The organism is Caballeronia pedi, assembly GCF_001544915.2.
Taxonomy (GTDB): Bacteria; Pseudomonadota; Gammaproteobacteria; order Burkholderiales; family Burkholderiaceae; genus Caballeronia; species Caballeronia pedi.
This window is the reverse complement of record NZ_FCOE02000016.1, coordinates 1-57005: the sequence shown is the minus strand read 5'-3', so window position 1 is coordinate 57005 and position 57005 is coordinate 1. Positions and strand designations below refer to the sequence as shown.

The 57005-nt window shown below is 63.0% G+C and carries 52 protein-coding genes (1 of these 52 running past the window's edge); 24 read left to right on the top strand and 28 right to left on the bottom strand.

All coding sequences use genetic code 11. The features are described 5' to 3' along the window. On the bottom strand, window positions 1–570 hold the 5' portion of the coding sequence (locus AWB80_RS22950) for a dienelactone hydrolase family protein (RefSeq protein ID WP_061176944.1). Its footprint begins 372 nt before the window's first position; 570 of the gene's 942 nt are visible here — the first part of the coding sequence; its start codon is at window positions 568–570; its stop codon lies beyond the left edge, outside the window. Between the two features lie 187 nt (window positions 571–757). Between AWB80_RS22950 and AWB80_RS22945 the strand changes: the two genes are divergently transcribed. Then, window positions 758–1129, top strand: a complete 372-nt coding sequence (locus tag AWB80_RS22945; RefSeq protein ID WP_061176943.1) for a YciI family protein — start codon at window positions 758–760, stop codon at window positions 1127–1129. Between the two features lie 143 nt (window positions 1130–1272). Here the strand turns inward: AWB80_RS22945 and AWB80_RS22940 are convergent, their stop codons facing one another. The 4 genes from AWB80_RS22940 to AWB80_RS22925 all read right to left on the bottom strand — a co-directional run bounded on the left by AWB80_RS22940 (window position 1273) and on the right by AWB80_RS22925 (window position 4416). Continuing rightward, complete coding sequence (locus AWB80_RS22940) at window positions 1273–1602, bottom strand: ribbon-helix-helix domain-containing protein (protein ID WP_035500266.1); 330 nt, start codon at window positions 1600–1602, stop codon at window positions 1273–1275. Window positions 1603–1689: 87 nt separating this feature from the next. Then, window positions 1690–3273, bottom strand: coding sequence for a GMC family oxidoreductase (locus tag AWB80_RS22935; RefSeq protein WP_061176942.1), 1584 nt, complete (start codon window positions 3271–3273; stop codon window positions 1690–1692). Between the two features lie 36 nt (window positions 3274–3309). After that, window positions 3310–3954, bottom strand: coding sequence for a twin-arginine translocation signal domain-containing protein (locus AWB80_RS22930; RefSeq protein WP_061176941.1), 645 nt, complete (start codon window positions 3952–3954; stop codon window positions 3310–3312). A 63-nt stretch (window positions 3955–4017) separates the two neighbouring features. Then, window positions 4018–4416: a VOC family protein gene (locus tag AWB80_RS22925; protein WP_061176940.1), complete on the bottom strand. Its 399-nt coding sequence runs from the start codon at window positions 4414–4416 to the stop codon at window positions 4018–4020. Window positions 4417–4717: 301 nt separating this feature from the next. Between AWB80_RS22925 and AWB80_RS22920 the strand changes: the two genes are divergently transcribed. From AWB80_RS22920 to AWB80_RS22910, 3 genes are read left to right on the top strand one after another with little or no spacing between them, the layout of a single operon-like run. Then, window positions 4718–6004 carry an MFS transporter gene (locus AWB80_RS22920; RefSeq protein ID WP_061177047.1) on the top strand — a complete coding sequence of 429 codons (1287 nt, stop codon included), beginning with the start codon at window positions 4718–4720 and terminating at the stop codon, window positions 6002–6004. 24 nt (window positions 6005–6028) lie between these two features. After that, window positions 6029–8443, top strand: coding sequence for a glycoside hydrolase family 31 protein (locus AWB80_RS22915; RefSeq protein WP_061176939.1), 2415 nt, complete (start codon window positions 6029–6031; stop codon window positions 8441–8443). Window positions 8444–8463: 20 nt separating this feature from the next. Beyond that, a complete protein-coding gene (locus AWB80_RS22910) occupies window positions 8464–9648 on the top strand; it encodes a porin (protein WP_061176938.1) in 1185 nt (394 codons plus the stop codon). 51 nt (window positions 9649–9699) lie between these two features. On the opposite strand, the gene AWB80_RS22905 is transcribed toward AWB80_RS22910, so the two are convergent. Together AWB80_RS22905 and glpK are read right to left on the bottom strand one after the other, a co-directional pair. Further along, window positions 9700–11262 (bottom strand): glycerol-3-phosphate dehydrogenase/oxidase, encoded by a 1563-nt coding sequence (locus AWB80_RS22905; protein ID WP_061176937.1) that lies wholly within the window; start codon window positions 11260–11262, stop codon window positions 9700–9702. A gap of 1 nt (window position 11263) precedes the next feature. Next, complete coding sequence (gene glpK, locus AWB80_RS22900; RefSeq protein WP_061177046.1) at window positions 11264–12799, bottom strand: glycerol kinase GlpK; 1536 nt, start codon at window positions 12797–12799, stop codon at window positions 11264–11266. Between the two features lie 153 nt (window positions 12800–12952). On the opposite strand from glpK, the gene AWB80_RS22895 reads away from it, so the two are divergent. Beyond that, window positions 12953–13726, top strand: coding sequence for a DeoR/GlpR family DNA-binding transcription regulator (locus AWB80_RS22895; RefSeq protein WP_061176936.1), 774 nt, complete (start codon window positions 12953–12955; stop codon window positions 13724–13726). Here the strand turns inward: AWB80_RS22895 and AWB80_RS22890 are convergent. Continuing rightward, window positions 13723–14184 carry a cupin domain-containing protein gene (locus AWB80_RS22890; RefSeq protein WP_061176935.1) on the bottom strand — a complete coding sequence of 154 codons (462 nt, stop codon included), beginning with the start codon at window positions 14182–14184 and terminating at the stop codon, window positions 13723–13725. The genes AWB80_RS22895 and AWB80_RS22890 overlap by 4 nt on opposite strands. A gap of 7 nt (window positions 14185–14191) precedes the next feature. After that, window positions 14192–15052 (bottom strand): class I SAM-dependent methyltransferase, encoded by an 861-nt coding sequence (locus AWB80_RS22885; protein WP_061176934.1) that lies wholly within the window; start codon window positions 15050–15052, stop codon window positions 14192–14194. 98 nt (window positions 15053–15150) lie between these two features. Between AWB80_RS22885 and AWB80_RS22880 the strand changes: the two genes are divergently transcribed. Further along, the gene (locus tag AWB80_RS22880; RefSeq protein ID WP_061177045.1) at window positions 15151–16074 is read left to right on the top strand and encodes a DMT family transporter; all 924 of its coding nucleotides are present in this window, start codon (window positions 15151–15153) and stop codon (window positions 16072–16074) included. Between the two features lie 4 nt (window positions 16075–16078). On the opposite strand, the gene AWB80_RS22875 is transcribed toward AWB80_RS22880, so the two are convergent. Continuing rightward, window positions 16079–17821, bottom strand: a complete 1743-nt coding sequence (locus AWB80_RS22875; protein ID WP_061176933.1) for an IlvD/Edd family dehydratase — start codon at window positions 17819–17821, stop codon at window positions 16079–16081. A 322-nt stretch (window positions 17822–18143) separates the two neighbouring features. Here AWB80_RS22875 and AWB80_RS22870 point away from each other — a divergent pair, with 322 nt between their 5' ends. The 5 genes from AWB80_RS22870 (at window position 18144) to AWB80_RS22845 (ending at window position 23370) form a co-directional block, all read left to right on the top strand. Continuing rightward, complete coding sequence (locus tag AWB80_RS22870; RefSeq protein WP_061177044.1) at window positions 18144–19247, top strand: sugar ABC transporter substrate-binding protein; 1104 nt, start codon at window positions 18144–18146, stop codon at window positions 19245–19247. After that, window positions 19247–20257: an ABC transporter permease gene (locus AWB80_RS22865; RefSeq protein ID WP_061176932.1), complete on the top strand. Its 1011-nt coding sequence runs from the start codon at window positions 19247–19249 to the stop codon at window positions 20255–20257. The genes AWB80_RS22870 and AWB80_RS22865 overlap by 1 nt, the downstream gene beginning before the upstream one ends. Continuing rightward, entirely contained in the window at window positions 20257–21063 is an 807-nt protein-coding gene (locus AWB80_RS22860; RefSeq protein ID WP_061176931.1) for an ATP-binding cassette domain-containing protein, read from the top strand. Before AWB80_RS22865 ends, AWB80_RS22860 begins: the two co-directional genes overlap by 1 nt. Before the next feature lie 18 nt (window positions 21064–21081). Next, window positions 21082–21825: a FadR/GntR family transcriptional regulator gene (locus AWB80_RS22855; protein ID WP_061176930.1), complete on the top strand. Its 744-nt coding sequence runs from the start codon at window positions 21082–21084 to the stop codon at window positions 21823–21825. A 474-nt stretch (window positions 21826–22299) separates the two neighbouring features. Next, window positions 22300–23370: a glycoside hydrolase family protein gene (locus AWB80_RS22845; protein WP_244206684.1), complete on the top strand. Its 1071-nt coding sequence runs from the start codon at window positions 22300–22302 to the stop codon at window positions 23368–23370. On the opposite strand, the gene AWB80_RS22840 is transcribed toward AWB80_RS22845, so the two are convergent. The 10 genes from AWB80_RS22840 to AWB80_RS22795 all read right to left on the bottom strand — a co-directional run bounded on the left by AWB80_RS22840 (window position 23363) and on the right by AWB80_RS22795 (window position 32257). Next, window positions 23363–23698: a Rieske (2Fe-2S) protein gene (locus AWB80_RS22840; protein ID WP_061176927.1), complete on the bottom strand. Its 336-nt coding sequence runs from the start codon at window positions 23696–23698 to the stop codon at window positions 23363–23365. The genes AWB80_RS22845 and AWB80_RS22840 overlap by 8 nt on opposite strands. Further along, entirely contained in the window at window positions 23695–24513 is an 819-nt protein-coding gene (locus AWB80_RS22835) for an intradiol ring-cleavage dioxygenase (RefSeq protein WP_061176926.1), read from the bottom strand. The genes AWB80_RS22840 and AWB80_RS22835 overlap by 4 nt, the downstream gene beginning before the upstream one ends. Then, window positions 24510–25565: a maleylacetate reductase gene (locus AWB80_RS22830; RefSeq protein WP_061176925.1), complete on the bottom strand. Its 1056-nt coding sequence runs from the start codon at window positions 25563–25565 to the stop codon at window positions 24510–24512. Before AWB80_RS22830 ends, AWB80_RS22835 begins: the two co-directional genes overlap by 4 nt. A 14-nt stretch (window positions 25566–25579) precedes the next feature. Then, complete coding sequence (locus AWB80_RS22825; RefSeq protein ID WP_061176924.1) at window positions 25580–27043, bottom strand: aldehyde dehydrogenase family protein; 1464 nt, start codon at window positions 27041–27043, stop codon at window positions 25580–25582. Between the two features lie 27 nt (window positions 27044–27070). After that, on the bottom strand, window positions 27071–28066 hold the full coding sequence (locus AWB80_RS22820; protein WP_061176923.1) for a hypothetical protein: 996 nt from the start codon (window positions 28064–28066) through the stop codon (window positions 27071–27073). 35 nt (window positions 28067–28101) lie between these two features. Then, window positions 28102–28593, bottom strand: coding sequence for a cupin domain-containing protein (locus AWB80_RS22815; protein WP_061177043.1), 492 nt, complete (start codon window positions 28591–28593; stop codon window positions 28102–28104). 137 nt (window positions 28594–28730) lie between these two features. Next, window positions 28731–29177, bottom strand: a complete 447-nt coding sequence (locus tag AWB80_RS22810) for a nuclear transport factor 2 family protein (RefSeq protein ID WP_061176922.1) — start codon at window positions 29175–29177, stop codon at window positions 28731–28733. A gap of 23 nt (window positions 29178–29200) precedes the next feature. Continuing rightward, window positions 29201–29578 (bottom strand): c-type cytochrome, encoded by a 378-nt coding sequence (locus tag AWB80_RS22805; protein WP_061176921.1) that lies wholly within the window; start codon window positions 29576–29578, stop codon window positions 29201–29203. Beyond that, a complete protein-coding gene (locus AWB80_RS22800) occupies window positions 29575–31299 on the bottom strand; it encodes an FAD-dependent oxidoreductase (protein WP_061177042.1) in 1725 nt (574 codons plus the stop codon). The genes AWB80_RS22805 and AWB80_RS22800 overlap by 4 nt, the downstream gene beginning before the upstream one ends. Before the next feature lie 25 nt (window positions 31300–31324). Further along, window positions 31325–32257 carry a transporter gene (locus AWB80_RS22795; RefSeq protein WP_244206672.1) on the bottom strand — a complete coding sequence of 311 codons (933 nt, stop codon included), beginning with the start codon at window positions 32255–32257 and terminating at the stop codon, window positions 31325–31327. 249 nt (window positions 32258–32506) lie between these two features. Between AWB80_RS22795 and AWB80_RS22790 the strand changes: the two genes are divergently transcribed. Beyond that, a complete protein-coding gene (locus AWB80_RS22790) occupies window positions 32507–33352 on the top strand; it encodes an AraC family transcriptional regulator (protein ID WP_061176920.1) in 846 nt (281 codons plus the stop codon). A 21-nt stretch (window positions 33353–33373) separates the two neighbouring features. Next, on the top strand, window positions 33374–34339 hold the full coding sequence (locus tag AWB80_RS22785) for a LysR family transcriptional regulator (RefSeq protein WP_061176919.1): 966 nt from the start codon (window positions 33374–33376) through the stop codon (window positions 34337–34339). Between the two features lie 6 nt (window positions 34340–34345). Here AWB80_RS22785 and AWB80_RS22780 read toward each other — a convergent pair whose 3' ends face one another. The 4 genes from AWB80_RS22780 to AWB80_RS22765 form a co-directional block, all read right to left on the bottom strand. Then, window positions 34346–35266 carry an AEC family transporter gene (locus tag AWB80_RS22780; RefSeq protein ID WP_061176918.1) on the bottom strand — a complete coding sequence of 307 codons (921 nt, stop codon included), beginning with the start codon at window positions 35264–35266 and terminating at the stop codon, window positions 34346–34348. Between the two features lie 102 nt (window positions 35267–35368). Then, window positions 35369–36418, bottom strand: coding sequence for a catalase (locus tag AWB80_RS22775; protein WP_061176917.1), 1050 nt, complete (start codon window positions 36416–36418; stop codon window positions 35369–35371). Between the two features lie 38 nt (window positions 36419–36456). Beyond that, a complete protein-coding gene (locus AWB80_RS22770) occupies window positions 36457–36816 on the bottom strand; it encodes a c-type cytochrome (protein WP_244206669.1) in 360 nt (119 codons plus the stop codon). Next, window positions 36813–37184, bottom strand: coding sequence for a hypothetical protein (locus AWB80_RS22765; RefSeq protein WP_061176916.1), 372 nt, complete (start codon window positions 37182–37184; stop codon window positions 36813–36815). Before AWB80_RS22765 ends, AWB80_RS22770 begins: the two co-directional genes overlap by 4 nt. A 385-nt stretch (window positions 37185–37569) precedes the next feature. Here AWB80_RS22765 and AWB80_RS22760 point away from each other — a divergent pair, with 385 nt between their 5' ends. Together AWB80_RS22760 and AWB80_RS22755 are read left to right on the top strand one after the other, a co-directional pair. Continuing rightward, window positions 37570–38037 (top strand): zinc-finger-containing protein, encoded by a 468-nt coding sequence (locus AWB80_RS22760; RefSeq protein WP_061176915.1) that lies wholly within the window; start codon window positions 37570–37572, stop codon window positions 38035–38037. A gap of 28 nt (window positions 38038–38065) precedes the next feature. Next, entirely contained in the window at window positions 38066–38539 is a 474-nt protein-coding gene (locus AWB80_RS22755) for a hypothetical protein (protein WP_061176914.1), read from the top strand. Window positions 38540–38554: 15 nt separating this feature from the next. Here AWB80_RS22755 and AWB80_RS22750 read toward each other — a convergent pair whose 3' ends face one another. The 3 genes from AWB80_RS22750 to AWB80_RS22740 form a co-directional block, all read right to left on the bottom strand. Next, window positions 38555–40558, bottom strand: a complete 2004-nt coding sequence (locus AWB80_RS22750; protein ID WP_425266878.1) for a TonB-dependent receptor — start codon at window positions 40556–40558, stop codon at window positions 38555–38557. 1494 nt (window positions 40559–42052) lie between these two features. Further along, a complete protein-coding gene (locus AWB80_RS22745) occupies window positions 42053–43030 on the bottom strand; it encodes a ParB/RepB/Spo0J family partition protein (RefSeq protein WP_061176913.1) in 978 nt (325 codons plus the stop codon). Further along, the gene (locus tag AWB80_RS22740; protein WP_061176912.1) at window positions 43027–44238 is read right to left on the bottom strand and encodes a ParA family protein; all 1212 of its coding nucleotides are present in this window, start codon (window positions 44236–44238) and stop codon (window positions 43027–43029) included. Before AWB80_RS22740 ends, AWB80_RS22745 begins: the two co-directional genes overlap by 4 nt. Window positions 44239–44881: 643 nt before the next feature. Between AWB80_RS22740 and AWB80_RS22735 the strand changes: the two genes are divergently transcribed. After that, complete coding sequence (locus tag AWB80_RS22735; RefSeq protein WP_061176911.1) at window positions 44882–46288, top strand: replication initiation protein; 1407 nt, start codon at window positions 44882–44884, stop codon at window positions 46286–46288. Window positions 46289–46307: 19 nt separating this feature from the next. Here the strand turns inward: AWB80_RS22735 and AWB80_RS22730 are convergent, their stop codons facing one another. Then, complete coding sequence (locus AWB80_RS22730; protein WP_167390475.1) at window positions 46308–47483, bottom strand: YbfB/YjiJ family MFS transporter; 1176 nt, start codon at window positions 47481–47483, stop codon at window positions 46308–46310. 492 nt (window positions 47484–47975) lie between these two features. On the opposite strand from AWB80_RS22730, the gene AWB80_RS22720 reads away from it, so the two are divergent. From AWB80_RS22720 to asnB, 8 genes are all read left to right on the top strand, one after another. Next, window positions 47976–50090, top strand: a complete 2115-nt coding sequence (locus AWB80_RS22720; protein WP_061176909.1) for a phosphocholine-specific phospholipase C — start codon at window positions 47976–47978, stop codon at window positions 50088–50090. Between the two features lie 113 nt (window positions 50091–50203). Next, window positions 50204–50812 carry an NUDIX hydrolase gene (locus AWB80_RS22715; protein ID WP_425266877.1) on the top strand — a complete coding sequence of 203 codons (609 nt, stop codon included), beginning with the start codon at window positions 50204–50206 and terminating at the stop codon, window positions 50810–50812. 206 nt (window positions 50813–51018) lie between these two features. Further along, the gene (locus AWB80_RS45340; protein WP_279628665.1) at window positions 51019–51147 is read left to right on the top strand and encodes a hypothetical protein; all 129 of its coding nucleotides are present in this window, start codon (window positions 51019–51021) and stop codon (window positions 51145–51147) included. A 101-nt stretch (window positions 51148–51248) separates the two neighbouring features. Further along, entirely contained in the window at window positions 51249–51494 is a 246-nt protein-coding gene (locus tag AWB80_RS43455; protein ID WP_143328129.1) for a hypothetical protein, read from the top strand. Window positions 51495–51589: 95 nt separating this feature from the next. Further along, window positions 51590–51778: a hypothetical protein gene (locus AWB80_RS22710; RefSeq protein ID WP_061176908.1), complete on the top strand. Its 189-nt coding sequence runs from the start codon at window positions 51590–51592 to the stop codon at window positions 51776–51778. A gap of 314 nt (window positions 51779–52092) precedes the next feature. Then, window positions 52093–53451 carry a glucosamine inositolphosphorylceramide transferase family protein gene (locus tag AWB80_RS22705; protein WP_061176907.1) on the top strand — a complete coding sequence of 453 codons (1359 nt, stop codon included), beginning with the start codon at window positions 52093–52095 and terminating at the stop codon, window positions 53449–53451. Between the two features lie 242 nt (window positions 53452–53693). Next, window positions 53694–54827, top strand: a complete 1134-nt coding sequence (locus tag AWB80_RS22700) for a glycosyltransferase family 4 protein (RefSeq protein ID WP_061176906.1) — start codon at window positions 53694–53696, stop codon at window positions 54825–54827. Window positions 54828–54872: 45 nt separating this feature from the next. Further along, on the top strand, window positions 54873–56894 hold the full coding sequence (gene asnB, locus AWB80_RS22695; protein WP_061176905.1) for an asparagine synthase (glutamine-hydrolyzing): 2022 nt from the start codon (window positions 54873–54875) through the stop codon (window positions 56892–56894). The last annotated feature ends 111 nt before the right edge of the window (window positions 56895–57005 follow it).

Here is a 57005-nt window from a genome sequence, read left to right as displayed (position 1 = left end):
TCCTTCCGGTGCATGGCTTGCGGCCGCCAGCGAAGCGAACCCGCCCGCTGACTGTCCAACCAGGACGACCCGGTTTCGATCCACCTGGGGCAAGTTCCGCGCGTACGTGACAGCCGCAAGCACGTCCTTCGCTGCCTCCGTGCCTGCATCCATGTAATCGGGGTTCCGGCAAGAGCGGATCTCCTCCTCGTCGGTGCCTCCCGTCGCCCCATAGCCACGTCGGATCGGCACGATGACGGCAAAGCCAAGACTGACGAACGTCCGTATTTGTGGCAACTTGCGAAAGCGGCCGATCTTCGGCCGATCTCTCGGATCAGGCGGACTACCATGACTCAGGACGATCAACGGAAAGGGGCCAGTGCCGTCGGGCATATAGGTGGTGGCCACGATGTCGCGTACATGATCGCCAAATGGGCCGTGCTCGTTCAGTGGAACCTTGACGATGGTTTCGTGAATGTCGAGGGCAAGAGGCTCGACCTCGTTGACCGTCGATGCACATCCGGCCACGAATCCAATCAATATGACAAGTGTCGTGAAACGGCTCAGACGAGCGATCCAGTCACGCTTCACTGCTCACCTCGATCAAGGGATGACGTCGAGGGAGCGTAGCGCGAGCCCTGCTCGAACTGCAACCCGGTGTCGCATTTCAGTCCCAAAGCGGACAGGCTGGCGAGACGCGCCACGAACTTGCTGGAGCGTTGTCGATTTCCGATCATCACATTCGTCGTCAGTGAACCCCATTCAAAAAGGATCTCCCATGAAATACCTCGGCCTGGCCTACTTCACCCCCGAAAAATTCGCCGCGATGGCTCCAGACGACATCAAGGAACTGGTGAGCCAATGCCCGGCATTGGACGAGAAGATGCGCGCTACCGGCAAGGTTCTGATTTCCGCCTCGCTTGGCGATCTGGACAAGTGGAAAACGCTGCGCCCGCGCACTGGCGAGACGCGCGTCACCGATGGGCCTTACACCGAGTCGAAGGAAGTCGTGGGTGGCCTGTTCATCATCGAGGCGGATAGCCCTGACGAGGCGTTGCGCGTCGCGTCCATGCACCCGGCTGCCACACTGGGCGAAGAAGGCGGATGGGCCGTGGAGCTTATCCCCCTGGATTTCTATCTGGCCCGGTGAGGATTTGGACGCCCTTTCTCGCGTTCTCGCCCGGCAAAATGTCTGACCAAGGCATCGCCCGATAATGGCGGGCGGCGCCTGGATACACGATTAAGCATCAATGTGCGCCGCTTGTCCCGAACCACCAGCGCGCGAGGCGCGGGCTACCCTGTTTTCAGGACGCGCAAAGCCACCGCCCCCGCCGCCTCACTCTCCGCGTTCTGCTTCGCCTCGCGCATCGACAGATAGCGCAGACAGCACACGCGCAGGAACGACGCGAAGTTGGTCGGCACTTCGCCGCGCAGCGCGATCAGCTCATCATAGAGTTTGACGGCGAACTGGCTCGTCGTCAGGTTCTCGCGCCCGGCGATTTCCTGCAGCACGTCCCAGAAGAGATTTTCCAGCCGAACCGTGGTGATCACGCCATGAATGCGCAGCGAGCGCGTGCGCGATTCATAGAGGATCGGATCGGCGTTGATATACACCCCACACATGACGATAGCCTCCGGAAACGGGCCGTCATGCTCGCGCACGACGGCCGTGAACCAAGCTACTTCCCTACGCGCAAGCCGGCAATTGCATCAAACCCTGCGTTGCTTCATCTGCTGCGCGATGTAATCCGCCTGGCGAATCGCGAGCGTGACGATCGTGAGCGTCGGATTTTCGGCGGCGCCCGTCGTGAACTGGCTGCCATCGGAGATGAACAGGTTCGCCACTTCGTGCGTCTGGCCGTGCGGATTGCAGACGCCATCGCCGGCCTTGGCGCTCATGCGCGCGGTGCCGAGATTGTGCGTCGACGGATACGGCGGCACGATATACGTCGCCTTCGCGCCCGCCGCCTCATACACCGCGCTGCCCTGCTTGAACGCGTGCTCGCGCATCGCTTCGTCGTTCGGGTGATCGTCAAAGTGGACGTTCGGCACCGGCAGGCCGTACTGATCCTTCACGCTGGTATTGAGCGTGATGCGGTTCGATTCGCGCGGCATGTCCTCGCCGACGATCCACATGCCCGCCGTGTACTGGTACTGATCCAGCGCCGACGTGAAGTTCGGGCCCCACGCGCCCGGATCGAGAAACGCAGCGTAGAACGGCAGACCGAGCGAGATCGTCTCCATGTGATAGCCGCCCGCGAAGCCGCGCTTGGGATCGAACACCGCCTCGTCCTCGATGATGCCGGCCATCGTCGTGCCCTTGTACATCTCGACCTTGTCGTTGAACACGCCGTAGACCGAACCCGTGGTGTGCCGCATATAGTTGCGCCCGAGCTGGCCGGAACCGTTCGCGAGGCCATCAGGGAATTTGCCCGACTGCGAATTGAACAGCATCCGCGGCGTCTCGATCGCATTGCCCGCCACCGCGACGACGCGCGCGCGCTGCCGTTGCAGCTTGCCGTTCGCATCGTAGTAGACGACGCCCGTCACCTTGCCGCGCGCATCGTGCTCGATCTTCACGACATGCGCCTCCGTGCGGAGCTCCATGTGGCCCGTCGCCTGCGCGCGCGGCAGCTCGGTGTAGAGCGTCGACCACTTCGCGCCCATGCGGCAGCCCTGAAAGCAGAAGCCGCGCTGGAAGCAGTGCGTGCGATCGTCGCGCACCGTGCTGTTGATCGCCATGTGGCCGGTGTTGCAATCCTTGTAACCCACCTTCGCCGCGCCCGCCGACATCACCTTGAAGTTGTTGTTGCCCGGCAAGCCCGGCAGGCCGTTCGTGCGCGTCACGCCCATCTTTTTTTCGGCGCGGTCGTAGTACGGGTCGAGGTCGGCGCGCGTGATCGGCCAGTCGAGCAGATTGGCGCCCTGCACATCGCCGTAAGTCGTCTTCGCCTTGAACTCGTGCGGCCGGATGCGCAGGCTCGCGCCCGCCCAGTGCGTGGTCGTGCCGCCGACCGTCTTGCAGACCCATGCCGGCAGATTCGGAAAGTCCTTCGCGACGCGCCACGAACCGGAGGTCGTGCGCGTGTCGAGCCACGAAAGCATCTTGAAGGCGTCCCACTCCGATGTCGAGAAATCGCCTTGCGTATGCAGCTTGCCCGCTTCGAGCACGACCACGTCGATGCCCTTTTGCGCGAGCTCGTTGGCGAGCGTGCCGCCGCCCGCACCCGATCCGATGACGACGACCACATTGCCGTCGCTGTGCTTGAACTGCACCTTGTTACCCTGATCCATGTCGGTCTCCGCTTGTCGCTTGATGGGCTCGCTTGCTCAACTGTCGGTCGGAATGGGACCGCTCGCGCCCGCGGGCGGATCGGGCAGCCACGACAGGCTGTTGAAGCCCTGATGCAGATAACCGCCATCGCCCCTCGACGCCCCGTAGCCGAAGTGCTCGTAGGCCATCGGATTGCTGTACAGCGATACGACCGCGGTGCTGCGAACCGTGTTGAAGAACGGCGTGCCCGCGAGCGCGGCGACGTCCTGCGCCTTGTCGCCGGCGGTGCGCTTGGTCCAGTCGGCGCCGGCTTTGGCGTCGAGTTGAGCGACGCCGTCGGCGAGTTGCTGACGCACGGCGGGATCGGCTTTCGCCTTGGCGTCGAGATCCTTGACGACGAGCGCGTAGACGGCGTCATCGAGCGTCGCGTGCGGATAGATCTGCCGCGTCACTTGCAGCAGCACTTCGCCCTGATGCGTGCTCAAGCCCTGCATTTCGAGCGCCCAGACGCGGCTCGGCGCGAGGCTCGCGAAAATCGACGTCGCCGCGATGGTGCCAACCAGCACGCCGGTGCCGCGCAGGAACTCACGCCGGGTCAGTGCGATCTTCGGGGGGGCGGCGGCAATTTCATCGTGATCGTGATGAGGTCCACCGTCGTGCGCGCGCCGCTGCGCGACGATCGGGATGATCGTGTCTCGCATGTCTGTCTCCTTGTGGGGCACTGCAACAGCTTATTTATGTGGTCCTGCGTGGTGCCGCTGTGACTACTCGTAATGTCCGTGACGTTCGAGCACTTCGACCTTGTAGCCGTCCGGGTCCTGAATGAAGAAGTACCGCGCGATCAGCGAGCCGTCGTCGTTCTTGAATTCGCGCACGTCATTGGGCGTGAGGCCGAGGCCGATCAGGCGCTCGCGCTCGGCTTTCACATCGGGCACGCTCACGGCGACATGACCGTAGCCGTCGCCATGCGTATAGGGCTCGGTGCGCCCCTTGTTCCAGGTGAGTTCGAGTTCGGCATGCGTTTCGTCGTTGCGCAGATAGGCGAGCGTGAAGTCCGGAAAGTCCAGCCGATGCGCGACGCCGAGGTCGAAAGCCTTCTGATAGAAATCGAGCGAGCGCTGCAGATCCTGTACGCGAATCATCGTGTGAATGAGTTTTGACATGGGCGCCTCCTCCTGATGAGAGAAGTGTAGGAAGCCGCGCGGGCAAAGGGTAATGGCGGGTTAAATCGGGCCTAGGCATTTCCCCGAGGCGCACGGTTGCGCCCTGGTCATCGTGCGCGCAAACGAACATCTATAAACAAAAACGAAATTATTTGTCGCATTCGCGATAAATATGCCCGCCGGTAGTACGATAAATGACGGTTTTCGATGACCGAATATTCGAATTCGATCATTGAGATATCCGAATATCGGGCACAGCGCGCCGCCGCTCGTCGCCCGCCAAGAACAACGGAGACTCATCTTGAAAACAGTCATCGGCTTGCGCTGGTGGATCATCGCGCTCGTCTGCGCGGGCACGATCGTCAACTATCTTTCGCGCAATGCGCTCGGCGTCATGGCCTCCGAGCTGAAAACGCTCATGAACATGAGCACGCAGCAATACTCCTACGTCGTCGCCGCGTTCCAGGTCGGCTATACGATCATGCAGCCGGTGTGCGGGCTCATCATCGACATCATCGGGCTGCGGCTCGGCTTCGCGCTGTTCGCGTGCCTCTGGTCGGCGACGGGCATCGCGCACGCGTTCGCCACGGGCTGGATGTCGCTTGCGGCGATGCGCGGGCTCATGGGCCTTTCGGAGGCCGTCGCCATTCCGGCGGGCATGAAGGTGGTCGCGGAATGGTTTCCGAATCGCGAGAAGTCGGTTGCGGTCGGCTATTTCAACGCGGGCACGTCGTTGGGTTCCCTGTTCGCGCCGCCGCTCGTTGTCTTTCTTTCGCTGCGCTACGGCTGGCAAAGCGCGTTCGTCGTCACTGGCGCGATGGGCTTCGTCTGGGCCGCGTTCTGGTACTGGCTCTATCGCGCACCGGGCGAGCATCCGCGCATCGGCGAGAAGGAGCACCGCGCGATCGTGGACGGGCAAACGCCGGTAGCGCAGCGTTCGCAGGGCAAGCGCCGCATCCGCGAAGTGCTCGGCACGCGCCGCTTCTGGGCGATCGCGCAGGCGCGCTTCTTCGCCGAACCCGCGTGGCAGACCTTCAGCTTCTGGATTCCGCTCTATCTCGCCACCGAGCGCCACATGGACCTCAAGCACATCGCGATGTTCGCGTGGCTGCCGTTCCTCGCCGCCGACCTGGGCGGGCTGTTCGGCGGCTATCTGTCGCCGTTCCTGATGAAGCGCTTTCGCCTGCCGCTCGTCGCTTCGCGCATCGCGGGCGTCGTGCTCGGCGCGTTCATGATGATCGGGCCGGCGTGCATCGGACTGGTCGCGTCGCCGTATGAAGCCATCGCGCTGTTCTGCGTCGGCGGCTTCGCGCATCAGATGATCTCCGCGCTCGTCAACACGCTCGCCGCCGATGTCTTCGAGCCCGGCGAAGTCGGCACCGCCGCCGGCTTCGCGGGCATGGCGGCGTGGATCGGCGGACTGGGCTTTTCGCTCATGGTCGGCGCGCTCGCGGATTCGATCGGCTATACGCCGCTGTTCGCCGCGCTCGGCGCGTTCGACCTGATCGGCGCGGCGCTGCTCGTCGTGCTGATGCGCGGCGTGAAAAGCGATGCGAATCCGCAAGAAACGGCGCAACGGGCCGCCTGAGATCGAATCAACCGGAGACACATCATGGCCAATTTGAAGAATCGTCCGCGTTTCGCGCTATCGGAACGAACGGACAACCGTGTCGCGCTGCGTTGCGCGGAAGGCGCGCGCATCGAACTGTTCGTTCTCGCCGACGACATCATCCGCGTACTGGTGCTGCCGCATGGCGAACTGCGCGGCCCGCGCACATGGGCGATCGCGCCCGGTCAGGAAGACGTGCCGCTCGAAGGACGCGACCGCTACGATACGAGCGGCTTCACGCCCGCGCCGTTCACGTTGTCGGAGGAGGCGGGTCAGGTCGTCATCGAAACGTCGCAAATCCGCGTGACTGTCGCGCTCGATGGCGGCTTCTGTGCGTGGCAAATCCGGCGCGACGGACGCTGGCACGACGTGATGAACGATCGCAGGACGCAGGCGTACAACTTCGGCTGGTGGGACGAGCGCGTGTATCACTATGTCGAGCGCATGCCGGATGAAATTTACGTCGGACTCGGCGAGCGCGCGGGTTCGCTCGATCGCGCGAATCAGAGCTACGAAATGCGCAATGTCGATGCAATGGGCTACAGCGCCCGCACGACCGATCCGCTCTACAAACACATTCCGTTTTACGTGACGTGGCAGCCGCAGACGTCGACGGGCTTCGGCCTCTTCTACGACACGCTCGCCGATTGCCGCTTCGACATGGGCCGCGAGCTCGACAACTATCACGGGCACTATCGGCATTTCGTCGCGGAGCATGGCGATCTCGACTACTACTTCATCGCCTCGCCCGATACGCCGCTCAACGCCGTGCGCCGCTTCACCTGGCTGACCGGACGGCCCGCATGGATGCCGAAGTGGGGCCTCGGCTACTCCGGCTCGACGATGAGCTACACCGACGCCCCCGACGCGCAACAGCGCATGGCCGAATTCATCGACCGATGCCGCGAGCACGACATTCTGTGCGACTCGTTCCATCTGTCGTCGGGCTATACGTCGATCGGCGGCAAGCGCTACGTGTTCAACTGGAATCGCGACAAGTTTCCCGATATCGATGGTTTCGTCGAAAGCTACCTGCGCGAAGGCGTGCGCCTGTGCCCGAACATCAAGCCGTGTCTGTTGCAGGATCATCCGCTGTTCGAATCGGTCGCCGATGCCGGCCTGCTGATCGAAGCGCGCGACGGCGAGCCCGCGTGGGTGCAGTTCTGGGACGAAGTGGGCGCGTATCTCGACTTCACGAATCCGCGGACCATCGACTGGTGGAAGGCGCGCGTGAAGGACAGCCTCTTGTGCCACGGCATCGCCGCGACATGGAACGACAACAACGAATTCGAGATCTGGAGTCCCGACGCGATCGCGTGCGGCTTCGGCAAGGCGTTCCCGGCACGCGAAGCCAAGGTGTTGCAGACGCAACTGATGATGCGCGCGTCGCGCGACGCGCAGCGCGAACATGCGCCCGGCGTGCGGCCGTTTCTCGTGTCGCGTTCGGGCGGCGTCGGCATGCATCGCTATGTGCAGACGTGGTCGGGCGACAACTACACGTCGTGGGAAACGCTGCGCTTCAATCTGAAGATGGGCCTCGGTCTCGCGATGTCGGGCGTCTCGAACAGCGGACATGATATCGGCGGCTTCGCGGGCCCGGCGCCGACGCCCGAGTTGCTGTCGCGCTGGGTCGCGTTCGGCATCTTCCTGCCGCGCTTTTCGATTCATTCATGGAATGACGACGGCACCGTCAACGAACCGTGGATGTATCCCGAGACCACGAACGTTATCGCCGGGCTGATCAAGTTGCGCTACCGGCTCATTCCGTATCTGTATGAACTGCTTTGGCAGTCGCATCGCGCGTACGAACCCGTGTTGCGGCCGATGTTCGCGGAGTTTCCAGACGATCCGCTTTGCCTCGCCGATGGCGACGACATGATGCTCGGCGCGTCGCTGCTCGTCGCGCCCGTCGTCGAGGCGGGCCGCACCGAGCGTGAAGTCTATCTTCCGGCAGGTGCGCGCTGGGCGTCGTACTGGAGCGGCGAAGTCTTCGACGGCGGCCAGAGCGTGACCATGCCCGCGCCGCACCATCGCCCCGTCATGCTGATTCGCGAGGGCCAGGCGATTGCGCTGAACATCGCGAAGCAGCACTTCGCGCGTCCGGCCGATGAACGCGCGTTCATCGCGTTGCCTTGCGCGGGCGTCGGCGTCGCGCGGGGCGAGTGCATCGAGGACGACGGCGACAGCGAAGCCTGGCGCGACGGCGTTCAAAGCCGCTGGGTTGTCGTTATCGAGAGTGACGCGCAATGCTTGCGCATCGCAATCGAATGGCACGGCGAGATGCCGCGCGTGCAGAACGAAGTCCGCGTGAGCGTGCCTGCAACGGATACCCGAAGTGTGATCTGCGTGACGGGCGAATTGACCGACGAGCGCACTGCCGATGGCTGGCGTCATCTCACAGTACGTCTCGTGCACTGAACCAAAGGAAACAACCAGCAATGAAGTCTTTGAATCGCGCCCGGACGCGCGCATGCGTCCTCACGTCTTTTACTCTTGCAATCGGAGCGTTGTGCGGCACGGCGTCGGCGCAAAGCAGCGTTACGTTGTATGGCGTCGTCGATAACGCGTTCGCGTATGTCAGCGATCAACGCGGGCATTCCAACGTCTACATGAGCCAGGGCAATCTGCAGGCGAGCAAGTTCGGCCTCCTCGGTAGTGAAAATCTCGGCGGCGGCACCAAAGCCATCTTCCGTCTCGAAAGCGGCTTCAATTCGCTGACGGGCGCGCAAGCGAGCGCAGGCACGATCTTCAACCGGCAAGCCTATATGGGCTTGAGCAACGACCGTTACGGCACGCTGACGCTCGGCCGCCAGTACACGCCCTACTTCAGCATGGTCGGCGCGCTCGGGCCAACAGGCGTGCTGACCGGCGCGACCGGCGCGCATCCCGGCGACGTCGATGCACTCGACACCACGCTGCGTTTCAACAACGCGGTCACGTACGCGTCGCCGGTCATCGCGGGTTTCGCGTTCAGCGCGCAGTACGGGCTTGGCGGCATGCCGGGGAGCATCGCGAGCGGCGGCAATTTCAGCGCCGCGTTGCGCTACGACTACAAGCCGGTGTCGGTCGCGGCGGGCTACGTCAAGCTGAAGGACATCGCGACGAGCCCCGCGCTCGGCACCTTCGCGATCAACTCGCCGGTGAACAACGGCTACGCGAGCGCGCAAAGCGCGCAACTGATCGCGGCGGCCGCGCGCTATGCGTACAACGATCTGATGCTCGGCCTCAACTACTCCAACGTGCAGTACGCGCCGGGCTCGCGTTCGCTCTTTGCCGATGAAGCGGTGTTCAATAGCTACGGCGCAGTCGCCACGTATCGGTTCACGCCGGCGGTGAATGTCGCGGCGGGATACAGCTACACGCGCGCAAGCAAGGCGAACGGCATCGCCGATCCGGCGCAATACCATCAGGTTTCGTTCGAGGAAACGTACAGCATGTCGGCGCGCACCACGTTCTATGCGCTGCAGGCGTATCAGCATGCGCGTGGCAAATCGCTGGTTGCTGCGGGCGGCGGCCTGGCCATTGCGAATGCCGTGGCGGTCGTCGGTGATTCGCAGAATGCGTCGCCTTCGTCGGGACCGTCGCAGTTCGTCGCGATGGTGGGCTTGAGGCACGCGTTCTGATATCAGGTTTTCTCGCCGGATCTCGTTAGCGGGTCCGGCGAAAGCCAGACCTCACGACAACATCCACGTCCGCGCGAAAGCCTCAAAACGCGCGACCTCATCGGCTTGCCACTGCACAGGTTTCCCAAGCTCTTCCGCCACGATTCTCGCGACTTCCGGCGCGGCGTCGCGCGCAGCCGCCGCATCGAGAAACAGCGCACGATTGCGCCGCGCCAGCACATCCTCGACACAACGCGCGAGTTCCGCCCGAACCGCAAAACGCGTCTGCGCCTCAGTCAAACCACTCGCCTTCACCAGCACGTTCTGTGCGCCGGGCAAACGCCCGATCCGCGCCGCATCGGAGCCGTAATAGCCGTGCTGCTCCGCCGTCGCGCCATGCAACGGCAACGACGCCGTCCGGCACGGCGCATCCGGCACCAGGCGCTTCGCCACAGCCAGATCGATGACCTGCTGCGCCATCAGCCGATACGTCGTCCACTTGCCGCCCGTCACGGTGATCATGCCCGTCGCGTTCATTTCGATCGTATGTTCGCGCGAGAGCGCCGCCGTCGAGGCCTGCCCATCGGCCTTCACGAGCGGACGAAGCCCCGCCCAGACGCTCAGGACGTCATCGCGCGTCGGCTTGACGGACAGATAATCCGACGCCGTCGCGAGAATGAAGTCGATATCCTCGTCGCTTGCGCGCGGGTCGAGCGGCAAGTCCTGACGCGGCGTATCAGTCGTGCCGACGATCGTGTGGCCGTGCCACGGCACCATGAACAGCACGCGGCCGTCTTTCGTCTTCGGCACGAGAATCGCGTCGTTGCTTTGCAGGAAGCGGCCCGGCAACGTCAGATGCACGCCCTGGCTCGGCGCCACGATCGGGCGCACGCCGGGTTCGGCCATCGCGCGGATGGAATCGACCCAGACGCCCGTCGCGTTGACGAGGCAGCGCGCGCCGATGCTGAAGCTGTCGCCCGTTTCGACATCCGTCACCGACAGCCGATGATGCCCCGCCGCGCGATCGAAGGCCACGCCGCGCACGGCCGCATTGTTGAGCGCGACGCCGCCGAGATCGAACAGCGTGCGCATCAGCGCGATGGCGAGACGCGCGTCGTCGAACTGGCCGTCGAGGTAGCGCGTGCCGCCGCGCAGCGCGTGGCCGTCGAGGCTGTCGGCGAGCATCGGCGATTTCGCGCGCGTTTGCGCGAGATTGAGGCTGCGGCTCGCGCCGAGATTCAGCGAGCCCGCGAGCCAGTCGTACATTTTCAGGCCCGCGCCGTAGACGAACTTGTCTCCGAAGCGATACGCCGGCACGACGAAGCCGAGCGCATGCACCAGATGCGGCGCGTTGCGCGCGAGCAGGCCGCGCTCGCGCAGCGCCTCGCGAACCAGCGGGATGTTGCCCTGCGCGAGATAACGCACACCGCCATGCACGAGCTTGGTGGCCTTGCTCGACGTGCCTTTGGCGAAGTCGCGCGCTTCCAGCAGCAAGGTTCGATAGCCGCGCGACGCCGCATCGACGGCCGTGCCGAGACCGCTCGCGCCGCCGCCGATCACGACGACATCGAAGAGCGGCGTCTGGTCCGCTTCGCGCAGCAGCGATGCGCGGTCCGAAGGTGTGGTGACTTGCATGTCAGGCCGTGACCGAGGTGGATGGAACAGAGGGCGCTTCGGGTACTTCCCAGCCGCGGGCGCGCTCGATCGCGCGATGCCATCTTTCGATGTGCGCTTCGCGCGCGGGCGCCGACATCGCGGGCTCGAAGCGTCGCGCGGCCGGCCACGCGCGCGTGATTTCATCGAGACCGGACCAGAAGCCCGCACCGATCCCCGCGAGACAGGCGGCGCCCAGCGCGGTCGTCTCGGTGACGTGCGGACGCACGACAGGCTTCGCGAGCAGATCGGCCTGGATCTGCATCAGCAGATCGTTTCGCGACGCGCCGCCGTCCGCGCGCAGCTCGCTCACGGCGATGCCCGCATCGGCCTCCATCGCGGCGAGGACATCGACGGTCTGGAGCGCGATGGCTTCGAGCGCCGCCCGCGCGATATGCGCGCGCGACGTGCCGCGCGTCATGCCGAGCAAGGTGCCGCGCGCATACGGGTCCCAGTACGGCGCGCCGAGTCCGGCAAACGCCGGCGCAAGCACGACGCCCTCGCTCGATTCGCATTGCGCCGCCAGCACGCCGATATCCTGCGCGCTTTCGATGATGCCGAGACCATCGCGCAGCCATTGCACGATCGCGCCGCCCATGAAGACCGCGCCTTCCAGCGCATACGTGAGCTGGCCGTCGAGTTGCCAGCCGATCGTCGTGAGCAGCCGATGCCGCGATGCAACGGGCTGCGCGCCCGTGTTCATCAACATGAAAAGGCCGGTGCCGTAGGTGTTCTTGACGAGACCCGGTTCGACGCATCCCTGCCCGAAGGTCGCAGCCTGCTGGTCGCCGGCGACGCCCGTGATCGGAATGGCCGCGCCGAACAGCGCGGCATCCGTATGCGCGATGACGCCGCTCGACGGCATCACCTCGGGCAGCACGGCGCGCGGAATATCGAAGAGCGCGAGCAGTTCGTCGTCCCATTGGCAGGCGCGGATATCGAAGAGCGCGGTGCGTGCGGCGTTCGAACTATCCGTGACGTGGACGCGGCCACCGGTCAGATTCCAGACGAGCCAGCTATCGACGGTGCCGAAAGCCAGCTCGCCGCGTTGCGCACGCGCGCGCAGGCCCGGCGCGCTGTCGAGCAGCCACGCGAGCTTGGTCGCGGAAAAATACGGATCGATGCGCAGGCCCGTCTTGCGCTCGATCAGCGTCTGCGCGCCGCTTTCGATCAGGCGCGCGCAGTGCGCGGCGGTGCGCCGGTCCTGCCAAACGATGGCGGGCCCGATGGGGGCGCCCGTCCGCCGGTCCCACAACAAGGTCGTCTCGCGCTGGTTCGCGATGCCGATCGCCGCGATCTCCGAGCCTTGCGCACCGGCTGTCCGCATGGCCTCCCGTGCGACATCGAGCTGCGATTGCCAGATATCGTCGGGATCGTGCTCGACCCAGCCGGGCTGCGGATAATGCTGCGCGAATTCGCGCTGCGCGCTCGCGACGATATTGCCCGAGCGGGCGAAGACTAGCGCGCGAGAACTGGTCGTTCCCTGATCGAGCGCGAGGATGAAACGTTGCTGGCTCATGCCGCCGACTCCCTGGCCGCTTGTGATTATGTTCGCAAACGAATACAGATATTCGTTTTCAATCATCCTAACACCGAGTACGGGCGGCGGTATATTTCGTCGTACACTCGCGCATCCGTTAATTTTCATTTTTTTGCGATTCTGCTCACTTCGATGACATCCGATCAAGCACTCAACGGCAGGCAGCGGGCGCTGCTCGACCGTGTCGCCCGAGACGGCTTCGCCACCATCGAAGACCTGGCCGCGCAATTCCAGGTCACGCCGCAGACCATCCGCCGCGACGTGAACTGGTTATCCGACCAGAATCTGCTGCGCCGTTATCACGGCGGGGCGAGCGCGCTGACGAGTTCGGAGAACACCGCCTACACGGCGCGCCAGCATATGTATCTCGAAGAGAAGCGGCGCATCGCGAGGCTCGTCGCGTCCGAGATCCCGAATCAGGCGACGCTCTTCATCAACCTCGGCACGACGACCGAGGAAGTCGCCCGCGCGCTGCGTCAGCACACGGGCTTGCGCGTCATCACGAACAACCTGAACGTGGCGAACATTCTCGCGGACGAATCCGACGCCGAGTTGCTGGTCGCGGGCGGGAAGGTGCGCGCGCGCGACAAGGGCGTGGTCGGCGAGCAGGCGGTCGACTTCATCCGGATGTTCAAGGTGGATTTCGGGATCATCGGCATTTCGAGCATCGAGGAGGACGGCACGCTGCGCGACTTCGATATCGCCGAGGTGCGCGTGGCGCAGGCGATCGTCGAGCAGTCGCGCACGGTGTTTCTCGTCGCCGATCATTCGAAGTTTGGTCGCGCCGCGCTCGTGAAGCTCGGGCATCTCAGTCAGATCGATGCGCTTTTTACGGATGCCTCGCCGCCTGAGTGGATGGCCGAGAGTCTTGCTGCGGCGGATGTCGTGGTGCGGGTGGCGGATTAGGGTTGCGGGATCGCCGTACCGTCCTTGTGCACGAAACGGCCATCGGCATTGGCGCTTTTCATATCGACATCGGAGCAGGTCGTGAGGTCTTCATACACGCGGGTGCCGACTTCGAGATACACCGCCACTTTCCCTGACCGGTTGATCATGTGATGACCGTTGCCCGTTCCCTTCGGAAACGCCGCGCTATCGCCCGCGCGCAGGATCGTCTCGCCTTCGTCCTCGATCAGCACCAGTTCGCCTTCGAGCACATGAACGAACTCGTCCTCGTGCGAATGCCAGTGACGCTGACTCGACCAGCCGCCCGGCGGCAGGCGCATCAGATTCACGCCGAAGTCGCTGAGACCGCCCGCATCGCCGATACGCTGGCGAATGCGATCGGCGCAGGGCGCATCGAACGGCGGCGGATAGCTCGAGCCGGTTATCTCGGGCACGGCGGCAAGGTCGATCTTGGGCATGGCAAACCTATGTGTTCGCGATCAGCAGTTCTTCTGCATTGTGTGGCGGGCGCAGACCATCGCTTCGATCCGCAAAATAGCGCTGTGTCAGATCCGCCGCCGAAACGTGACGGGCATTCCCGAAGCCCGCATCACGCGCGAGAGCCTGAATCTCAACGGGCGTAAAGAAGCTGATGAATGGCGTGCCGCTCGCCCGCGCGCCTTTCTCCGCCATCTCCAGACCCGGACGCACGTCGGGGTCCGCGAGTTCGAGCGGCAGCAGGAAGGTCATCGCAAAGATCGATCCCGAAGCGAAGCCGGCCACTTCCCGCAACGTGGCCACGTTCGCTTCCTTCGTGAGATACATGCTGACACCCGTCGAGACGACGATCGCGGGCCTGCTTTTATCGAAACCGTTCGTCACGAGCTTGTCGCGCCACGATTCTCCCGCTTCGAAATCGACGGGCACGAAACGCAGCCATTCCGGCACGCCATAGCCGAGCTCCATCAAACGCCGACGCTTCCATGCCTGCGGCCGCGGCGGATCGACTTCGAAAATCTTCAACCGTGAAGCGATCTCCGGCCTGCGTTGCGCGAAGCTATCGAGCCCCGCGCCGAGGATCACGTATTGCGTCACGCCGCGAGCTGCCTCATCGATGACGAGATCTTCGATGAAGCGCGCACGCGCGACGATCGACGCACGGAATGGCCGCGTGAACGCCGGATTCATGTCGCCACGTTCGCGCCAGTTCGCATCGGGCGCGAGCAATTCGAGGCCGATCGTGTCAGCGAGCACATGCGGCGGCGCATCGGCTTCGACATGCAGTGCGCGCCACATCGCGACGCGCGCAGCCGTGCTGTCAGGCGCGGGATTGGTGTTGTCGTTCATGATTCGAATCGAAGGCAATGGAAGCAAAGAATGTCTCACACTTCGCCCGGCGTCGTCTTGAACACTACAATCAGGTAAAACAAGCAAAGGACGCGAACATGGCGCAAGCGCCGCATATCGACGTTAAAGAAGATAGCCGCACGCAAAACGAACGCCGCTGGCTCACCATCGGCGGGCCGGTCCTCTTTCTGCTGCTCTGGTCCGCGGGATTCCCGATTGCGAAGACCGGCCTGCACTACGCGTCGCCGCTGACGTTTCTATCGATACGCTTCGCGTTGAGCGTCGGCGTGCTGCTCGCCGTTTGCGCGATCAAACGCCCGCAATGGCCGCGCAATGCGCGCGCGTGGCTGCATCTCGGCGTCGTCGGCTTTCTCGTGCAGGTGATGTACTTCGGGCTGAGCTATCTGTCGATGACGGCGGGCATCGCCACGTCGGTGCTCGCGTTGATCGTGTCCTTGCAGCCGATTCTCGTGGGCGTGCTCGCGCCGAAGTTCGTCGGCGAGCGGATAGGCGTTCGACGCTGGATCGGCCTGACGCTCGGGCTCGCGGGCGCGGCGGGCGTGATCGTCGCGCGCGGGCCGTTGCACGCGGACTCGATCGGGCCGGTGCTGCTCGCGATCGGCGCGCTCATCGGCATCACGAGCGCGATGCTTTATGAAAAGCGCCTCGGCACGGCGCAAGATCCGATTACGTCGAACCTCGTGCAGTACAGCGTCGGCTTCGTGTTTTGCGCGCCGATGGCGCTCGCCTTCGAGCACACGCAAGTGCAATGGACACCCACCTTCATCGCGACGCTCGCCTATCTCGTGATCGGCAATTCGCTGATCGCGATCACGCTGCTGCTCGCGATGACGCGCGCGGGCAAGGTATCGCAAGTGGCGTCGCTGTTCTTTTTCATCCCGCCCGCGGCCGCCGTGCTGTCCTGGTTCTTCCTCGGCGAAGTATTGCCCGCAGCCGCATGGTGGGCGATGGGTGTCGCGGTGCTCGGCGTCGCGATCGCGACGTGGAGCCCGCGCAAGTGACATCTCAATGCGAATGCTTCGGCACCTCCGCGCCACGACAGCCGACGAGAAAGTCGAAGTCGCAGCCTTCGTCGGCCTGCAATACGTGATCGACATACAGCTTGCGATAGCCGGTCTGATCCTCGGGAATCTCGCGCTTCGCCGCCGACCACGCATCGAGACGCGCGCGGATTTCGTCATCGTCGATATCGATGCGCAGCATGCCCTTGTCGCAGTCCAGTTCGATCCAGTCGCCGTCGCGCACGATCGCCAGCGGCCCGCCCGCGCGCGCCTCGGGCGCGACGTGCAGCACCACGGTGCCATAGGCCGTGCCGCTCATGCGCGCATCCGACACGCGCACCATGTCCGTCACGCCTTGCGCCAGCACCTTCGACGGCAGGCCCATGTTGCCGACTTCCGCCATGCCCGGATAACCCTTCGGCCCGCAGTTCTTCATCACGAGCACGGAGTCCGCGGTGACATCGAGATCGGGATCGGCGATGCGGCGCTTGTAGTCGTCGAAGTCTTCGAACACGACCGCGCGGCCTCGATGTTTCAGTAACGCGGGTGTCGCCGCCGACGGCTTCAGCACCGCGCCGTTCGGCGCGAGATTGCCGCGCAGCACGCACAATCCGCCATCGGCGACGAGCGGTTTCTCGATCGGACGGATCACTTCGTCGTTGTACAGCGGCGCTTCCTTCACGTTCTCCCAGAGCGTGCGGCCGTTCGCCGTGAGTGCATCGGGATGCGGGATCAGGTTCGCTTCACCCAGACGCCGCAGCACCGCCGGCAGACCGCCCGCGTAGTAGAACTCTTCCATCAGGAAGCGCCCCGAAGGCTGCAAATCGACGAGCGTCGGCGTGCCGCGACCGATGCGCGTCCAGTCGTCGAGTTCGAGCTTCACGCCGATACGCCCAGCGATCGCCTTCAAATGAATCGCCGCATTGGTCGACCCGCCGATCGCCGCGTTGGTGCGTATCGCATTCTCGAATGCCTCGCGCGTGAGCAGCTTCGAGAGACGCAAATCTTCCAGGGCCATTTCGACGATACGCATGCCCGACAGATGCGCGAGCACATAGCGGCGCGAATCGACCGCCGGAATCGCTGCGTTGTGCGGCAGCGTGACGCCGAGCGACTCGGCCATGCACGCCATCGTGGATGCGGTGCCCATCGTGTTGCAGGTGCCCGTCGAGCGCGACATGCCCGCTTCCGCCGACATGAACTCGTGTATCGATATCTTGCCGGCCTTCACCTGCTCGCTGAGTTGCCACACGACCGTGCCCGAGCCGATATCGCGCCCTTCGTGCTTGCCGTTCAGCATCGGGCCGCCGGAGACGACGATCGCGGGCACGTCGCAGCTCGCCGCGCCCATCAGCAGCGCGGGCGTCGTCTTGTCACAGCCGACGAGCAGCACGACCGCATCGACGGGATTGCCGCGTATCGCTTCCTCGACGTCCATGCTCGCGAGATTGCGCGTGAACATCGCGGTGGGCCGCAGGTTCGACTCGCCGTTCGAGAACACCGGAAACTCGACCGGGAATCCACCCGCTTCATACACGCCGCGCTTCACGTGCTCGGCGAGCTTGCGAAAGTGCGAATTGCACGGCGTTAGTTCGGACCACGTATTACATATGCCGATGATCGGCTTGCCCGCGAACTCGTGATCCGGAATGCCCTGATTCTTCATCCAGCTCCGGTACATGAAACCGTTCTTGTCGGCGGTGCCGAACCACGCTGCAGACCGAAGCCTGGATTTTGGGGCGCTCATGGCTTGCTCGTTTGGGGGAAAACCTATAAATAGCATGACTATATGGAGGGCGCGTACCGGGAAAACGCTAATCGAAACGTCAAAACACTGTGCATATAGTTTGTCTATTGAAGTCAGCGCGCGGGCTTCGCCTATCCCAATTACTCGTTCAAAACGCCGCGCTTTCGATTCGCCTCTCGCACACCTCGCATCGTCATTTGCAATGGCGGGCGCTTTCATGCTTGAAAGCCGCGCGCGCATGACGTGCCGTGAAACCCAGTATCTGAACGTGATCGACGATGAGTCGACCCATCGACCAACGAAGAAGAGACCGGAGGAAGACATGGCAGAGAATCGGGATGACGACGCACAGCACGGCAGCCTCATCAATGCGGGCCGGCGCGGCATCATGCAGGGCGCGGGACTCGGGGCGGCGCTGTCGCTGCTGGGCGGTGTGACCGGCGGCGGCTTGATTTCGACTGCGCAGGCCGCCGAAGCGGCGTTTCCGCAGCACAAGAAATGGAAGATCGTGTTCGTCAATCACGTGACGACGAATCCGTTCTTCGTGCCGACGCAATACGGCATTCAGGACGCCTGCGCCATGTTCGGCATGGACTATCAGTGGACCGGCTCGGCCACGTCCGATGCGGGCGAAATGGTGCGCGCGGTGAACTCCGCGATCGCCGCGAAAGCCGATGCGATCGCCGTGCCGATCGTCGATCCGAACGCCTTCGACAAGCCCATCCAGGCCGCGCTCGACGCCGGCATTCCCGTATTCGCTTACAACGCCGACGCGCCGCGCGGCAAGAGCAATCCGCGGCTCGCGTATATCGGGCAGGATCTGTATCTGTCGGGCTATCAGATGGGCGAACGCATCGCGAGCCTGATCGACAGCGGCATGGTCGCGCTCTTCATCGCGACGCCGGGGCAGTTGAACATCCAGCCGCGTCTCGATGGCGCAAGCGATGCGATCAAGAAGTCCGGCAAGAAGATCGACATTCAGACCGTCGCGACGGGTGCGACCGTCAACGAGGAACTCTCGAAGATCAAGTCGTTCTATCTCGGCCACCAGGACCTGAAAGGCATGTTCGCCGTCGATGCGGGCAGCACGCAGGGCGTCGCTCAAGTGATGAAGGAATCGAACCTGCCTTCGAAGGGCGTGCATGGCGGCGGCTTCGATCTGTTGCCGCAGACGATTCAGCTCATCCACGAAGGCTTCCTCGATTTCACCATCGACCAGCAGCCTTACGTGCAGGGCTTCTACACGGTGATGGAAGCGTTCGTGTTCCTCGCGTCGGGCGGGCTGGTCGGGCCGGCGAACATCAACACGGGTCTCAAGTTCGTGACGAAGGACACGGTCGAGCCTTATCTCAACACCTCGACGCGTTATGAAGGCAAGACCACCAAGCCGCAAATCGTGCCGATGAAAGGCGCGATCAAGTCCTGATGAACACGGTGAACGAACCTCGTAAAGCAACCACGCCCGCGCGGATCGACAGTCCGCGCGGCGCGTGGGCGTCCCACTGGGCGCCCGAGTTGCGCATCCTTCTGGTAGCCGCGCTGCTCGCGGCGTACTTCCAGTTCGTCAATCACGACTTCCTGCTCAGCAACGCGAGCCTCGTCAATCTCTCGCAGTACGTTGCGCCGGTCGCGATCATCGCGTTCGGCGAGATCATGCTGATGATCGGCGGCGATATCGATCTGTCGGCGGGCATGGTGTTCGCGTTCGCGCCGTTCATGATGGTGTTCGCCAACGATGCGGGCGCGCCGATGTGGCTCGCGGTGATCGCGGGCCTCATCGCGGCCGCGATCATCGGCTTCATCAACGGCGCGGTGACGGTCTATCTGCGTCTGCCTTCGTTCGTGACGACGCTCGGCACGCTCTTTCTGATCAACGGCATCACGCTGACCGTTTCACGCGGCACGCCCGCCGCGACGCCCGGCTCGCCCGGGTTCGCCGCCGTGATGGGCGCGTGGGGCTATAGCGAAATAATCTGGACCGTGGCGATCGCGTTCGTCATGCATGTGCTGCTGCGGCATACGCGCTGGGGTCTGCATACGCAGGCGGCCGGCGCGAATGCGCTCGGCGCGAGCGAGGCGGGCATCCACGTGAACCGGCTGCGGCTCGGGAATTTCGTGATCGCCGCCGTGCTCGCGGGTTTCACCGGTGTACTCGAAAGCTTTCGCATCACATCGATCGATCCGCAAGCGGGCGGCAATCAGATCATGTTCCTCGCGGTCGCCGCTGCGGTGATCGGCGGCACGCCGTTGACGGGCGGCTCGGGCACGATCGTCGGCGGCTTGCTGGGCGCGGCGGTGCTCGGCATTCTGAGCGACGGCTTCACGCTGATCGGCATCAATGCGTTCACGTTCAACATCATTCTCGGGGCCGCGATTCTCGCCGCCATGATCTTCAACATCCACGTCGGACGCATTCGCCGCAGGGGAGCACGGTGATGGCAGAACCGCAAACGGCTCCCGTCGATGTAGCCGGTCTCGCGCTCAGCGGCGACAACCTCGTCAAGCGCTTCGGCGCCGTGACCGCACTCGACGGCGTCTCGCTCCAGCTCGGCAAGGGCGAGATTCTCGGCATTCTCGGCGACAACGGCGCGGGTAAATCGACGCTCGTCAAGATACTCACGGGCTTTCATCAGCAGACGAGCGGCACGCTGCGCGTACACGGCGAGGAAACGCTGCTCAAGTCCGTCGATCATGCGCGCGCGCTCGGCATCGAATGCGTGTATCAGGATCTCGCGCTTGCGAACTCGCTGTCGATCTATCACAACATGTTCCTCAATCGGGAGATCGTGCGGCGCGGGCCTGGCCGCATATTGCGTCTCGTCGATCACAAGCAGATGCGCGAGCGCGCCGCGCAATGCCTCGAAGATATCGGCGTGCATGTGCCTTCCGTCGATCTGCCCGTGGAGCGCCTGTCGGGCGGGCAGCGACAGGCTATCGCCGTCGCGCGCGCGGTGCATTCGAACGCGAAAATCCTGCTGCTCGACGAGCCGCTCGCCGCGATGGGCGCGCGCGAGGCCGCGCTCATCATCGATCTCGTGATGCGCCTGAAGGAGAAAGGCGGCCTCTCGATCATCATGATCATGCACAACTATGCGCAGACGCTCGATATCGCGGATCGCATCATGTTGATGCAGCGCGGCCGCGTGACGTATGAACAGCGCAGCGCGAATACGTCGGTCGCGGAGTTGATGGATATCGTGAGGCGGGAATATCGGGCGATGCGCGCGACGACCGCAAGCTAGCGCCCCGCGAACCGCATCATGGATTACCGCAATCCCAGGCAGCGCAAGAGCATGCACGGACGCATCGTGCAGGAGCTCGGCATGCAGATTGTCAGCGGCGGCATCAAGCCGGGCGAGCGTCTGCCCGCCGAGCCCACGCTCTGCGAAAGCTATGGCGTGAGCCGCCCGGTGCTGCGTGAAGCGACGCGCGTGCTCGTCGCCAAGGGGCTCGTCGTGTCGAAGCCGCGCGTGGGCAGCGTCGTGCGCGCGCGCGACGAATGGCACATGCTCGACCCCGACGTGCTCGTGTGGACCATCGGCCATCTTCCCGAAGGCGAGTTCTTTCGCTCGCTGATGACGGTGCGCCAGATCTTCGAGCCCGCTGCCGCCGCGCTTGCGGCGATCTCCGCGACGGACGACGATATCGCGCGCATCGGCGCCGCGTATGAACGCATGGAGAGCGCGAAAACGGCCGCCGATCTGCTCGATCCGGACCTCGAGTTTCATCGCGCGATCATGATGGCGACGCACAACGACATGCTCGCGTATATCGGCAACATGCTGTCGCTCGCGCTCGGCGAATCGATCAGGCTCACGAGCCGTCATCCGAATACGCACGCGCTGTCGCTCCCGCGCCACAAGGCGATCTTCACCGCCATCGCGAACCGCGATGCGCTCGCCGCGCGTCAGGCGAGTGTCGTCCAGCTCGACAACGCGCGCGCCGACGCCAACTCGATTCTCGGCGGCGCGGCGCTCGAACCGGACCGGCCGCTTTCCGGGTAAGAATTCCCGAATTCGCGCGATCGACACGTTTGCCTGAGTAGCACGCGCCTCAAGTCTCACCCATCCCCGCCGTAAACCCTATCAAGACCGGCTTCAACGCGGTCCCGTCTTCACCCCTCCTTTTCCTCTGGGGTCTTTCGACGAGCATTCCACACGTCCTTGCGTCCGGCGCGGGATGAAGGTCCGTCATCGGTCCGTCCGCGTTCGCCCGGACGACTCGCGGAACGTGCGCCTACTTCGTGGACATGGATATCTGACCATTTAGTAGTGCGCATTGACATGACGAGCATCATTCACATTCGATTCAGTACCATCGCGCTTGCAGTCGCGACGAGCGTGCTGCTTGCCGCATGTGGCGGCGGCGGCGGCGGTACCACGTCGTCCACGGACGCCACGCGCAGCGGCAGCGCGTCTGCATCCACGGTGAGCGCTCCGGCAACGGATACTCCTGCCTCGGACACGGGAACGACGAAGATCACGACAAGCCCGCCTGCGGTAACCGCGCCAGCGACGAACTCCGGCTCGACCGGCGATACCGCTCCGGCGAGCGGCGCCTCCTCGCCCGCCGCCAGCGCGCCCGATCCGGCCTCCAACACCGGAAGTACCTTGACGCCGCCTCAGTCCGCCCCGCTCTTCTACGGCGTGAACGGCCACAACAACGAAGGCGGCGCCTACGACATCTCCAGCACCGCGCTGCAGCTTTCGCAATTGCAGGATCTGGGCGCGAAGCTGTATCGCAACGAGGTCTATAGCCAGGGCACCGCGAACAAGCTCGCGGGCATCGCGCAGACGATGGCGGCCGGCGGCGTCACCGTGTATCCGGTGATGCTCATGAGCATCGACATATTCAACAACGAGACCGAAGGGTATAACGCAGGCTTCGCGCTCGGGCAGCAGACCGCTACCTCGCGCCACTATCCGTATTACGAGGTCACGAACGAGATGGAAGCGCAACTGCTCATCGGGAATGTGGATGGCGTGTATCCGCAGCAGTACGATATCGCGAAGTTCAGGAAGCTGCGGGGCGTGATCCGCGGCATGATCGCGGGCATCAGGTCGGTGGATGCGTCGGGCAAGATCATCATGGGCGGCGGAACGTGGCTGCACTACGGCTTCCATCAGATGCTCGCGGCAGGGATGGAACCCGATGGCAGCATCGGGCATCCGGTCGTCGACTGGGACATCACCGCGTGGCACTGGTACTCGGAACAGGGCGACATCACCAACGCATGCGGCGGCACCGGCTGTCATAACGTGCTCGCGGCACTCAAGGCGCTCGGCAAGCCGATCTGGATCAACGAGTTCGGCGTGCGCCCGAATTACGGCACCGATCAGCAGATCGCGGCGTATCTCGTCGGCAACACCATGATGGCGCAGTTCGTCGCGCTCGCATCGACATACGATATCGAATCGATCCAGAGCTACGAGTTATACGACGATCCGGTGGGCGGAGAAGGCGCGTTCGGCCTGCTGAAGAACGACGGCTTCACGCAAAAGCCCGCCTACACCGCGTACAAGAACTTCGTCGCGACACACCCTATGTGATGTCCGGGCCTTCGATCACGACGCGGCCATTCTCGATGCGGATCGGAATGCGCCGGAGGCTCGCGCCGAGACAAGGCCCATCGACACATACGCCGTCTTCGAAGCGGAACATCGCACTGTGATGCGCGCACATCAGCAGGCTGCCTTCGTAAGTCCAGAACGCGTCCGGCTCGTAGTTGAGCGGAATCGAGAAATGCGGGCATACGTTGCGATACGCCCACGCTTCGCCGCCGCGTCGCAGCACGAGAATCGACGGCGCGGCTTCGACGCCGCCGCCATCGGGTACGTCGTGAAGCGCGCAGATATCGTTCGATGTCGGATGGCTCACGCGCGCTCCCTCGCGATCAGCACGAAATCGCGCGCTGCGTCGTAACCGCCCTCCTTGCTCACATAGTCGATGACGAGCGAAGGCTTCACGCCGAACACCGCATCCGAGTTCACGTAGGGATCGTCGGACGAATAAAGCGCGGTCGTCAGCGACTCGTAGCCAGCCGCGTCGATGCGAAAGTGAATGTGTGCGGGACGCATCGGATGACGGCCCGTTGCGACGAGCATCTGGCCGACGGGACCATCGGTCGGAATCGGATAGCTCGTCGGCTTGATCGAATGAAACGCGTACGCGCCGTCCGCGTTGGTGCGAAAACGCCCGCGCAGGTTGCCTTCGGGCTGGTCCGGGTCCTGTCCTTCGTACATGCCGTTCGGCGCGGTCTGCCAGACTTCGATCAACGCATCGCGGACTGGCTTGCCGTCGACATCGCGCACGACGCCGTGAAAGAACACCGGTTCGCCATCGCTTTGCGCGATGTTCGCGCCGAATGCCGACTCCTTCACGCCATCGCGATAGAACGGCCCGAGCAGGCTGCTCTCGGTCGCGGCCTCGTCGTGATGCTGGTTGATGTCATCGAGGACGATCGAAAGCCCCAGCGTATCCGACAGCAGAATGAACTCCTGACGGATGCCATCGCATTTCTTGCCGGTCGCGGTGAGGAACTCGATACCGCGTCGCCATTCGTCGTGCGTGAGATTCACTTCGCGCGCGAACGCGTGCAGGTGGCGCACCAGCGTGGTGACGATTTCCTTCGTGCGCGCATCGGCGCACTGGCCAAAGGATGCGGTGACGTTTTGCGTGAGTGATTCGTTCATGGTCGTCGTCCTTCGTAGGCCGCTTCGATCAATGCGCGCAGCGGCGCGCGTTCGACCGGTCGCGGATTCCAGTACGGGCTTTTCATCGCGACATCGACGGCGATATCGATCTCGCTCTCCTTCATGCCGATGTCCATCAGCGCGGTCGGCGCGCCATTCGCGCGCGCGAGTTCGAATGCACCGCGCGCGGCATCGTCCGAACCGAGCGCGCGGGCTATGCGCTTCATCGCATCCGGCGCGGCATCGCGGTTATAGGCGAGCGCGTGCGGCAGCACGATGGTATGCGTTTCCGCATGCGGCAAGTTGAACGTGCCGCCGAGCGTGTGACACAGCTTGTGATGCAGCGACATGCCGACGCTGCCCAGCACCGCGCCGCACAGCCACGCGCCGTAGAGACAATCGCCGCGCGCATCGAGATCGTCCGGCTTCGCGACCACCTTGCCGATGCCCTGCGCCAGCGCGCGAATGCCCTCTTCCGCCATCAGGCTCACCACCGGGTTCGCGTCCTGCGCGTACAGCCCTTCGGCCGCGTGCGCGATCGCGTTGATGCCGCTCGTCACCGAAAGCGAGGCGGGCAACGATACCGTCAGTTGCGGATCGTAGATCACCGTTTTCGGCAGCACGCGCATGTCGCGGCCGGTTTTTTTCAATCCCGCTTCGGTGAGGCCGTAGATCGGCGTCATCTCCGAGCCGGCATAGGTGGTCGGCACGGCGAGTATCGGCAGCGACGATGTCAACGCGATCGCCTTGCCGAGGCCCGTCGTGGAACCGCCGCCGATGGCGATCGCACAATCGGCGCCGATGCGCTGCGCATACTCGCGCGCCTCTCGCGCCGTTTCGACCGGCACATGCATCACCGCTTTCGCGAACACGCCCGCCGCGCGATGGCCGATTCGTTCGGCGAGCGCTTCGGCCTGATCGCGCTGCGGCGGCGTCGAGAGAATGAGCGCGCGTTGTGCGCCCAGAAACTCGATCTCGCGTTCGATATTTTCGATGCTTCCCGCGCCGAACACCACGCGCGACGGCATGCCCTGATAGATGAACGATTGCATGATTCCCGATGCGCTCAGCGCGGATAGTAAGGCGGAATGTTGGCGTCGACATTCACCCACACCGACTTGGCCTGAGTATATTCGCGCATCACTTCGAAGCCCATCTCGCGCCCATACCCGCTCGCGCCGACGCCACCGAACGGCGACCCCGGGCTCACGCGCTTATAGCAGTTGATCCACACCATGCCGCTCTTCAACTGCCGTGCGACGAGATGCGCGCGTTGCAGATCGCGCGTCCAGAGGCCCGCGCCGAGGCCGTATTCCGTGCCGTTGGCGATCGCGAGCGCTTCCTCGTCGCTCTTGAACGTGCTGACGGTGACGAACGGGCCGAACACTTCTTCCTGCGCGACACGGTCGGTCGGTTTCGCTTGCACGATAGTCGGCTCGACATAGCAACCGTTCGCGAGCGCCGCGCCATCCGGCGCCTTGCCGCCCGCGAGCACGCGGCCGCCCTGCTCGCGCGCGACATCGACATAGGACAGCACGCGGTCGCGATGCATCTGCGACGTGAGCGGACCCAGCTCCGTCGACGGATCGAGCGGATCGCCGATGCGGATCGAGCGCGCGAGCGACGTGAAGCGCTCCAGCAATTCATCGGCGATGGATTCGTGCACGATCAGACGCGATGCCGCGATGCACGCCTGCCCCTGATTGTGAAAGATGCCGAACGCGGAGCCTTGCACGACGGCATCGAGATTCGCATCGCTATACACGACGTTCGCGCCCTTGCCGCCGAGTTCGAGCTGCACCTTCTTCAGATTGCCGCTCGATGCCTGCACGACCTTGCGCCCTACCGCCGTCGATCCAGTGAACGCGACCTTGCCGATCTCCGGATGCTCCGCGATGTATTGCCCCGCGACGTGCCCAAGCCCCGGCAGCACGTTGACCACGCCCGCCGGAAAGCCGACCTCGGCCATCAGCTCCGCGATGGCAAGACTCGACAAAGGCGTGAGTTCGGCCGGCTTCATCACGACGCAATTGCCCGCCGCGAGCGCGGGCGCCATCTTCCAGCTCGTGAACATCAGCGGAAAATTCCACGGCACCACTTGCCCGACGATACCGACCGGCTCGCGCGTCAGATAGTTGAGAAAGCCCGCTTCGACCGGAATCACCGAGCCTTCGAACTTGTCCGCCATGCCGCCGAAGTAACGGAACGTCGCGGCGGTGCGCGGCACGTCGAGGTTGCGCGTATCGCGGATCGGATGGCCCGTGTCCATCGATTCGAGACGCGCGAGGGCATCGGCGTTGGCTTCGATCGCATCGGCGAGTTTCAGCAGCAGGCGTCCGCGATCGGCGGCGGCCATGCTGCTCCAGGCCGGAAACGCTTTTTTTGCGGCCTGCACCGCGCGATCGACGTCTTCGCGGCCGGCCATCGAGACCTGCGCGATCTCGCTGTTGTCGTGCGGATTCAGGGTCGCGAGCGTTTCGCCGGACAGGGCGGGCACGAAGCGGCCATCGATGAAGAGTTGCGTTTGCATGAGTTGCTCGTGTCGAAAAGAAGACGTTTAAAGCGCGACCGGATACGGCGGCAGTTCGCCGCTTTCGTAGCGCTTGGGCAGATCGGGCGTCGCGTTCTCCCATACGAGCAGCATCGAGCGCTTCTGCGAATAACCCTTGTGGCGGATGTCGGCGGGCATCGCGGCGATATCGCCGGCGTTCATCGTGATGCGTGCGCGCGGCTCGCCGGTGTCCTTGTCGGCGACGTCCCAGATGATCTGATCCGACAGTTGCAGGAACCACTCGACGCGGTCGTTGCCATGAAAGACCGGCAGCACGAATTCCTCGGTCGTCGGGCAAAAGAGGCTTTGCTTGCAGACGGATGTGACCGAAGGATTCCACGTCACGTCCGAACGCGACAGATACTTGAAGAGACTGAACGCGTGCAACTGCCCTTCGAATCCCGGCGCGGCGTGAATCTCCGGCTCGTCCTGCGAGACATCCGCGAACTGTCGATTCACCGGGAAGTCGTCGCGCAGCGGGGAATCGCCTTCGATGCCGGGCATGCGCTTCGTCGCGATGCGCGTGCGGTCGATCGCCGCGATGTTGTCGCCATGCTTCGCGCCGAACGCCGAGCCGGTTTCCTCGGGCGCGGCGAATGGGTCGAAACCTTCGTTGACCCAGTCCTTCAGGATCGCCTTGAAGGTCGCCATGATGATCGGCGTTTCGAACTGCTGCGTGTAATCGACGCCCGCCTCGCGGAAGCTCGCGTTATACGCACCGGCGTACATGTCCACCTTGCCGTAGTGATTGCGCGTGCCGATCACTTCGTCGAAGTTGACCCAGCCGTAGAAGAAGCCCCACGCGACATCGCGCATCATCGCGCGCAGGAAGTCGTCGGCGTGCATCTGATGCGAGCGTGTCTGGCCTTGCGCCGGCCATTTCACGGTGACGAAGTATGCGTCGCGGCTGAATTCGAAGTCGCCGAGCCGGAACGTGCGATAGCCGGTATTCGCATCGGGATCGGTCGCTACGACGCTTTGCAGAAACGTGGCTTGATTCATGGTGTCTTGCTCCGAAGGTTGAGAGTGAGTGGCGTTCATTGAATGCAGATATCGGCCCATTTCTCGACGGATTCCGCGCCGAGAATGGTCTGCACGAGCAGCACGCCGGTTTGTCTCGCATCGAAGCGATACGCCGCGCCCGCAGGCAACAGCGCCTGATGACCGCGCCGCAGACGCACGAAGCCCATCTTCTGGCCCGAAGGTTCGCCCTCGAGTTTCACCGTGCCTTCGATGCTCTCGCCAACGAGCGCGCCATCGGACGGCTTGATGAAATGCACGTCGATTTCGCCGTCGAGCGCGACCGCGAATTCATCGTGCGATGCGGTGAACCACGGCGACACGCCTTCGGCCCGCAGCGTTTCGATGACGTATTTGAGGTTCTTGCCGACGACCACTTTTTCATACGGCGCCGCATGGCTCGCGACTTCGAACACGTTCGACATCACGTAATGCGCGGCCTTGCCCTTGATGATTTCGATGGAGCCTTTGCGATAGTTGTCGAGGCTGCCGAGTTGGGTCTGTTGCATGTCTGTCTCCATGTCTGCGTTCACGTTCGCGGTGTCGCGCTGGAATCAAGATTAGGGCTGCGAGCGTCGCGAGGCAATGAATCGAGGTTCGCGTTTGCCGAACGTCGCGTGCTCGATCGCAACCCTAGGGAAAGTACTTACTGCTGCGCCTGCTTGTCCGCCAGCCACGGATAGCGCTGCGTGTCCGCGCCTTCGTAGTCGGGATCGAGATAGATGAAGCAGCGCTGAATTTTGAAGTCGCGTATTTCGAAGACATCGATCCAGCGGCCCGCGTGCGTGACGCCCGCGCGCCACTCGGCACCGCTCTTCGTCGTGCCGTAACTCGTGCCTTCGACGACCACCGTATCGCCCTGCTGGATCACGTTCAGATATGCGAGATCGTGCTTGAATTTCTCGACGATCGAGCCGAGATCCGCGAAGAGTTTCTCGAAGGCCGCGCGGCCCGTCGCGATGCCCCACTTCGGGAAATAGACTTCGGCGTTGTCGTCGAACAGATCGAAGAATGGTGCGCCGCGATCCAGCCTGCGAAGGTATTCGAGCGCGATGGTCTTGCGCTGCTCGTCGGTCATGATGAGGGTGTTCATGCTTTCGTCTCCTGTGGTTGAGTTCAATGCAGCGTGCGCAGATACGCGATGATCTTTTGCCGCCTCGCTTCATCGCCTTCGAAATAGGTCATCGCATTGCCGGGCGCGACGGATTGCGTGTCGGTGAGCCAGGCATTGAGCAGCTTGTCGTCCCAGACCTTGCCCGGCGCGGCCGCCTTCATGCCCGCCGAGTACTTGAAGCCCGGATCCGATGCGAGCGGCCGGCCAATGATCCCGAAGAGGTTCGGCCCCTGCCCATTCGGCTCGCCCTTGCCGAACGTGTGGCACACGGCGCAGTTGTTGGTCGCGAGCTTCTTGCCGAGTGCGGCGGGATCTTGCTGCGCGTGCGCCGCAGTGCTGACGAGCACGAGCATCGTCAATAGATTAGCTATACGAATCATGACTGAACTCCATTGGCCGATTGCGCGGCACGATAAGCAAACGCGATGATCGGTCCGAGCGTGCCGCCGCCCGCCCAGTAAGCGCGCGCCGACGCCGACGCGACGCAATTGCCGACCCCGTACAGGCCCTTGATCGGAGCACCGCGCGTATCGAGCACTTGTGCGTGCGAATTGGTTTTCGGACCGCCCTTGGTATCGAGATTGCCCGCGACGATCAGCGCCGCGTAATACGGCCCTTTCGCGCTGAGCGGATACATCGTCTCGTTTTTCTGATCCGGCTTCTTCGATACCGGCCCGTTGAACAGTTTTTCGACGATGCGCTCGCCGCGATGAAAGTCGCCATCGACGCCCGCCTTCGCGAAGCCGTTGAAGCGCTTGATCGTCGCGTCGAGATTGCGCAGGAAGTCGGCGGAGAGATCCGCATTGCCGAGCGCGCTCCTGTACTTCGCCATGCGTTCGCGAATCGCGCTCGCCAGTTCCGCGAGCGTGTTGCCGCGCAGAACGTGCCGGTCGTTCGAACCCTTCGGCACGATGAGACTGCCGTAGTCGTCGCTCGCGCAGTGGTCCTGCGCCTGCTGATCCCAGATCGAAATCAGCGTGAGGTTCGGATACTCGCCCTTCGCGCCGTCCCAATCGGAGAACGTCGCACAGACTTCGTTGTAGGCGAGCTTCTCGTTGACGATGCGCTTGCCGTACTTGTTCACGTAGAGCATCGAATCGCCCGTGGGCGTGAAGATGCCGGAGAGCGAGCCGTCTTTTGCGATCGCCTTGTCGAGCGAGATCGGCGCCATCCACGAATAGTTCATGTTGCGCAACTGCACGTCGAGCGCGCTGGAGATGCGCACGAAGTCGCCTTCGTTGGTCGGTGCGGCACAGCCGCCGTACACCGCGCCGTGCAGGAAGTTCTTGCGCAACTCGGGATCGTGCGTGAAGCCGCCCGTCGCGAAGATCACCGCTTTTTTCGCGCGGACGCGGAACAGCGTGTCTTCTTCCGTCAGCGCCTCGACGCCGATCACCGCGCCCGATTCGTCGACGAGCACTTTCTGCACGCGATACCCCGTTTTGATGTCGATGCCGTCGCGCCGTGCCGCCGCGCTCATCGTGCGAATCGCGACGCGCCCGCCATCCGACATGCTCGGCAGGCCGTCTTTCGGAAACAGAACGCGTCCGCGCGGCGCCTTGTCTTCCGGCAACTCGGCCCAGTAATCCGGCACGGCCGCTTCATGCCGATACGGCAGCGCGCCCTTGCTCGCCAGCAGTTCCGCAGCGGGCGATGCGCTGTCGTAGACGGCCTCGCACATCTCGTACTCCCAGTCGGAGAGGCCGAGCTTCGGCAGCGACGGATCGTATTGCTCGGGCCGCGACAGACGCGCGACGTAGCGCATGTAATCGGGCTTCGGATCGGCGATGCCCGCGCGGCGCATCGGCTCGTTGTTCGGCACCCAGTACCAGAACGCGGCCTTCGCGGCCGTTCCTCCGACGCTGCCCGCCTTCTCCAGAATCGCGACGCGGTTGCCGAGCCAGCGCGAAAAAAGCGCCGCAGGCAGCCCGCCTCCGCCGCCGCCGCACACGACGACGTCGTACTCCGCGTCGAATTTGAGTTCGCTCGCGGCGCGCGCGCTCAGCGATACCGCGCCGAATGCCGCCGCTGCCGTGCCCGCGCCCGCGGCCTTGATGAAGTTGCGCCGCGATGCGGCTGAAGGCTTATTCGTCTCACTCATGTCCGTCTCCATCGTTCGAATGTGCTCACCAGTAGTGCCACGCCTGCACGAGAATTCCGTTGGTGAGCGTCGTGTTGCGCCCCGAAACCGAGTGCTGGTACTGGATGGAAAGCTGGTCGTACATCTTCTGGTGCAGGAACGGCAGGCTGTTCGGCTTGAACTGGAACAGCACGCCGATACCCACGGTCGTTTCGCGGCTCGCGCTGTTCGAGACCGGTATCGATGCGGTCTGATTGAACGTGCCGCCGCTCGTCTGGTAGTCGAAACCGACGAACGGAATCGCGAAGGGGTTGTCGGGCGGCGAGATGCTGTAGCCGACACGCAGGTTCAGATGAAATGTGTTGCCCGGGCTCAGGTCGTCGTGCCCCGAGCGCAGCGTGCGTCCCCGCAAAATTCCGCCGAGCAGCAGGTCCACGTTCAGGTGTCCGTACCAGTCGTCGTAGAAGACGGACGGCCAGAACGACCACGTATTCGTCGATACCGCGTCCTGCCCGATCGGTACCTGCATGTAGGCCTGAAAGCCGAGCGTCGTCGCGGGCGCGGGGTTGTACCAGACGAGCCCGCCGATGAGCGGGTCCCCGATGCCGCTTGCCGAGAACTGCGCGCCCTGCGTGCGGATGGCGGGCAGCGTGATGCTCGCGTTGAAGCCGACGTGCGGCAGCGACGGCACTTTCCAGTAGTGAATGAACGTCGAGAGGCCGACGAAGGTGTTCGTGCCCGGGCCCGCGATCTGATTGCCGTGCGAATCGAACGCGCGGCTGTCGTGATTCCATTCGATGTTCTGGCCGAAGGAATCGTACGTGCCTTCGAAGTCGCTGCTGAGCTGCCAGGTTTGCGGGCGGTCCGTCGCGAAGGGAATGCCCGACGCGTGCGCCGTCATCGAGCAAACCGCGCCAAGCAGCGCGAGCGTGCATGTTCTCCGTCTTCGAATCGTCTGTCGTGGGTGCCGCGTCTGCATCGTCGTCTCCGGTCGTTCGTGTTGTGTGAGCGAACGTTACGAAGACGCGGCGCGCCGGTCTTTCAGGTTTTGCGGATTACAGATTCCGGGCGCATCGCGAGCGCATGCGGGTTTACACCGGGGCGCGAAGCGCGCACGCGGCGTTCGCGAACGGCGACCCATCGCGCGTGCATGCGCAAGCCCCGCGCATCTATACTCGCGTGAACAGCGGCGAGCCTCGCAAGCCGCCATGAAAACGGAGACACGATCATGAGCGCCCCTGCCGCGGCCGCCCGCATCGATCGCTTCAGCACGATCGCGGGCGTGCCGGGACTCGAATACTGCATCTCGGGCCCGCGCCCTTATTCGCTGGCGTTGAGCAATTCGTCGGACATGATCTGCCTGCTGCTCGGCACGATCGTCTCCGATACGCGCTACGACGACGGCCCCGCCGCGCGATTCACCTTTCGCGCGGAAACGGCGGCGTATCACCCGCGCGGCGAAAGCATGCGCATCGATGCGCACGACGTGCGGCACGGTTTCATCGCGTTTCGTTATGCGGATACCTTCGTGAACCGCATCGCCGAGCGCAGCGCGGAGCCGTTGCGGCGCGCGGGCAGCCGCAGCAATCTCGGCGCGGATTCGATCCGCCATCTCGTGCGTTATGCGCGTCAGAACGCGCACGGCGAGCCGGCCAAGGTCGATCCGTGGGAGCTGCAGTGCGTCGCCACGCTCGCGTGGATCGAAACGACGCGCCATCTCGAACGCGCGGCGCGCGAGCGCAAGTCGGCGCTGACGGACGCCGGCTTCGCGACGCTCGAAGCGTATGTCGCGGACAACATCGACCAGAGTCTTTCCTGCGCCGATATCGCCGCTGAACTCGATCTGCCCGTGCGCGCCGTGTTCGACGGCGTGAAGGCGCGCACCGGTCATTCGCTCTATCGCTACGTGCTGGAAAAGCGCATCGACGCGGCCGCGCAGATGCTGCGCTCGGGTAGCGCGCCGCTCGTCGAGGTCGCGGCGGCGTGCGGGTTTTCATCGCAGCAGCATATGACGGCGCTCTTTTCCGGACGGCTCGGCACGACGCCGTTGCGCTACAGAAAAGAAGCGGCGTAGCGCGGCGAAACAGGAGGAAGCATGGACCTCTTCATGTCGATGGAGGCCTTCGTTCGCGCAGCCGAAGCGCAGAGTTTCGCGAGCGCAGCGCGGCAGCTCGGCGTGGCGAAATCGGTCGTCACGTCGCGCGTGAAGCAACTCGAAGAGCATTTCGGCGTCGCGCTGTTTCATCGTTCGACGCGTGCGGTGCGTTTGTCGGAAGTCGGCGAATCGTACTATCGCGATTGCCTGCTGCTCGTCTCCAAGGTACGCGAACTATCGGGACGCGCAAGCGAACAAACACAATCGCTCTCGGGCACGCTCAATGTGCATGTGCTGCCGGGCTTCGCGCTCGGGCATTTTTCGCAGGCGCTGATCGCGTTTCGCGAGGCGCATCCACGCATCGAGTTCGTCGTGACCGTGAACGATCGCGTGATCGATCCCGTGCAGGAAGGCTTCGATCTCGCGCTGCAGATCTATCCGCCCGCATCGAACCTGCTCGTCGAACGCAAGCTCTTTCCCGTGCGCGGCGTATTGTGCGCGACGCCCGCGTATCTCAAGGAAGAGCCCGCCATCGAGACGCCGCTCGATCTTTTGCGTCACGATTTCGCGCGTTACGCGCATTATCCGTGGGGCGACAACTGGCCGCTCATGAAGGGCAACGAGTGTTATGAAATCGCCCTGAACGCCGTGTTGAAGACGAACAGCGTGCACCTGTTGCTCGAATTTGCGCGCGCGGGCGCGGGCGTCGTCTATCTGCCGACGATGGTCGCCGCAAGCGATCTGCTCGAACGCCGCCTCGTGCGCGTGCTACCCGAATACGCTGCGCCGCCGTTGTGGCTCTCGGCGGTGTATCCGACCTCGCATCGTTCGACGACGAAGGTGAAAGCCTTCGTCGATTTTCTGCGCGAGCGCTATCTGAGCGAGCCGCAATGGGACAAGGCGCTCGGCATCTCGCCGCCCGACGACGAGGAACGCAATGTCGATGAAGAACTCGGCGATCCTTGAGACGCGCTAGAGCACGTAGAGCCACGCGAGCAACGTGACGATCGAGAGGAGCGTGGTCATCGAAATGGCCGCGCCAACAACGGTCTTCTCGATGTCGTATTCGGATGCGAGCACGTACGCGCTCTTGGCGGTCGGCACGGCGGCGCAGACGACCGCCGCGATGGTTGCGGTGCGACTCAGTCCCGTCGCCAGGCACAACGCGTACACGACGAGCGGCACGACCGCGAGCTTGAGCGCCGTGAGCAGCGCATACAGACTCACGCGTCCGCGCAATTCGCTGAAGGTCAGATCGAGTCCGATAGCGAAGAGCGCGCACGGCGTCAGTGCTTCGCCGAGTATCGTGAGAAAGGACGCGACCGGTCCGGGCAGCGTGAATCCGGCGACGGACCACAACAGTCCGCAGATCGTCGCGAGAATCACGGGATTGGTCCCGATCTGACGCAACAGCGCCACCGCGCTGATCTTGCGCGATGCATCGTAGCGGCTGATTTCCAGCAACACGACGAGCACGGGAAACATGATCGCGCCGACGAACACGGTCGCGACCGCCGCCGCGAGCACGCCGGGTTTGCCGTACAGCGTTTTCAGAATCGGCAGCGCGACGAAACCAGTGTTGGTCATCGAGACGGCGGCGGCGAGCATGGCGCTCGCGCCGAGGCTTGCGCCGCGCGCGAATCGCAAGGCCAGCAACATCAGCACGAAGCAGAGCATCGAGCCGCCGCCGAACGCGGCGAGAAAGCCCCATTCGAGCAGCGCGCGCAGCGATTCTTCGGCGATGGTGAGGAAGACCAGCGCGGGCATCGCGACGTAATACGCGAACTGCATCAGCGACGGCGCCAGCGCGTGCGGCATGTAGCCCGAGACACGCGCCACCCATCCCGCCACGATGATGGCGAAGATCGGAAGAATCATGCCGGCGAGATGCATAGCGAACTCCGATAGCGATGATACGCATGGGCGAGTGCGCATCATTATCGGAGAAAAGTATCGCGCGACGTGCGGTTCTGCGCAGTCGCGCGACGATGGCGTTCAATGCGAAGCCAGCAGCGCGCGTGCTTCGTCGCTCGACAGCACGCCACGTCCTTTGCGATTCGCGGCGCTCGCGGCGTAGACATCCTGGCGCGCGTGCGTGATGCCGAGCGGCGCGAAGCCGTTGGCCGGATTGAAGGCGAGCTGGTCGATGCGGGCTTCGTCATCGCTCGACGGCGGCGCAGCGATTTCGAGTTCGCCGATCATCACGACATCCGACTTCCACGCCACGGAGGCGTCGTTGACGGGCGTCGTGGTTTCATCGACGAAGCATTGCAGGCCCACTTTCCATTTCACCGGACCCTGTTCCAGGCGGTTGAAGATGTCGGCGCGCAGATAATTGTCGCCGTGGCGTTCGGCGTTCGTTCCGGCGGGCGTCGAAGGATGCGGATGAAGCGAGTACTTGATCGCCGCGCGCCCCAGTTGCACGACCGATCCCCAGTAGTGTTCCGTCGCGACGCTGTCGACGTGATGCGCCTTGGTTTCCTTGAAGAGAATCGCGAGAATGCGCGCGGCTTCGACAGGCCCGAGCTTCGCCATCATCATTTCGCGCAAGCCCTGCGCGATGCCGCTCACCGGTCCCTCGGAAAGCAGCGCGACGATGATATCCGCGACGGCCATGAACTGCACCGCGTTGCGCGCGTGCGAGCGGCCGCCTTCGTTCGTCATCAGCAGATCGGTTTCGACGCCCTCTTGCGTGAAGAACTTGATCGCGATGCCGCGCACGTCGGATGCGGTGTCGGATTGCGGGCACGGCTGTCCGTTGGAGATGCGACAGGCGACGCGATACGCCTTCGGCGCTGACGAGGCGAACGGCCCGAAGCGCAGTGCATCGGGAATATCATCTGCAATCCGAAGCGTTCCGAAAGTGCCGAGCAACTGCTTCTGATGCTGCGCGCGATCGACCTGCCCGTTCAGGCCCGTGTGGCTGCTCGTCGCGAGTTTGGTCTGTTGCTCGCCGATCTCCCTGACGAGCATCGCGAGCGTGGTCGCGTCGTCGAGTTTGTCGGTCCAGCCGGTTCCATCGCTGGAAGATTGAGTGGAGTTCATGTTTAACCTCCGGACTGAAGTCCTGGTTCGTCGTTACGTCACTCGCGACCCGGCGTCGCGCTCGCGGCGATGCTGCCGTCTGCGCGTCCGGCGAAGTAGCGATGGATTGCGTCGATATGATTCTCGATCAGCGCGTTGCCACGGTACGCGGGCATGCCCATCGGAGGATTGCCGTCGAGGATCGCCGCGATGAAACGCTCGCGGCTCTGCGTGCGCGCAAAGCCGACGATCGACGGCGCGGCGAGTCCCTCGTAATCCTTGCCGTGACAACGCGCGCAATCGGCGACGCGCAGCGCGCGCCAGGCGTCGGCGGTCGTCTGCGCGTGAACCCGCGCAGCGAGCGATACACCAAGCATACACACGGCCACGCGCGTCATGATCGATGCCCGCGTGTTCAACGCTTGCGCTCGGATAGCCGGCCGACGAATTTCCAGCCCTGCTCGCGCATCCACACGTAAGTGAAACCCGTGGGACCGTCGATGAAGACGGTCATCGGCCGCTCGTCTTTTTGCGCTTCCGTCGATGCCGGTGTGATGCGCGCTTCCGTGGGTCTGAGCCGCGTGTCGCGATCGTCGAGGCGCCAGCCGTCGTCATCGGCGTAAGTCAGGCGCGACACGTTGCCCGACGGCGTCTGAACGGTGAGCGTGAGTGGTCCGGCATCGCCGCTGTCCGCGCCGGTCGCGGCCAGGCTGGCCTCGCATGCGGCGCCGAGCGCCAGAATGGTGAAGGCCAGGAACGTCGCGTGCCTGGTTTGATGGGATCTCATTTCGGGTACCTCCTTGCTGGCCGCGTGAAACGCGGCTGTCCAGATGTGCTCATGCAGAAGAAGACGAACGTCGCCTCGACGAATGACGAGGTGAAGAGATCCGCGCGCGCCGGCGTTGTGGTTGTCGCTGTTGAATCAGGAGCGTCGCGCATGTCGCGCGTTCTGGCCTGTTCGCCGCAGAGAGCTTGTCGTGTGACGAGGACCGTCACGCGTGGCCGATGAGGCCGTCTTGTTGATGAGCGTTACTATCGGCCGAACGATCGTCCGGGAAAACCACGCATTAGGAGGGATGTCGTCCCGCCATAAGGAGGTTGTCTCCGGGCGCGTTTCCGAGGCCGGCGGGCGGTTTTGCTATATTGGTTTTCCTGCCCGTGGGTTTCCTGAAATGCGTGTCGGCCGACCTGTCAAACCTCTGCCCCATCCGGACTGCGATCACTGCGGCGCGCCCGCGACCCTGACGCGCGCGGGCGACGAAGCCTATCCGTATCGCGACGACCACGGCCCGCTGTGGATGTGCGCGAATTGTCAGGCGTGGATCGGCATCTTTCCGCGCAGCACGCGCAATGTCCCGCTCGGCCGTCTGGCCGATGCTCGCTTGCGCGATCTGAAAGTGAAGCTGCACGCGGCGCTCGAACCGCTCGTGCAGGCGAAGGTCCGGCGCGACGGCTGCAATGTCTTCGAGGCGCGGTCCAAAGGGATGAAGTGGCTCGCGCAGGCGATCGGCGTGGAGCCGGACAAGTGCAGCATTCACACGCTCGACGCCGACCAGTGCGAGCGCGCGATTGCGGTTGTAGAACATTTCGAACAGGAACGCGGTCAGCACCCTTCAGATTCGGCGATCGATGAACGTTAACCTGAAAAGGTCAACCATCGATCCTCGCATGTCACGCACTCTCCCTTTCCAGCGCTCGCCCCAGGCGACGCGCGCGCGGTTCAGCAAGGCGCAGCTGCTTCCCATCCCGCGCGCGGTGGCAGACGAGCTTGCGCTCGCGGCGCATATGTCGCTGGCGGCGTTACGCGCCGGCTCGGCAGATGCCGCGCCCGCGCAGCACATTACCGAGGCGATGTATCTCGCCAAATTCCTCGCGGAAGCAGGACACGGCGACTTTTCGCACGACGAGCTGCTGCGCGCGGACAAGACGATGGCCGCCGTGTTCGACGCCGGCCGCACGTGCGGTTCCTTCGCGCTGCCGTCGGACGACTTCGAACGGCTCGCCGCGATCGTGTCGCTCTACGATCATCAGTTGCGACGCGCGTCGCTCGGCGCGCTTTCGGTCGCGAGCGAGCGGCTCGAACGCTTCAAGGCCGGCGAGCCTTATCAGCCGCTGCATACGCGCAAGTCGGCGCCGCTCTGACGCGCCCGAGTGCTGTCAGAAGGCGGTACGCAGGCCGATCATCACGCTGCGGCCGCCCTCCGGCGCGATATCGCGCACGACCGAAGTCGCGTAGCGCACTTCCTGATTCGTCAGGTTCTGACCGCGCACGTACGCGAGCCAGTTCGTCGCGCCGAAGCGGAATTTGTACGTCAGGATGACGCCGAGCGTGGTGTAACTGCCGGTCGGCAGGTCGTTTTCCGGCACGCGATCCTGTGCCCACGCGTGAACCAGTTCGGTTCTGGCGCCGTACGGTCCGTACGCGTAGTCGAGCGCGAGCGTCGCGCGCAGCGGCGAAATGCGCGGCAGCGGCTCGCCGGTATCGACATTGCGCGCATGCGTGTAGTCCGCGACGAATTCGACATCCAGCCGTTGCGCGCCCTTGTCGAAAACGCGCCACGTGCCGTCCAGTTCGATACCGTAAAACTCCGCGCGCACGCCTCGATAGACAGCTTCATTGAGTGCGTCGTCGGTGCCGGGCGCGACGGGTTGGTCATCGTCATCGACGAGACGGCCCGTGTTGAACTCGGTCAGATAGTTGCGGAAGCGGCTGTAGAACACGCCCGCGCTCGCCTTGTTCGGGCCGCTCGCAAAGCGCAGCGACAGATCGGTCGAGAGCGCTTGCTCTTTCTGCGCGTCCGGATTGCCGATGAGATATTGACCGGTCGCGTCGTGCGGACCGTTCGAATAGAGTTCGTAGTAAGTCGGCGCGCGCTCTGTGTACGCGACATTGCCGACCACGCTCCACGCCGGGTTCAGCCTGAATAGCGCGCCCGCGGAAACGCTGCCCGCGTTGAAATCGCGCTTGGGCGAAGCGGCGAACTTTTCGTTTCCTCCGGAAGTCGGGTCGATGTTCACGTGTTCGTAACGCGCGCCGAGACTCAGTTTCAGCGCATCGGTGACGGACCATTCTTCGAGTCCGAACAGCGCGGCGTTGGTCGTCTGCGACGTGGGCACGAGCGCTTCATCGCCCAATGCGGAGAACGTGTTCTGACTCACCTGAACGCCGATAGCGCCATCGAGCGGGCCGATCTTCCTGTGCCGCGCCTCGATGCGCGCTTCGTAACCGTGATTGCGGAAGGTCGTGCCGGTTTCGCCGTTATCGATTTCCTTGTGCTCGTAATCGGTGTACCCGAAGTCGAACTTCAACTGGCTGAACGGCCCTTGCAGATTGCGTATCTCCGACGCTGCCGCGATGTGATCCTGATGCATGCGCAGACGGACATCGTCCTCGGCAACCGAACCGTAGTTCGCCTCGTAGCCGTTATAGCTGATGCCGGCGTAGCCATCGGCCCATGTGTAGGACGAACCGACGGCGCCGCCGTGCCAGCGGCCGTCGCTGTTCGGGATGCTGCCGTAGGGCTGCGGAACGTCGGGACCGTCCAGCGCGCGTTGCTGGTCGGAATGCGCGAAACCGGGAATGCGTTCCTTGCTGGTCTCGCGATCGAACGCATCGACGTGAAACGCGAAGCGGCCGTTTCCGCCTTCGACTTGCGCCGCGCCGGCGCGGGCATCGTTGGCGCCGCCGTAGCTGGCGTCGACCTGTCCCGATACGCCTTCGATCGGCTCGCGTGGGATGCGATTGTCGATGGTGTTCACCACGCCGCCGATCGCATTGCCGCCGTAGAGCAAGGCTGCCGGACCGCGCACGATTTCCACGCGTTCGACCGATAAAGTGTCTTGCGGCACGGCGTGGTCGTACGACAGCGACGACGCGTCGTAGGACGCGACGCCGTTTTGCAGCAGGCGGATGCGGTCGCCATCCATGCCGCGAATGATCGGTCTTCCGACCATCGGGCCGTAGGTTGTCGTGGAGACGCCGGGCAGCCCGTTGAGCGTTTCGCCGACGGAATCGGCGCGGCGTAGCGCGAGGGCGTTGCCGTCGATCGAGCTCGATGGTGAAACCAGCGCGTTCGCGCCGAGTGGGTTTGCGGTAACGAAGATGGGTTGGATGGGGGTGTCGTCGATTGCGGGAGACTGGGCTCGGGCGACGGTTGTGATTACAAGGATCGTCCAAGGGACGAACTTCGAACTGCGGCGGCGAGCGGCAGAAAAGTGAATGAAGGTGGTCACGTCTTTTATGTAATGTTATATCGTTTCTGGAGGGCGCGCGAGCGTCAGAAACTTCATCGCGGTGATCGCAATGGCGCGATGATATAACATATCATTTACTCGTGGAGGTATTTTGAGCGTACGTGGCGGCTAATCGCTTTGGCGGGCTTTTCCTATTCGGCCGAATCTTGCGACACGAATTTCGTATCGTTTGATACGAACGGCGGGGTGGATATTGCCGGCCGTCGTGCATCGAAGCGACCGGACTGGCTGACGAGACCGATATGGGGCAATGTGTTCAGTTTTCGTGAAACAAGCTTCGAATAATGTCTTAAGTCGCTGTTTTTATTGGAATATTTTCGGCGACATATTTTTCACCGATTGTTTCACGAACCTGACGATCTCCGACTCTTCAAATTTTCGAAGAGATCCGCTGTAACGCTCGCCCGCATCCGTTGATTGCACAAGCAATCGACTTTTGACGCGGGAACGGTCGATCGAGTTGAGACGCGTGGCGACGGCCGTATAGTCAGGTGAAACTCTATCGTCGCGATTCAACAGTCTTTCTTTGAACCGTCAGCGGTGCAAAGGTGGTCTAGAAAACGATGACCGCTGTCGGTGGCGTTCAGACTGAACCGAGAATCTTCTTGTGGCACGCTTCGTTAATTTCCTTTCCGAGCCGCACTTTGTCACCGCTTAGTCGATGTATGGTGCCTCTCACGTTCCAATGCTGACGACTTGCAAACGCTCGAGGCCCAGTGCGTCACGCGGATATTTCTCCACGCTTCGGATTTATTGCGACCCGATGTTCGATGCCCGTGCCGCACTTGCCGCGCTACTACGGGTGAACAACCTGGAACGCAATTTGTCGCGATGACTTACGGTCGGACTTGAAGTTAGATCATGGTGCGCGTTTCGCGCACTTTTCCTGGCGCGGCGAACTCGCTTCACTCGTCGCTCGGCAAATACTGGCGTTCGGCAAGGATGCGCGATGAACGTAGCCCGTGATGTCCGAATTCGGACACTATCCGTCTACTGACACGCTTCACCATGTGAAACCAACAAGTTCGTTTAATGTTCCCGCGAGCCTGCGTCCACCCGCTCTGACGGTGTCCGAATTCGGACACCTGTTGATGTTGCGATGTCATGCGGGCTCCGGACCGGCCCTCGAGTTCGGGCCTCCTTCTTCTGAGCGTCGTCGCGGAGCGCGCGTGGAGATGTGCAGCGTGCTATCGAATTTAGAGTTCGCCGGACGTTTCCTTTCAACTACTGGCGGACTGTCCGAATTCGGACAGTGCCGAGCCTGCTTGTCGGGCTCCCTCCAGGCAAACTCGTTCGCCTGAAAAACTATCACTGTCCGAATTCGGACACTGCAAACCGGGGAAGACGTACGACCTTCTCGTTCGACCGCACATAAAAAAACCCGCCGAAGCGGGCTTCTGATCACTCAGACTGAATCGAAAACATTTTTCCTATATGTTCTCTGAGTTGATTCTCCTGCTCCTCCGTCATCACCCCTGCTTTGAATTTGAATGTCAGGCCTTTGACATCCTTTGTAATGCTCCCAGCTTGTACCTTGCCGGCAAAGATCTTGAGTATGCTTCGGCCGCCTGCATCGGTTACGGACTCACCCCGGCTCGCTTGCGCGTTCAAACTCGCTGCAACTTTGGTCTGAACGAGATCGCCGGACAGAACTTGCGGCCAAAGTTCCTGAAGTGCCTTGAGCCCTTGCTCCCCGCTCTTCTTCAGCGCATTCGCGATATCCTGCGCCGACGAAGCTCCCAGCACCGACGGATTCAAATCCAGATCTCGCTTCACAAAGTCCGGCAGCGCGTCATAAGCGAGAAATCGATAGAGATCGCTGCGCGAGATGCCCATCGCCTCCGCGAGTCTGGTGCGGTTCGGGAACTCGGATTCCGCACGGCGAATTGCAATCGCGATTTCGTAGTCGGAGAGATCATCACGCGTGACGTTCTCCATCAGCGCCAGTGCTGCCATGTCCTGATCGGTGCACTCGATCACAACGGCCCGCACCGTCGCCTTATTGATGAGCTTGTGGGCACGCCACCGCCGCTCGCCGGCAACGAGCTGATACGACTCACCGACGCGCCGCACCGTTACCGCCTGCAACAACCCGACCTCACCGATGGAACGTGCCAGTTCCGACAGCTTGGCCTCGCTGAATTGACGGCGCGGCTGCCATGGATTCGGCACGATGGCATCGACGGGAATTTCCGTATCGACGCCGCGCGCCTCGAGCTCCTGAATACGGAGTTGCGCTGCAGCCAGCGCGCTCGTGATACCCGGCATTGTCTGCGGGCCGCGGTTCGTCCGATCCTTCTTGTTCTCTCCCTTGAAATCCGCAGGCTTCGGCAAGTTAGCCGTCTTGGCCATCAGCTGTTCTCTGATGTTATTGCTCATGCCGACTCCTTCCAGGATTTGATGAACATATCATCCAGCCATTTGGCATATTGCATCATCGGTTGCCGCACTCGTTGAAGCGACTTTGCCGTGGAGTGGGTACTGACGACATCCAGAGCCGTCGAAAACGAAAGTGCTCCGCCGCTCATCACCGAACTTGCCGGGATCTCGAACGGATCGAGCCAACGGCCGTAGGCGCTCTGCGCCCATTGCCGAACCACCGGAGCCGACGACGTCTTGCCATAATCCACCTTCGACAGCAGGATTGAAATGAAGTCGTAGACCTTGTCCTCTTCATACGGAAGAAAGTCCTCCGCGACATCCGAGAACAACCGCCAGAACGCCAGTGAACTGATGAAATCCAGATTCTCCGGAATCATCGGCATGACGAGCGCGTCGGCTGCAAGCAGCGCGTTCAGGTTCATGTACGACAGCGAAGGAGACGTGTCGATCAATATATAGTCGTACTGCGATCGAAGCGGCTCAAGGCCCTCGCGCAACACGGCCCAAAAGCGGTAGCCCTGAATCGTCTTCTGACGAGCGGGCAAGAGAAATTCCGCCCCATATAGAAACGTGTGGCCGGGGATAATGTCCAGACCATCCCAATACGTCGACTGCACGCTCGCGCCCAAACCGCCTTCCACGTTTTGATCGTAGATGTAGGGCAGCACGGTGTCATCGCCGGAAATTTCCTTCTCGGCGTACAGGCCGCACAATTCCGATGCCGAAGCCTGAGGATCGAGGTCGATCAGCAGCACTTTGCGGCCGAGGAGAGTCAGTGCCTGTGCCAGGCAAACGGTCGTCGTGGTCTTCGCTGATCCGCCCTTCAATTGCGCGGTCGTCAGGACCTTGCCGCGGAACGTGCCGTGACCATCGCCGAGCGGGGTCTGGTAAATGTCGGACGCCATCTTCACCCACATTCTGACTTCGGGCAGAGTAAACGTTCGGCTGCGTCCACTGCCGTTGAGCGTACCGGCCGGCAGCCCACCTTCACCTTTCGTCACCAGGTATTGGATCTGTTGACGAGTCAGATTGCACATCTCAGCGAGTTCGCTGATGGTATAGAACGGCGCAAGCTTGCGCGGGCGCGGCGCGAGGATCTGTTCCCGAAGATTGTCCGAGAAGGGTTCGAGGTTATCCGCGAATTCTGCTACCTCGCGAAGCGTAACCTTCCGGTCTTCCATAGGTAGGGTGCCTACGTTTGCCATTCTGCGCTTTCTCCATGTATTGACGCCGAAGCGCAGAATACACGAATACGCGTAAACAAGCTCTGATTGCGCGGAGATTTAACCATTCGGCCGGTTTTCCGGCGACATGACGTTGATTTTGAATCGATTTTTAGGTCTTTCAAAGTGCAGATGTACCGATTGGAACGATCCCGACTTCCCTCGTAGATCCATGCCGCTGTGTCTCCGCTCGATTCTCCGCACAAAAACCACCCCGAGGGCGGTTTTTGTGCGGGCGTAACGCCAAGAAATTCTGTCATGTATTCATAGAGTTAAGTCATTCCTTCGACTACGCATGGGCAAACGCCGAGTTCCGTTCGTCTGGTTTTTTTGTAAACCTAGACCCTCACACCTACATACAGCGCAGCGTTTTCCCTTGTAAATCAACGTCCGAGCCTGTGGATAGGGACGCTTTTTGTGCTACGCGGGGCGGTTTTTGTGCTGGCGGATACGCAAATTGGGCGGGACGGGGCGGAAATTGTGAAGAACGGGGTGGAAATTGTGATTGAGAAGCGCCGTCGGGGCGGTTTTTGTGCGGCTAAGATCGAAGAAAAGGCGGGGTGGTTTTTGTGTTGACACCCCTGACTCGCCTGTTAGAGTGCCGGGGACCGAAGTGAATCGAAGTATGGACAACCAAAACCTCTCTGTGACCCCGCAGCAGCTCGCGCTGGACATCTACGAAGATATGTCCGGCCAGGGCTCGGCCATCTGCGAATCGTCGAGGGACATTGGTTTCCTGCGCAACAACATCTTCACGCGCGTCGGCGGCCTGGGCATCGCCGCGCGGCGCGTGCTCGATGCGGCCTACTTCATCGTCGCGACCAAGTCCCCCGAAGAACTGATCGACGACAAGGTCTACACATTCACCGCCGACATCAACTATTTCAAATGGCTGATGCGGTACGACAGCCGCAACCACAGCCACCTCATCGCGCAGATGCGAGCCGCGGCCCGCGCTCGCGTCGAAATCATGACGGCGCCGTCCATCGAAGAGCTGACTGAAAAGGACTCGTGGGGCACCATCAGTCTGCTGGGCGACTGCTACATCGAGCGCAACGTCGTTTGCATTCTGCTGGCGGGGCGCGTCATCAAGTATCTGATCAGTCCGTACAAGGCGCATTGGCTGAGCCTGCGCGCATCGACGGCTTTTTCGCTTTCCCTTGCCCGGGCGATCTACGACCGCCTCATTCCGTGCGAAGGCCACGGCGTGACAGAGTGGTTTGCGTACGAAGACGTGCTGGAGTGGCCGGGGAAGGTCGGCGAGTCGCGTAAGGAAGTGAAGGAGTTCAAGAAGCGCTTTCTCGAGCCTGCCATCGATCAGCTCAACGAAGTCTCGGATTTCGATGTGAGCTGGGAGCCGAACGCCGACCGTGTCCCGGCCGAGAAACTGAAAATCCGCTTTCGCTTCACCAAGAAGCAGGGCGCGGATGCCGCGCGCGCCGGCATTCAGGATTCGATGTACCTGCTGCTGCACAACGAGTTCGCCTTCGACACGCCCGATTTCGAGCGCCTCGCGAAGCGCCGCGATGTCTGGACCGATGAGCGGCTCGAACAGGCCATCGAATACACGCGTTTCAAACTCAACGAAGGCAAAGTGACGGTCAGTCCGCGCGGGTATCTCTTCAAGGCGCTGGAAGGCGGCTACCGGATCGGCGACGCGGATCGGAAGATGGCGTCCATCAAGACGAAGCAACTGGAGGACGACAAACAAGAGCGTCGTTCGCGAGACACGACGCAGGCGCATCTCGAAGCCAGCATCCAGGCCCAGAACGATTCCGCCAAGGCCAAGATGAGCGAAGAGATCAAGGCGGGTCGCGAGTACTTCGAGTCGGTCGACACCCCGGCGCGCAAGGAACTGTGTCAATCGTTCGTCAGCCAGTTGATTCCGCAGCGGCTCATCGAAAAGCAGGGGCTGTCGCGCGAGAGCCTGAGCGCCGACAATATTCTCACCGTCAATCGAGTGGTCGCCGATGCCTTCTGTGCCCATGTCTACGTGAAGATGAAGAAGGCGCGCGCAGGCAGCACGCTCTGACTTTCTTAACGTCACGGATTCATTCGGAATCCTGCTTATACAACGGCTTCTGGCATCTCGCGAGCAACGCGCCCGCCGCGAGCACGAGCGCCGAATAGACGAGCCCACGGGTCAGCCCCACGCTGTCCGAAACCCGGCCAATCACTACCGGTCCGACGATCTGCCCGAGCGCGAACACGATCGTGAATGCGTTGATTCCTCGCGGCCATTGACTGGCCGGCAGATTGTGCCGCACGAACGCCGTCGTCGATGCCACCGCCGACAAAAACGTCGCACCGAACAGCATGCCGGAAACGAACGCCGCCAACGGATGCGCGAGCATCGCGGGGATGACCGTCGCGGCCGCGAGCAGCGCGTTGAGGATGGCGAGCGCCTGTCCGCCGTGCATGCGATCGAGGAGTCCCGACCACATTCGCGCCGATACGACCGTCGCCACGCCCAAAAGAACGTAGAAGCCGCTCACCACGCCGGCGCTCATGCCGGCGTTGCGAAGCAGAGCGACGATAAAGGTCATGTAGCCGATATAGCCGATGCCGAAGCATCCATAACCGGCGAGCACGAGCGCGAAACGCCGCCGTTGCACCGGGACCCCCGAGGAAGCGTTCGCACCGTGACGCGCAGCCGGATGCGCGCGCGCGGTCTCGATCCGGCTCGCGGCCCAGACCGCGAGGCCGGAAAACGCGGCGCACGCCGCAGCGAGCGCGAGCCACGCGAAGCGCCAGCCGTGCATGACGGGCAGCACCGTCAGCGGAACGACGATCGACGAGATCACGATGCCCCAGCCGGTGCCGCCGTAATATAGGCCGATCAAGAGCCCCGCGTCGCGCGGCGACATCGACGCGAGTCGTGCCGCCAGCACGCCGCCGCTCACGAAGATGAGCGCACTGCCGATGCCCGTCGCGACGCGCAGCGCGAGCAGGGCGTCGGTATCGACCGTTGCGCCGCTCGCCGCCATCAGGGCGGCGGTCAGGACGCAACCGGCGACGAACAGCGTTCGCGACGCCACGTGCATCGACAATCGGGAGAAGGCGAGCGCGCCGAGCAGATAGCCGAACGCGTTGGCCGTGTTCATCGCGCCGGCCTGCGCGAAGGTCCACGTGAGATCGAGACGCATCGGCGGGAGCAGGAGCGCGTAGGAAAAGCGCGCGAGCCCGAGCGCGATGGCGCTGCCGAGCGACAGCGCCATCGCAAGCATGAGCGCTTGCCTGCGGTCGGATGCACCGGATCGGACATCGGTCGTGTCGGCATCGTCACGCGGTATCACGCTCTTGTCGTCCTCTGGATGGTATGCCGCCTATGGTATCGCGCTCCGGTCACATCGCTTACACAAGCCGTGGTTAAGCTTCGCAGCGCTGCGTTCTTCTGCACGACTGAAGCCGGAGATTCCCGATGTCGATTGTTCCGAGACGCCAAGTGATCGTGGCGCGATTCATCGTCTGCGCGTGCGCAATCGTTTGCGCCTGTAGCAAGCCGGAAACGGAGTCGTCCTCATCGGTCGCCGCGGCGCGCAGCGAGCCGTCCGACATATCCGCAACGAGCGAACTCCAGAACTGGGCCAGACAAGCCACCGACGGCGCATCCGATCAAGCCGCGCGACCCGCCTTGGCACGGGCCGCGTCGGAGCCGCTCGCGATACCCGTGATTCACACGGTCGACTAACCTTCCTATTCACTTCCCCGCGAAACGAATGAAAAACAAGAACCGTCGAGACTTTCTGCGCGCGGCCGTCGAGGCCGCTGGCGCGAGCGCCGCGCTGAGCGTGATGCCGCTCGGTATCCGCCAGGCGCTCGCGATTCCCGCGAACAACCGTCATGGATCGATCGAGGACATCGAGCATATCGTCGTGCTCATGCAGGAGAATCGCTCGTTCGATCATTACTTCGGCAGCCTGCGCGGCGTGCGCGGCTTCGGCGACAAAAGCGCGGTGACGCTGCCGAACGGCAAGCCGGTCTTCAACCAGCCGATCGCGGCAGGCGCGGGCGAAGTGCTGCCGTTTCATCCGGGCGCGTCGAACCTCGGCCTGCAGTTCCTGCAGGACTTGCCGCACGACTGGGTGAGCGGGCAGGGCGCGTTTAACGGCGGACGGTACGACCAGTGGGTGCCGTTCAAGAGCACGACGACGATGGCGTACCTGAAGCGCGACGACATTCCGTTCCACTATCAGCTCGCCGACGCCTTCACGATTTGCGACGCCTACCATTGCTCGACCAACACATCGACCGATCCGAACCGCTACTACATGTGGACCGGCTATGTCGGCAATGACGGCGCGGGCGGCGGTCCGGTCGTCGACAATGCGGAAGCCGGCTATGGCTGGTCCACGTTTCCCGAAGTGCTGGAGCGCGCGGGCATTTCGTGGAAGATCTATCAGGACATCGGCACCGGGCTCGACGCGAAAAATTCGTGGGGATGGACCGACGACGCCTACATCGGCAACTACGGCGACAACTCGCTGCTCTACTTCACGCAGTATCAGAACGCGCAGCCCGGCAGCCCGCTGTACGAAAAGGCGCGGCGCGGCACGAACGCGGCGGCCGGCGACGATTACTTCGCGATCCTCAAGCGCGACGTCGCGAGCGGCACGCTGCCGCAAGTCTCGTGGATCGTCGCGCCCGAAGCTTTTTCCGAGCATCCCAACTGGCCGGCGAACTACGGCGCCTGGTACATCGATCAGGTCTTGCAGGTGCTGACGTCGAATCCCGACGTGTGGAGCAAGACGGCGCTGCTCATCAACTACGATGAAAACGACGGCTTCTTCGATCACCTCGTGCCGCCGTTCCCGCCGACGTCGAGCGCCAACGGCCTTTCGACCGTCGATACGAGCGCCGATATCTTCGCGGGCAGCGCGAAATACGCGAGCGGCCCTTATGGCCTGGGCGCGCGCGTGCCGATGCTGGTCGTGTCGCCGTGGTCGAAAGGCGGCTGGGTCTGCTCCGAGACCTTCGACCATACCTCGGTGATCCGTTTCATCCAGAAGCGCTTCGGCCGCGCGCACGATCTGGCCGAGCCGAACATCTCGCCGTGGCGTCGGGCGATCAGCGGCGATTTGACCTCCGCGTTCGATTTCCGCAATCCGAACAGCGCGATGCCCGATTTGCCGGCAACGAGTGGCTACTTTCCGCCGGACAAGCTGCGGCATCAGGACTACGTGCCGGTGCCGCCCGCGACGCAGACGCTGCCGATGCAGGAGTCCGGCATTCGCCCCGCGCGCGCGTTGCCCTACGAGCTTTTCGTGCGCACGCGCGCGGATGCGTCGAAAGAAGCGGTTTCGTTCGATTTCGTCAATACGGGCAACGCAGGCGCGGTGTTTCTGCTCTATCGCAACGCCAGCCCGGACGCGCCGCGCACCTATACGGTCGAAGCCCGCAAGCGTCTCGCGGACCGCGTCGCGGCGAATCCGGACGGCAGCTTCGATTTCGTCGTACACGGTCCGAACGGCTTTCTTCGACGGATCGCGGGCAAGGCCGGCGCGCAGCAGCACGGCTGGTGGTCGCGCGAACAGGCGGCGCCGCAAGTCGCGGAAGGCTACGACGTCGCGAACGGCAATCTGCAATTGCGGCTCGAGAATCGCGGGACGGCGGCGTGCACCTTCAGCGTGACCAATGCCTACGATCCGTCGAAGACGATCACGCGGCGCGTGCGGGGCGGCGACACTGCGCAGGTCTATCTCGATCTGCGCGGCGCGCACGGCTGGTACGACGTCGAAATCAAGGTCGACACCGATCGCGCATTTCTGCGACGCCTCGCCGGTCACGTCGAGACGGGCCGCGACAGCATGAGCGATCCCGCGCTCGGCCGATGACGTCGCCATCGACCTGACTCCGGCCGCGCGTTCCCGGCAGCACGCGCGGCAGCAACGCCTTCGCACATCCGCCAAACGCACGCCCCGTGTGGGACTACACACTTACGTGGGACATGCACGCATTGCGCAGCGTGGCGAAGACTGTGAAGATCGTGTGTGCACACCGGTTCAAGGTTGCGATCCAATCGTCTGCGAAATCAAAAATTGGCACACAGCAGACGGGATCGCATCATCGGTTCGATATCGAACTCGGGTGCATCACGGAGACGGGGATGAGAGATCGAGCGACAGTGCTGCTGGTACGTCACCAGTCAGTGCTTCTGGTTCGGGAGCGCGGCGGTCCGTGGCTGCTTCCGGGCGGGACAGTTGGATATGAAGAATTGACGATCGTTGCAGCGATCCGGGCGCTGCACGAAGACACCGGCGTCGCGGCGAGCGCCGCCGCGTTTCTGTTTCAGCAGCCTTCCGCGCAGCACCTTCATCATGTGTTTCGGATCGCGATACCCGACGATGCGAACCCTCGGCCGGAAGCGGGCGGCCGGTTTCGTGACGTGTCATGGGTCGAGGCGTCGCAACTGCCTCACATCGGCACCACGCCTGGAACGCGGGCCATTCTGAATCGCGCGATGGGCGGCGCCGCCGCGCGCGAAACACGGTCCGCGTGGAGCCACAACGGCGCGGAGCACGACGTCTCGACGGGGACCGGCAGGCGCTGGCGTTGACTGGCTGATATAGACGACCGGATCATCCTTTTCTCGTCTGCCGAAATGCGGTAGGCGCGTATTTCGCTGCGAAATGAATACTTTTTCGGCGAAGTTGCGCCTATGCTACCGTTGGAGCGGCCGCTGGCGCTCGTTGTACGATCCGACGAATCGCCGCGAAGCCTGGAGCACGGCCGCGTTCGAACTTTCGGATGGCGGAGGAAACCATGAAGCTCGTCAGCATGTTCGCCGGCACGGTCGGGTTCGTCGCCGTGATCAGCCTTTCGCTGTTGGCAGTAGCGGACATTCTCTTGATGTCGTCGGACAAAGAGGCCGAGAGAGAACGGATCGCCTGAAACCGAGTGTTTCAGATGGCGACTGAAAATCTTCGCCAAAATGAGCTTGCGGCTGTCTAACATACGTCCATATCGGGCGTAATTCATTCAAGTCGCGCAATTTGCCTTTCGAAAACCTGTCCGCGATTAAAAAGCCTGTATCGGTTTCCGAAATCAAGCGGATGAAGCTCGCCCGGCGCGGTTGTCGAGCCATCGACGAAACCCCGACGCCATGGGGCGATTGCCTGCGTCCGGTCAGAAGAACAGAAGTACTTTCACCCGCCTGTTCCGTGCTTTGCGCCGATGAGAGCCGTCCGAAAATCATCCGTAGTGAGATCGTCCAGGAAATTGGCGGATTCGCCGTGTGATAGAATTAGTAATAAACAAAAAATTCTTTCCGTCAAAACTTTCAGCGGCGTGTTTTATCAAAAGCTTGATATAACGCGGTAAGCGCGGAGGAAGCATGTCTGTGGTCGGTGTCATCGGCGCAATTGTCTTTTTCGCAATAATCGGTCTGGCATTGTTGGCCGTGATCGAAATCATCTTCTCGCCGTTCTCAAAACATAAGGCAGACGAACAGGCTGGTCACAGGCGGCCCACGTGGTATCGCAAGTGGCGCGAGGTCGCCGTGCGCCGCGACGAGGCGCCTTGATTCGTCGTATTTTCGCTTTCCGATCAAAAACTTAGACATTTCCCTGACAGCGGCGGCGAGCCGCCCGGGCACACCGTTCCTGGCACATCCGTTCAAATCTCCTCGCATTAATTAGCTGTCGCAACTGTGTGCGATAGCGCACCGCAAGCACTTTCCCCAGACTTTAGTCTTTCTTCGCCGGCACCACGTGAAAAGGACTGTTCATCACTTCAATAAGCGCCGGCTCACAACACATATATAAAGGCAGTTAAGCATTTAGCTAAGGACGGCAAGTCGGTCGATTGGCGAAACTGCCGCTGTCTGAGGGACACAAAATGGCGCAACCCGCATATCCTCCCGTGCTGCAGTGGTGGACGCGCATCGAGAAGCGGCTCTACGGCGAAGCCGACGACGCGCCGCGTGGCGGCGCGCCCGCGCGCGCCTCGCTCGTGGTGCTGTACGACGGACACGAGAACATCGAAGCGCTGTGGAAGACGTTGCTGCAATGCCGGACACCTCATATCCAGATCGTCTGGAAGTCGCCCGAGTCGGGCGAAATGCGCTTGCTTGCGGAGTCGTATGTCGCGATACCGGAGAAGCTGTTCTTCCTGAAGTCGCTTCGGACGAGTCTGCAGCGCGTCGCGGTTCTCATCGAGCGGGCGCAGCGGCGTCTCGATGCCGCCGCGTCTCCACATGCGTTTCCGCTCGTCAACGCAAGGGCGCAGCCGGCGCAACTGTCGGGACTGACATCGGCATGGTTCGCGCTGCGGCATCTGGGCCGCAAGGTGCTGAACCAGCCGCTCAAGCTGCTCGTACAGCGCGGACACTGGGTGCTGGCGTACCGGCGCACGGATTCGCCCGTCGAGCTGCGCGCCGATAGCAGCGCCGACGACGACGTGAGCCGCAACTGGGTCACGCTGCCCGGCATGCCGACGCAGTTCCACGCCGATCCCTTTCTGTGGCGCGGCAAGAACGGCGACTATCACCTGTTCTTCGAGAGCCTGCCCTACGACACCAACCGCGGAGTGATCAGCCATATCGCGTTCGACCCGGCCACCCAGAAGTGGCAGGAAACGCCGCGCGTCGTGCTCGATCGCAACTATCACCTGTCGTATCCGTTTCTCTTCGAGCATGACGGCGAGATCTTCATGATTCCGGAGACCTGCGGCAACCGCACGATCGAGATGTACCGGGCGGCCGCTTTCCCGACCGAATGGGAATTGCACAAGGTCGTCATGCGCGATGTCGTCGCGGCGGATACCACGCTCCATTACGACGGCAAGACCTGGTGGATGTTCACGAGCATCACGGAAGAGGGCGGATCGAACTGGGATGAACTGTCGATTTTCCATTCCGACAGCCCGTTCGGCGAATGGACCGCTCATCCGATGAATCCGGTCGTCTCCGATTGCCGCCTCGCGCGCATGGCCGGCAACCTGTTCAAGGATGCGCAGGGCCGCCTGATCCGCCCCGCGCAGAACTGCGAACGCGAATACGGCGCCGCGCTGACGTTCCGCGAGATCACCGAACTCACGACGACGACGTACGCCGAGCAGACCTTGTCGGTTCGCAATCCGCCGCGTGGCCGTCAGGGGCTGCATACGTGGAATGCGGTCGGCGGGATCACGGTCATCGATATGAAGACTCAGCTGCGCAAATGGAATCCGTGGCGCGGCGCGATGAGGCGCGCCTGACGCGGCGCCTGCCCGACGCTCCGCGCGCGCCGGCAAGGGAGCCGGCGTGTGGGGCGTCGAACAGTGCGCGCCGGGGCGCCGGCATACATTGATGACTCGCCGGAAAACCGCGATAACCCGTTTCCTCCGGCGAGGCAGCCATCGACATAAAAACACACCCGTCAGCACGAGCATTGCCGTCAGCGACGCGCGCGTCGGTTGCCTCGGAACGGGCCTATCGTAGAAAACCGGCAGCCGGGACCATGAAGCTTCTCCATGTCATCGTTGCGCTCAATGCGGACGGCGCTGAACGCATGCTTCAGCGCCTGATCGAGTCGCACATCGAACATCCGCGCTTTCGTCACGTTGTCTGCTCGCTCACGACGACCGGCAAGATCGGCGAAGAACTCGCCGCGCGCGGCATCGACGTGCATAGCCTCGGCATGCGTTCGCCGCTCGGCTTTCCGCGCGCGTTGTGGCAGCTCGTCAAACTGATTCGTCAGGTGCGCCCCGACATCATCCAGACGTGGATGTATCACGCTGATTTTCTCGGCGGCCTGGCAGGCCGGCTCGCGGCGCACAAGCGCATCGTCTGGGGCGTGCGCACCACCGATGTCCGCTCGGGCGGCTCACGCGTGACCGTGCTGCTGCGCAAGATCTGCGCGTGGCTCTCGTACTACGTGCCGCAGACCATCGTGTGCGCGGCGGAGGCGTCGCGGCGGGCGCATGTGTCCGTGGGTTACGACGCGAGCCGCATGATGGTGGTGCCGAACGGCTTCGACGTCGCGCGCCTGAGCGCCACGCCCGAACAACGCAGCGCGATCCGCGAGCAATGCGGATTCGACGACGGCTCGATCGTCGTTGGCATTCTGGGGCGTTTTCACCCGGTCAAGGATCATCAGAATTTCGTGCGCGCGGCGGGCATGCTGGCCGCGCGCCATCCCGATGTGCGCTTCATGCTGGTCGGACGCGATCTCGACGCGAACAATCGCGAACTCGCGGACTGGATCGCGCAGACGGGATTCGCGTCGCGCTTCGTGCTGCTCGGCGAGCGGCGCGACGTGCCCGCGTGCCTGTCCGCGATGGACGTGTTCTGCCTGTCCTCGCGCACCGAGGGATTCCCAAACGTAGTCGGCGAAGCGATGGCGATGGCCGTGCCGTGCGTCGTCACCGACGTCGGCGATGCGGCGATGCTCGTGGCGAATACGGGCGTCGTCGTCCCGAAGGAAAACGCCGACGCGCTCGCGACCGGACTCGCGCGCGTCGTCGACATGGCGCCTGACGAGCGCATCCGTCTCGGTCAACTCGCGAAGGCGCGCATCCACGCCGAATTCACGATGATGCGCGCGCGCGAGCGTTTCGAAGATATCTACCTGCGGCTCGTCGAAGAAAAGTGAGCATCGCATAAGCGTGGCCTCTGGCCGATCTGAAGGAGAACGAATATGTGCGGTATCGTCGGCTTTCTGGGTGGGCGCGGCTTGGGGCCGGGCGACTCGAAGACAATGGTCCGGAAGATGGCGCACGCCATCGCCTATCGCGGACCCGACGACGCGGGCGACTGGACCGATGATCTGCGCGGCATCGCGCTCGGCCATCGCCGGCTGGCGATTCTCGATCTCTCGGCGGCGGGGCATCAGCCGATGTCGTCGGGCAGCGGGCGGTATGTCATCGTCTTCAATGGCGAGATCTACAACCATCTCGATCTGCGCGAAGAACTCGAGGATGCGCAACGCGCGCCCGTCTGGCGCGGCAGCTCCGACACCGAAACGCTGATGGCCGGCTTCGACGCGTGGGGCATTCAGGCCACCATCGAGCGCGCGGTCGGCATGTTCGCGTTCGCCGCGTGGGACCGGCAGGAATGCCAGCTCACGCTCGCCCGCGACCGGATCGGCGAAAAGCCGCTTTACTACGGCTGGCAGGGACAGGGCGAAGAAGCCGCGTTCGTGTTCGGCTCCGAATTGAAGGCGCTGCGCGAGCATCCCGCGTTCGAAAACAACGTCGATCGTGGCGCGCTGACGTTGCAAATCCGCCACGGTTGCGTGCCCGCGCCGTATTCCATCTTCGAAGGCATCCACAAGCTCGAACCGGGCAAGATGCTTTCCGTATCGCTCGAACGGCGTGAGCCGCGCATCTGGTCGTACTGGTCCGGCGTCGAGGCGGCCGTCAACGGCGCCGCGCGCGGCTTCGCGGGCAGCGCCGAGGATGCCGTCGAAGAACTGGAGCATCTGCTCAGCGATGCAATCCGCCAGCAGATGCTCGCCGATGTGCCGCTCGGCGCGTTTCTGTCCGGCGGCGTGGATTCGTCGACGATCGTCGCGCTGATGCAGAAGCAGTCGTCGCGTCCGGTCAAGACGTTCACGATCGGCTTCAACGAAAGCGACTTCGACGAAGCCAAGCTCGCGAAAGCCGTCTCGGCGCATCTCGGCACCGAACACACGGAACTGTACGTGACCGCGCGCGAAGCGCTCGACGTGATCCCGCGCCTGCCGGACCTCTACGACGAGCCGTTCGCCGATTCATCGCAAGTGCCGACGTTCCTCGTCTCGCAACTAGCGAAGCAACACGTGACCGTCTCGCTGTCGGGCGACGCCGGCGACGAACTCTTCTGCGGCTATCAGCGCTATCGGACCGCGCCGGACATGTGGGACAAGATGACGGTCCTGCCGGCGTCATTGCGCAAGCTGGCGGCATCGGGCATCGTCGGGATTTCGCCGAAGCGCTGGAACAGCATGGCGGGGCTCATGGAGCCGATCCTGCCGTCGTCGCTGCGCGGCGTGAAGGTCGGCGACAAGCTGCACAAGGGCGCGCAGCTGCTGTCGTGCCGCTCGCGCGACGAGGTGTATCTGCATCTCATGTCGCAATGGAACGACCCGGCCGCGCTCGTGATCGGCGGCCACCAGCCGCCCACGCTGATGACCGGCAACGCGCCCGCGTTCACCGGACTCGACGACGTGCAGCGCATGATGGCGCTCGACATGATCACCTATCTGCCTGACGACATCCTCACGAAAGTCGATCGCGCCGCGATGGGCGTCTCGCTCGAAACGCGCGTGCCGTTCCTCGATCATCGAGTCGTGGAGTTCGCGTGGCGGCTGCCGCAATCGATGAAAGTGCGTGACGGACAGACCAAATGGGCGCTGCGTCAGGTGCTGTATCGCCATGTGCCGCGGGAGATGATCGAGCGGCCCAAGCAGGGCTTCGGCGTGCCGATCACGCACTGGCTGCGCGGCGAGCTGCGTGACTGGGCGGAAGCCTTGCTCGATGCGTCGCGGCTGCGTCGCGAAGGCTTTTTCGATGCGACGATCGTGCGCGCGAAATGGCAGCAGCATCTGTCGGGCGAGCAAAACTGGCATCGTCAGTTGTGGAACGTGTTGATGTTCCAGCAATGGCTGGAGCATCAGCAGGCATCGTCGATTCCGCTCTTCACGTCACGCGCGGACGATCTCGCGGGCGTCGCGAGTTGATGCGCATCGGCTTAATGAAATGCCCCGCGCGACATGAACTGCACCCCAAAAGTTGGACACAGATCCAACCTTTGGGGTGTTTTTCATGGCGAAGTACAGCGAGGGATTCAG

Bases quoted from the DNA above. Each gene is read 5' to 3' on its own strand.
- AWB80_RS22945 (WP_061176943.1), top strand. From the start codon at position 758: ATGAAATACCTCGGCCTGGCCTACTTCACCCCCGAAAAATTCGCCGCG.
- AWB80_RS22940 (WP_035500266.1), bottom strand. From the start codon at position 1,602: ATGTGTGGGGTGTATATCAACGCCGATCCGATCCTCTATGAATCGCGC.
- AWB80_RS22935 (WP_061176942.1), bottom strand. From the start codon at position 3,273: ATGGATCAGGGTAACAAGGTGCAGTTCAAGCACAGCGACGGCAATGTG.
- AWB80_RS22930 (WP_061176941.1), bottom strand. From the start codon at position 3,954: ATGCGAGACACGATCATCCCGATCGTCGCGCAGCGGCGCGCGCACGAC.
- AWB80_RS22925 (WP_061176940.1), bottom strand. From the start codon at position 4,416: ATGTCAAAACTCATTCACACGATGATTCGCGTACAGGATCTGCAGCGC.
- AWB80_RS22915 (WP_061176939.1), top strand. From the start codon at position 6,029: ATGGCCAATTTGAAGAATCGTCCGCGTTTCGCGCTATCGGAACGAACG.
- AWB80_RS22910 (WP_061176938.1), top strand. From the start codon at position 8,464: ATGAAGTCTTTGAATCGCGCCCGGACGCGCGCATGCGTCCTCACGTCT.
- AWB80_RS22905 (WP_061176937.1), bottom strand. From the start codon at position 11,262: ATGCAAGTCACCACACCTTCGGACCGCGCATCGCTGCTGCGCGAAGCG.
- glpK (WP_061177046.1), bottom strand. From the start codon at position 12,799: ATGAGCCAGCAACGTTTCATCCTCGCGCTCGATCAGGGAACGACCAGT.
- AWB80_RS22895 (WP_061176936.1), top strand. From the start codon at position 12,953: ATGACATCCGATCAAGCACTCAACGGCAGGCAGCGGGCGCTGCTCGAC.
- AWB80_RS22890 (WP_061176935.1), bottom strand. From the start codon at position 14,184: ATGCCCAAGATCGACCTTGCCGCCGTGCCCGAGATAACCGGCTCGAGC.
- AWB80_RS22885 (WP_061176934.1), bottom strand. From the start codon at position 15,052: ATGAACGACAACACCAATCCCGCGCCTGACAGCACGGCTGCGCGCGTC.
- AWB80_RS22880 (WP_061177045.1), top strand. From the start codon at position 15,151: ATGGCGCAAGCGCCGCATATCGACGTTAAAGAAGATAGCCGCACGCAA.
- AWB80_RS22875 (WP_061176933.1), bottom strand. From the start codon at position 17,821: ATGAGCGCCCCAAAATCCAGGCTTCGGTCTGCAGCGTGGTTCGGCACC.
- AWB80_RS22870 (WP_061177044.1), top strand. From the start codon at position 18,144: ATGGCAGAGAATCGGGATGACGACGCACAGCACGGCAGCCTCATCAAT.
- AWB80_RS22865 (WP_061176932.1), top strand. From the start codon at position 19,247: ATGAACACGGTGAACGAACCTCGTAAAGCAACCACGCCCGCGCGGATC.
- AWB80_RS22860 (WP_061176931.1), top strand. From the start codon at position 20,257: ATGGCAGAACCGCAAACGGCTCCCGTCGATGTAGCCGGTCTCGCGCTC.
- AWB80_RS22855 (WP_061176930.1), top strand. From the start codon at position 21,082: ATGGATTACCGCAATCCCAGGCAGCGCAAGAGCATGCACGGACGCATC.
- AWB80_RS22835 (WP_061176926.1), bottom strand. From the start codon at position 24,513: ATGAACGAATCACTCACGCAAAACGTCACCGCATCCTTTGGCCAGTGC.
- AWB80_RS22830 (WP_061176925.1), bottom strand. From the start codon at position 25,565: ATGCAATCGTTCATCTATCAGGGCATGCCGTCGCGCGTGGTGTTCGGC.
- AWB80_RS22825 (WP_061176924.1), bottom strand. From the start codon at position 27,043: ATGCAAACGCAACTCTTCATCGATGGCCGCTTCGTGCCCGCCCTGTCC.
- AWB80_RS22820 (WP_061176923.1), bottom strand. From the start codon at position 28,066: ATGAATCAAGCCACGTTTCTGCAAAGCGTCGTAGCGACCGATCCCGAT.
- AWB80_RS22815 (WP_061177043.1), bottom strand. From the start codon at position 28,593: ATGCAACAGACCCAACTCGGCAGCCTCGACAACTATCGCAAAGGCTCC.
- AWB80_RS22810 (WP_061176922.1), bottom strand. From the start codon at position 29,177: ATGAACACCCTCATCATGACCGACGAGCAGCGCAAGACCATCGCGCTC.
- AWB80_RS22805 (WP_061176921.1), bottom strand. From the start codon at position 29,578: ATGATTCGTATAGCTAATCTATTGACGATGCTCGTGCTCGTCAGCACT.
- AWB80_RS22800 (WP_061177042.1), bottom strand. From the start codon at position 31,299: ATGAGTGAGACGAATAAGCCTTCAGCCGCATCGCGGCGCAACTTCATC.
- AWB80_RS22795 (WP_244206672.1), bottom strand. From the start codon at position 32,257: ATGCAGACGCGGCACCCACGACAGACGATTCGAAGACGGAGAACATGC.
- AWB80_RS22790 (WP_061176920.1), top strand. From the start codon at position 32,507: ATGAGCGCCCCTGCCGCGGCCGCCCGCATCGATCGCTTCAGCACGATC.
- AWB80_RS22785 (WP_061176919.1), top strand. From the start codon at position 33,374: ATGGACCTCTTCATGTCGATGGAGGCCTTCGTTCGCGCAGCCGAAGCG.
- AWB80_RS22780 (WP_061176918.1), bottom strand. From the start codon at position 35,266: ATGCATCTCGCCGGCATGATTCTTCCGATCTTCGCCATCATCGTGGCG.
- AWB80_RS22775 (WP_061176917.1), bottom strand. From the start codon at position 36,418: ATGAACTCCACTCAATCTTCCAGCGATGGAACCGGCTGGACCGACAAA.
- AWB80_RS22765 (WP_061176916.1), bottom strand. From the start codon at position 37,184: ATGAGATCCCATCAAACCAGGCACGCGACGTTCCTGGCCTTCACCATT.
- AWB80_RS22760 (WP_061176915.1), top strand. From the start codon at position 37,570: ATGCGTGTCGGCCGACCTGTCAAACCTCTGCCCCATCCGGACTGCGAT.
- AWB80_RS22755 (WP_061176914.1), top strand. From the start codon at position 38,066: ATGTCACGCACTCTCCCTTTCCAGCGCTCGCCCCAGGCGACGCGCGCG.
- AWB80_RS22745 (WP_061176913.1), bottom strand. From the start codon at position 43,030: ATGAGCAATAACATCAGAGAACAGCTGATGGCCAAGACGGCTAACTTG.
- AWB80_RS22740 (WP_061176912.1), bottom strand. From the start codon at position 44,238: ATGGCAAACGTAGGCACCCTACCTATGGAAGACCGGAAGGTTACGCTT.
- AWB80_RS22735 (WP_061176911.1), top strand. From the start codon at position 44,882: ATGGACAACCAAAACCTCTCTGTGACCCCGCAGCAGCTCGCGCTGGAC.
- AWB80_RS22730 (WP_167390475.1), bottom strand. From the start codon at position 47,483: ATGCTTGCGATGGCGCTGTCGCTCGGCAGCGCCATCGCGCTCGGGCTC.
- AWB80_RS22720 (WP_061176909.1), top strand. From the start codon at position 47,976: ATGAAAAACAAGAACCGTCGAGACTTTCTGCGCGCGGCCGTCGAGGCC.
- AWB80_RS22715 (WP_425266877.1), top strand. From the start codon at position 50,204: ATGCACGCATTGCGCAGCGTGGCGAAGACTGTGAAGATCGTGTGTGCA.
- AWB80_RS45340 (WP_279628665.1), top strand. From the start codon at position 51,019: ATGAAGCTCGTCAGCATGTTCGCCGGCACGGTCGGGTTCGTCGCCGTG.
- AWB80_RS22710 (WP_061176908.1), top strand. From the start codon at position 51,590: ATGTCTGTGGTCGGTGTCATCGGCGCAATTGTCTTTTTCGCAATAATC.
- AWB80_RS22705 (WP_061176907.1), top strand. From the start codon at position 52,093: ATGGCGCAACCCGCATATCCTCCCGTGCTGCAGTGGTGGACGCGCATC.
- AWB80_RS22700 (WP_061176906.1), top strand. From the start codon at position 53,694: ATGAAGCTTCTCCATGTCATCGTTGCGCTCAATGCGGACGGCGCTGAA.
- asnB (WP_061176905.1), top strand. From the start codon at position 54,873: ATGTGCGGTATCGTCGGCTTTCTGGGTGGGCGCGGCTTGGGGCCGGGC.